Annotated in this window: 60 protein-coding genes and 1 tRNA gene (1 of these 61 running past the window's edge); 22 read left to right on the plus strand and 39 right to left on the minus strand. The window is 67.6% G+C overall.

All coding sequences use genetic code 11. The features are described from left to right. Window positions 1-123 precede the first annotated feature (123 nt). Window positions 124-804 (minus strand): phosphoribosylformylglycinamidine synthase subunit PurQ, encoded by a 681-nt coding sequence (gene purQ / locus ACIBCN_RS31460; protein ID WP_396995328.1) that lies wholly within the window; start codon window positions 802-804, stop codon window positions 124-126. Beyond that, window positions 801-1037 (minus strand): phosphoribosylformylglycinamidine synthase subunit PurS, encoded by a 237-nt coding sequence (purS, locus tag ACIBCN_RS31465; protein WP_150403849.1) that lies wholly within the window; start codon window positions 1035-1037, stop codon window positions 801-803. Before purS ends, purQ begins: the two co-directional genes overlap by 4 nt. Window positions 1038-1168: 131 nt before the next feature. Here purS and ACIBCN_RS31470 point away from each other — a divergent pair, with 131 nt between their 5' ends. Next, entirely contained in the window at window positions 1169-1813 is a 645-nt protein-coding gene (locus ACIBCN_RS31470; RefSeq protein WP_396995329.1) for an MBL fold metallo-hydrolase, read from the plus strand. A gap of 21 nt (window positions 1814-1834) precedes the next feature. Here ACIBCN_RS31470 and ACIBCN_RS31475 read toward each other — a convergent pair whose 3' ends face one another. Then, a complete protein-coding gene (locus ACIBCN_RS31475; protein ID WP_396995330.1) occupies window positions 1835-3199 on the minus strand; it encodes a dipeptidase in 1365 nt (454 codons plus the stop codon). Window positions 3200-3450: 251 nt separating this feature from the next. Here ACIBCN_RS31475 and ACIBCN_RS31480 point away from each other — a divergent pair, with 251 nt between their 5' ends. Further along, window positions 3451-4848 carry a glutamate decarboxylase gene (locus tag ACIBCN_RS31480; protein ID WP_396995331.1) on the plus strand — a complete coding sequence of 466 codons (1398 nt, stop codon included), beginning with the start codon at window positions 3451-3453 and terminating at the stop codon, window positions 4846-4848. Between the two features lie 128 nt (window positions 4849-4976). Here ACIBCN_RS31480 and ACIBCN_RS31485 read toward each other — a convergent pair whose 3' ends face one another. Continuing rightward, window positions 4977-5678 carry a DUF2334 domain-containing protein gene (locus ACIBCN_RS31485; protein WP_396995332.1) on the minus strand — a complete coding sequence of 234 codons (702 nt, stop codon included), beginning with the start codon at window positions 5676-5678 and terminating at the stop codon, window positions 4977-4979. 194 nt (window positions 5679-5872) lie between these two features. Here ACIBCN_RS31485 and ACIBCN_RS31490 point away from each other — a divergent pair, with 194 nt between their 5' ends. Both ACIBCN_RS31490 and ACIBCN_RS31495 read left to right on the plus strand, forming a co-directional pair. Further along, on the plus strand, window positions 5873-6271 hold the full coding sequence (locus ACIBCN_RS31490) for a type II toxin-antitoxin system Phd/YefM family antitoxin (RefSeq protein WP_396995333.1): 399 nt from the start codon (window positions 5873-5875) through the stop codon (window positions 6269-6271). After that, on the plus strand, window positions 6268-6663 hold the full coding sequence (locus ACIBCN_RS31495) for a type II toxin-antitoxin system VapC family toxin (protein ID WP_396995334.1): 396 nt from the start codon (window positions 6268-6270) through the stop codon (window positions 6661-6663). The genes ACIBCN_RS31490 and ACIBCN_RS31495 overlap by 4 nt, the downstream gene beginning before the upstream one ends. An 88-nt stretch (window positions 6664-6751) precedes the next feature. Here ACIBCN_RS31495 and ACIBCN_RS31500 read toward each other — a convergent pair whose 3' ends face one another. Both ACIBCN_RS31500 and ACIBCN_RS31505 read right to left on the minus strand, forming a co-directional pair. Continuing rightward, a complete protein-coding gene (locus tag ACIBCN_RS31500) occupies window positions 6752-8926 on the minus strand; it encodes a S9 family peptidase (protein ID WP_396995335.1) in 2175 nt (724 codons plus the stop codon). Between the two features lie 89 nt (window positions 8927-9015). Next, window positions 9016-9399: a MerR family transcriptional regulator gene (locus tag ACIBCN_RS31505; protein WP_396995336.1), complete on the minus strand. Its 384-nt coding sequence runs from the start codon at window positions 9397-9399 to the stop codon at window positions 9016-9018. A gap of 46 nt (window positions 9400-9445) precedes the next feature. Between ACIBCN_RS31505 and ACIBCN_RS31510 the strand changes: the two genes are divergently transcribed. Continuing rightward, the gene (locus tag ACIBCN_RS31510) at window positions 9446-10534 is read left to right on the plus strand and encodes an alkene reductase (RefSeq protein ID WP_396995337.1); all 1089 of its coding nucleotides are present in this window, start codon (window positions 9446-9448) and stop codon (window positions 10532-10534) included. Between the two features lie 26 nt (window positions 10535-10560). Here the strand turns inward: ACIBCN_RS31510 and ACIBCN_RS31515 are convergent, their stop codons facing one another. Then, the gene (locus tag ACIBCN_RS31515) at window positions 10561-10794 is read right to left on the minus strand and encodes a hypothetical protein (protein WP_396995338.1); all 234 of its coding nucleotides are present in this window, start codon (window positions 10792-10794) and stop codon (window positions 10561-10563) included. 167 nt (window positions 10795-10961) lie between these two features. Here ACIBCN_RS31515 and ACIBCN_RS31520 point away from each other — a divergent pair, with 167 nt between their 5' ends. Then, on the plus strand, window positions 10962-12167 hold the full coding sequence (locus ACIBCN_RS31520; protein WP_396995339.1) for a sensor histidine kinase: 1206 nt from the start codon (window positions 10962-10964) through the stop codon (window positions 12165-12167). Next, entirely contained in the window at window positions 12164-12829 is a 666-nt protein-coding gene (locus ACIBCN_RS31525) for a response regulator (protein ID WP_396995340.1), read from the plus strand. The genes ACIBCN_RS31520 and ACIBCN_RS31525 overlap by 4 nt, the downstream gene beginning before the upstream one ends. Before the next feature lie 25 nt (window positions 12830-12854). Here ACIBCN_RS31525 and ACIBCN_RS31530 read toward each other — a convergent pair whose 3' ends face one another. From ACIBCN_RS31530 to ACIBCN_RS31550, 5 genes are all read right to left on the minus strand, one after another. Further along, window positions 12855-13814 (minus strand): alpha/beta hydrolase, encoded by a 960-nt coding sequence (locus ACIBCN_RS31530; protein ID WP_396995341.1) that lies wholly within the window; start codon window positions 13812-13814, stop codon window positions 12855-12857. Between the two features lie 148 nt (window positions 13815-13962). Beyond that, window positions 13963-14385 carry an HIT family protein gene (locus tag ACIBCN_RS31535; RefSeq protein ID WP_396995342.1) on the minus strand — a complete coding sequence of 141 codons (423 nt, stop codon included), beginning with the start codon at window positions 14383-14385 and terminating at the stop codon, window positions 13963-13965. Window positions 14386-14404: 19 nt separating this feature from the next. Then, window positions 14405-15826 (minus strand): adenylosuccinate lyase, encoded by a 1422-nt coding sequence (gene purB, locus ACIBCN_RS31540; RefSeq protein ID WP_396995343.1) that lies wholly within the window; start codon window positions 15824-15826, stop codon window positions 14405-14407. 6 nt (window positions 15827-15832) lie between these two features. After that, the gene (locus tag ACIBCN_RS31545; RefSeq protein WP_357379591.1) at window positions 15833-16477 is read right to left on the minus strand and encodes a TetR family transcriptional regulator; all 645 of its coding nucleotides are present in this window, start codon (window positions 16475-16477) and stop codon (window positions 15833-15835) included. Window positions 16478-16605: 128 nt separating this feature from the next. Further along, a complete protein-coding gene (locus tag ACIBCN_RS31550) occupies window positions 16606-17769 on the minus strand; it encodes a pyridoxal phosphate-dependent aminotransferase (RefSeq protein WP_396995344.1) in 1164 nt (387 codons plus the stop codon). Between the two features lie 135 nt (window positions 17770-17904). Here ACIBCN_RS31550 and ACIBCN_RS31555 point away from each other — a divergent pair, with 135 nt between their 5' ends. Further along, a complete protein-coding gene (locus ACIBCN_RS31555) occupies window positions 17905-18894 on the plus strand; it encodes a M23 family metallopeptidase (protein WP_396995345.1) in 990 nt (329 codons plus the stop codon). Here ACIBCN_RS31555 and purD read toward each other — a convergent pair. Beyond that, on the minus strand, window positions 18887-20164 hold the full coding sequence (gene purD, locus ACIBCN_RS31560; protein WP_396995346.1) for a phosphoribosylamine--glycine ligase: 1278 nt from the start codon (window positions 20162-20164) through the stop codon (window positions 18887-18889). The two genes, ACIBCN_RS31555 and purD, sit on opposite strands and share 8 nt — an antisense overlap. Before the next feature lie 161 nt (window positions 20165-20325). On the opposite strand from purD, the gene ACIBCN_RS31565 reads away from it, so the two are divergent. Both ACIBCN_RS31565 and ACIBCN_RS31570 read left to right on the plus strand, forming a co-directional pair. Then, window positions 20326-20703 carry a PH domain-containing protein gene (locus ACIBCN_RS31565; RefSeq protein WP_396995347.1) on the plus strand — a complete coding sequence of 126 codons (378 nt, stop codon included), beginning with the start codon at window positions 20326-20328 and terminating at the stop codon, window positions 20701-20703. A 10-nt stretch (window positions 20704-20713) separates the two neighbouring features. Beyond that, window positions 20714-21139 (plus strand): HIT family protein, encoded by a 426-nt coding sequence (locus tag ACIBCN_RS31570; RefSeq protein WP_396995348.1) that lies wholly within the window; start codon window positions 20714-20716, stop codon window positions 21137-21139. A gap of 52 nt (window positions 21140-21191) precedes the next feature. Here the strand turns inward: ACIBCN_RS31570 and ACIBCN_RS31575 are convergent, their stop codons facing one another. The 7 genes from ACIBCN_RS31575 to ACIBCN_RS31605 all read right to left on the minus strand — a co-directional run bounded on the left by ACIBCN_RS31575 (window position 21192) and on the right by ACIBCN_RS31605 (window position 25285). Continuing rightward, window positions 21192-22520: a DoxX family protein gene (locus tag ACIBCN_RS31575; protein ID WP_396995349.1), complete on the minus strand. Its 1329-nt coding sequence runs from the start codon at window positions 22518-22520 to the stop codon at window positions 21192-21194. A gap of 119 nt (window positions 22521-22639) precedes the next feature. Further along, window positions 22640-23041 (minus strand): retropepsin-like aspartic protease, encoded by a 402-nt coding sequence (locus ACIBCN_RS31580; RefSeq protein ID WP_396995350.1) that lies wholly within the window; start codon window positions 23039-23041, stop codon window positions 22640-22642. Beyond that, on the minus strand, window positions 23038-23274 hold the full coding sequence (locus tag ACIBCN_RS31585; RefSeq protein WP_396995351.1) for a hypothetical protein: 237 nt from the start codon (window positions 23272-23274) through the stop codon (window positions 23038-23040). The genes ACIBCN_RS31580 and ACIBCN_RS31585 overlap by 4 nt, the downstream gene beginning before the upstream one ends. 2 nt (window positions 23275-23276) lie before the next feature. Then, window positions 23277-23603, minus strand: coding sequence for a trypco2 family protein (locus tag ACIBCN_RS31590; protein ID WP_396995352.1), 327 nt, complete (start codon window positions 23601-23603; stop codon window positions 23277-23279). Between the two features lie 245 nt (window positions 23604-23848). Continuing rightward, a tRNA-Thr gene (locus ACIBCN_RS31595) sits at window positions 23849-23920 on the minus strand. 115 nt (window positions 23921-24035) lie between these two features. Next, window positions 24036-24278: an MbtH family protein gene (locus ACIBCN_RS31600; RefSeq protein ID WP_011207082.1), complete on the minus strand. Its 243-nt coding sequence runs from the start codon at window positions 24276-24278 to the stop codon at window positions 24036-24038. 173 nt (window positions 24279-24451) lie between these two features. Beyond that, window positions 24452-25285 carry an alpha/beta fold hydrolase gene (locus ACIBCN_RS31605; RefSeq protein ID WP_396995353.1) on the minus strand — a complete coding sequence of 278 codons (834 nt, stop codon included), beginning with the start codon at window positions 25283-25285 and terminating at the stop codon, window positions 24452-24454. Between the two features lie 144 nt (window positions 25286-25429). Between ACIBCN_RS31605 and ACIBCN_RS31610 the strand changes: the two genes are divergently transcribed. The 4 genes from ACIBCN_RS31610 (at window position 25430) to ACIBCN_RS31625 (ending at window position 29685) form a co-directional block, all read left to right on the plus strand. After that, the gene (locus tag ACIBCN_RS31610) at window positions 25430-25621 is read left to right on the plus strand and encodes a hypothetical protein (RefSeq protein WP_150403824.1); all 192 of its coding nucleotides are present in this window, start codon (window positions 25430-25432) and stop codon (window positions 25619-25621) included. A gap of 89 nt (window positions 25622-25710) precedes the next feature. Beyond that, complete coding sequence (locus tag ACIBCN_RS31615; protein WP_396995531.1) at window positions 25711-27264, plus strand: trehalose-6-phosphate synthase; 1554 nt, start codon at window positions 25711-25713, stop codon at window positions 27262-27264. A 229-nt stretch (window positions 27265-27493) separates the two neighbouring features. Continuing rightward, on the plus strand, window positions 27494-28231 hold the full coding sequence (locus ACIBCN_RS31620) for a response regulator transcription factor (RefSeq protein WP_150403823.1): 738 nt from the start codon (window positions 27494-27496) through the stop codon (window positions 28229-28231). Next, on the plus strand, window positions 28228-29685 hold the full coding sequence (locus ACIBCN_RS31625; RefSeq protein ID WP_396995354.1) for a sensor histidine kinase: 1458 nt from the start codon (window positions 28228-28230) through the stop codon (window positions 29683-29685). Before ACIBCN_RS31620 ends, ACIBCN_RS31625 begins: the two co-directional genes overlap by 4 nt. A 12-nt stretch (window positions 29686-29697) precedes the next feature. On the opposite strand, the gene ACIBCN_RS31630 is transcribed toward ACIBCN_RS31625, so the two are convergent. From ACIBCN_RS31630 to ACIBCN_RS31685, 12 genes are all read right to left on the minus strand, one after another. Next, the gene (locus tag ACIBCN_RS31630) at window positions 29698-30213 is read right to left on the minus strand and encodes a h domain protein (RefSeq protein WP_396995355.1); all 516 of its coding nucleotides are present in this window, start codon (window positions 30211-30213) and stop codon (window positions 29698-29700) included. Continuing rightward, the gene (locus ACIBCN_RS31635; protein WP_396995356.1) at window positions 30210-31031 is read right to left on the minus strand and encodes a hypothetical protein; all 822 of its coding nucleotides are present in this window, start codon (window positions 31029-31031) and stop codon (window positions 30210-30212) included. The genes ACIBCN_RS31630 and ACIBCN_RS31635 overlap by 4 nt, the downstream gene beginning before the upstream one ends. Further along, window positions 31028-32455 carry an MCE family protein gene (locus ACIBCN_RS31640; RefSeq protein WP_396995357.1) on the minus strand — a complete coding sequence of 476 codons (1428 nt, stop codon included), beginning with the start codon at window positions 32453-32455 and terminating at the stop codon, window positions 31028-31030. The genes ACIBCN_RS31635 and ACIBCN_RS31640 overlap by 4 nt, the downstream gene beginning before the upstream one ends. After that, window positions 32452-33696, minus strand: a complete 1245-nt coding sequence (locus tag ACIBCN_RS31645; RefSeq protein ID WP_396995358.1) for an MCE family protein — start codon at window positions 33694-33696, stop codon at window positions 32452-32454. The genes ACIBCN_RS31640 and ACIBCN_RS31645 overlap by 4 nt, the downstream gene beginning before the upstream one ends. Next, window positions 33693-34961, minus strand: a complete 1269-nt coding sequence (locus tag ACIBCN_RS31650) for an MCE family protein (RefSeq protein ID WP_396995359.1) — start codon at window positions 34959-34961, stop codon at window positions 33693-33695. Before ACIBCN_RS31650 ends, ACIBCN_RS31645 begins: the two co-directional genes overlap by 4 nt. After that, entirely contained in the window at window positions 34958-36022 is a 1065-nt protein-coding gene (locus ACIBCN_RS31655; protein ID WP_396995360.1) for an MCE family protein, read from the minus strand. The genes ACIBCN_RS31650 and ACIBCN_RS31655 overlap by 4 nt, the downstream gene beginning before the upstream one ends. Continuing rightward, window positions 36022-37044 (minus strand): MCE family protein, encoded by a 1023-nt coding sequence (locus ACIBCN_RS31660; RefSeq protein WP_396995361.1) that lies wholly within the window; start codon window positions 37042-37044, stop codon window positions 36022-36024. Before ACIBCN_RS31660 ends, ACIBCN_RS31655 begins: the two co-directional genes overlap by 1 nt. Continuing rightward, a complete protein-coding gene (locus ACIBCN_RS31665) occupies window positions 37041-38237 on the minus strand; it encodes an MCE family protein (protein WP_396995362.1) in 1197 nt (398 codons plus the stop codon). Before ACIBCN_RS31665 ends, ACIBCN_RS31660 begins: the two co-directional genes overlap by 4 nt. A gap of 6 nt (window positions 38238-38243) precedes the next feature. Beyond that, window positions 38244-39095 (minus strand): MlaE family ABC transporter permease, encoded by an 852-nt coding sequence (locus tag ACIBCN_RS31670; protein ID WP_396995363.1) that lies wholly within the window; start codon window positions 39093-39095, stop codon window positions 38244-38246. A gap of 4 nt (window positions 39096-39099) precedes the next feature. Continuing rightward, window positions 39100-39864, minus strand: coding sequence for an ABC transporter permease (locus ACIBCN_RS31675; protein WP_150403813.1), 765 nt, complete (start codon window positions 39862-39864; stop codon window positions 39100-39102). 342 nt (window positions 39865-40206) lie between these two features. Next, the gene (locus ACIBCN_RS31680; RefSeq protein ID WP_396995364.1) at window positions 40207-41109 is read right to left on the minus strand and encodes a 3-oxoacyl-ACP reductase; all 903 of its coding nucleotides are present in this window, start codon (window positions 41107-41109) and stop codon (window positions 40207-40209) included. A 45-nt stretch (window positions 41110-41154) separates the two neighbouring features. Beyond that, window positions 41155-41343, minus strand: a complete 189-nt coding sequence (locus ACIBCN_RS31685; RefSeq protein WP_378742615.1) for a ferredoxin — start codon at window positions 41341-41343, stop codon at window positions 41155-41157. 156 nt (window positions 41344-41499) lie between these two features. Here ACIBCN_RS31685 and ACIBCN_RS31690 point away from each other — a divergent pair, with 156 nt between their 5' ends. Continuing rightward, window positions 41500-42693, plus strand: a complete 1194-nt coding sequence (locus tag ACIBCN_RS31690; RefSeq protein WP_396995365.1) for an acyl-CoA dehydrogenase family protein — start codon at window positions 41500-41502, stop codon at window positions 42691-42693. A 98-nt stretch (window positions 42694-42791) separates the two neighbouring features. Beyond that, window positions 42792-43895 carry an acyl-CoA dehydrogenase family protein gene (locus ACIBCN_RS31695; RefSeq protein ID WP_396995366.1) on the plus strand — a complete coding sequence of 368 codons (1104 nt, stop codon included), beginning with the start codon at window positions 42792-42794 and terminating at the stop codon, window positions 43893-43895. 538 nt (window positions 43896-44433) lie between these two features. Here the strand turns inward: ACIBCN_RS31695 and ACIBCN_RS31700 are convergent. From ACIBCN_RS31700 to ACIBCN_RS31720, 5 genes are all read right to left on the minus strand, one after another. After that, window positions 44434-45024, minus strand: coding sequence for a TetR family transcriptional regulator (locus ACIBCN_RS31700; protein ID WP_396995367.1), 591 nt, complete (start codon window positions 45022-45024; stop codon window positions 44434-44436). 252 nt (window positions 45025-45276) lie between these two features. Beyond that, complete coding sequence (locus ACIBCN_RS31705) at window positions 45277-46347, minus strand: RNA polymerase sigma-70 factor (protein WP_396995368.1); 1071 nt, start codon at window positions 46345-46347, stop codon at window positions 45277-45279. 62 nt (window positions 46348-46409) lie between these two features. Continuing rightward, window positions 46410-47309 (minus strand): CDP-alcohol phosphatidyltransferase family protein, encoded by a 900-nt coding sequence (locus ACIBCN_RS31710; RefSeq protein ID WP_396995532.1) that lies wholly within the window; start codon window positions 47307-47309, stop codon window positions 46410-46412. Further along, window positions 47309-48043 carry a phosphatidylserine decarboxylase gene (locus tag ACIBCN_RS31715; RefSeq protein WP_396995369.1) on the minus strand — a complete coding sequence of 245 codons (735 nt, stop codon included), beginning with the start codon at window positions 48041-48043 and terminating at the stop codon, window positions 47309-47311. Before ACIBCN_RS31715 ends, ACIBCN_RS31710 begins: the two co-directional genes overlap by 1 nt. Before the next feature lie 102 nt (window positions 48044-48145). Next, window positions 48146-48418 carry a GlsB/YeaQ/YmgE family stress response membrane protein gene (locus ACIBCN_RS31720; protein ID WP_396995370.1) on the minus strand — a complete coding sequence of 91 codons (273 nt, stop codon included), beginning with the start codon at window positions 48416-48418 and terminating at the stop codon, window positions 48146-48148. A 261-nt stretch (window positions 48419-48679) separates the two neighbouring features. Here ACIBCN_RS31720 and ACIBCN_RS31725 point away from each other — a divergent pair, with 261 nt between their 5' ends. Beyond that, window positions 48680-49717 carry a beta-ketoacyl-ACP synthase III gene (locus ACIBCN_RS31725; protein ID WP_396995371.1) on the plus strand — a complete coding sequence of 346 codons (1038 nt, stop codon included), beginning with the start codon at window positions 48680-48682 and terminating at the stop codon, window positions 49715-49717. Window positions 49718-49763: 46 nt separating this feature from the next. Here the strand turns inward: ACIBCN_RS31725 and ACIBCN_RS31730 are convergent, their stop codons facing one another. Together ACIBCN_RS31730 and ACIBCN_RS31735 are read right to left on the minus strand one after the other, a co-directional pair. Beyond that, entirely contained in the window at window positions 49764-50492 is a 729-nt protein-coding gene (locus ACIBCN_RS31730; protein ID WP_396995372.1) for an SIMPL domain-containing protein, read from the minus strand. Between the two features lie 78 nt (window positions 50493-50570). After that, window positions 50571-51026, minus strand: coding sequence for an SRPBCC family protein (locus tag ACIBCN_RS31735; RefSeq protein ID WP_396995373.1), 456 nt, complete (start codon window positions 51024-51026; stop codon window positions 50571-50573). 207 nt (window positions 51027-51233) lie between these two features. Here ACIBCN_RS31735 and ACIBCN_RS31740 point away from each other — a divergent pair, with 207 nt between their 5' ends. From ACIBCN_RS31740 to ACIBCN_RS31760, 5 genes are all read left to right on the plus strand, one after another. Next, window positions 51234-51398, plus strand: a complete 165-nt coding sequence (locus ACIBCN_RS31740) for a hypothetical protein (protein ID WP_396995374.1) — start codon at window positions 51234-51236, stop codon at window positions 51396-51398. Between the two features lie 67 nt (window positions 51399-51465). Next, entirely contained in the window at window positions 51466-53133 is a 1668-nt protein-coding gene (locus tag ACIBCN_RS31745; RefSeq protein WP_396995375.1) for an FAD-dependent oxidoreductase, read from the plus strand. A gap of 15 nt (window positions 53134-53148) precedes the next feature. Further along, window positions 53149-54660 carry an ATP-binding protein gene (locus ACIBCN_RS31750; protein ID WP_396995376.1) on the plus strand — a complete coding sequence of 504 codons (1512 nt, stop codon included), beginning with the start codon at window positions 53149-53151 and terminating at the stop codon, window positions 54658-54660. Beyond that, window positions 54657-55010, plus strand: a complete 354-nt coding sequence (locus ACIBCN_RS31755; protein ID WP_396995377.1) for a UBP-type zinc finger domain-containing protein — start codon at window positions 54657-54659, stop codon at window positions 55008-55010. Before ACIBCN_RS31750 ends, ACIBCN_RS31755 begins: the two co-directional genes overlap by 4 nt. A gap of 86 nt (window positions 55011-55096) precedes the next feature. After that, window positions 55097-55330, plus strand: the 5' portion of a protein-coding gene (locus tag ACIBCN_RS31760) for a hypothetical protein (protein ID WP_396995378.1). 207 nt of this gene lie beyond the right edge of the window; the window shows 234 of its 441 coding nt (coding positions 1-234); it begins with the start codon at window positions 55097-55099; the stop codon falls past the right edge of the window.

Genomic DNA, 55330 nt, shown 5'->3' on the forward strand with positions numbered 1-55330 from the left:
GGGCGGGCGGGCCCCGCGCCGCGGGGGGCGCCGCGCGCCCCCCCCCCCCCCCCCCCCCCCCGGGGCCGCCCACGGCGCTCGCAAAACTCGCGCGTGGTGGTTACGCGCCGCCTGATCGATCGATCAGGCGGCGGAGACCAGGGTGTCCAGTACCGAGAGGAACAGTCCGAGGCCGTCGTCGCTCGGGCCGGTCAGTGCCTCGGTGGCGTGTTCGGGGTGCGGCATCAGGCCGACGATGCGACCGTCGGCGGATGCGATGCCCGCGATGCCGCGCTGCGAACCGTTCGGGTTATCGCCCGCGTAGCGGAACACCACGCGGCCCTCGCCCTCCAGCTCGTCGAGCACGGCAGTGGAGGCCTGGAAGCGGCCCTCGCCGGACTTCAACGGGATCAGGAGCTGGGCACCGGCCTCGTAGCGCGAGGTCCACAGGGTCGACGCCGATTCCACCCGCAGCCACTCGTCGCGGCAGATGAAGTGCAGCCCCTCGTTGCGGGTCAGCGCGCCGGGCAGCAGCCCGGCCTCGCACAGCACCTGGAAGCCGTTGCAGATGCCGAGCACCGGCAGGCCGGTCTTCGCGGCCCGCACGACCTCGCCCATCACCGGCGCGAACCGGGCGATGGCGCCGGCGCGCAGGTAGTCGCCGTAGGAGAAGCCGCCCGGCACGATCACCGCGTCGACGTTCTTCAGATCGGCGTCCGCGTGCCACAGGCTGACCGCCTCGGCACCGGCCAGGCGCACCGCCCGGGCCGCGTCGACATCGTCGAGCGTGCCCGGAAACGTGATGACCCCGATGCGTGCGGTCATGACAGCCGGGTGACTTTCCACTCTTCGATCACGGTGTTGCACAGCAGTGCTTCCGCGATCTGCTCCAGCTCGGCGTCACCGACACTGTCGTCGACATCGAGTTCGAATCGCTTGCCCTGCCGTACATCCGAGATGCCCTCGAATCCCAGGCGCGGGAGCGCACCGACGATGGCCTGTCCCTGGGGGTCCAGGATCTCGGCCTTCGGCATCACCTCGACCACGACTCGTGCCACGCGTTGCTCCTCAGTGTGGTGGTGGGGGGTTACCTGAGCAGCGTAGTTGTGCTGGTCGCCCGCGCCGTCCTCGGGGTCGGCCAAAATTCGCCCCGCGTGCCCGAATTCCGGCCGCGCAATAGCATGGCGGGATGCGCATAGCTCACTTCGGCCACTCCTGCCTCCTCGTCGAGCTACACGGCAAGAAGGTGCTGTTCGATCCTGGCACCTTCGCGCACGGCTTCGAGGGGCTCACCGATCTGGACGCCATCGCGATCACCCATCAGCATCCCGATCACATCGACCCGAACCGGATCGAGGCACTCGTCGACGCCAATCCCGGCGCCCGGCTGCTGTCCGATCCGCAGACCGCGCGGCAGCGCGGCGAAAAGTGGGAGGCGGTGCACGCGGGCAACGTGCTGACGCTCGGCGAGCTGCAGATCACCGGAGGCGGCGGCAGGCACGCGGTGATCCACCCGGAGATTCCGGTGGTCGACAACACCGTGTTCCAGCTCGGCACCCCGGACGATCCGGCACAGCTCGTGCACCCCGGCGACTCGCTGTGGGTGCCGCCGGTCCAGGTCGGCGTGCTCGCGATCCCGGCGGCCGCGCCGTGGATGAAGCTCAGCGAGGCGGTGGACTACCTGCGTGCGGTCGCGCCGCGCACCGCGCTGCCCATCCACTACGGCATCATCGAGCAGGCGGCACAGGGCATCTACTTCGGCAGGTTGTCCGAAATGGGGCCTGCTGATACGGAATTCACCGTGCTGGAGCCGGAAGACCAGCGCGAGTTCTAGCGCTTCCGGCTCCGCACCCGGCTACCCGGACTGGTCGGCGTAGTTCAGCAGGAACAGCGCCTCGGCCAGCGCCAGGTGCTCGATTTCGGACGGATCCACGCTCTCGTTGGGGGCGTGGATGAGGCAGGTCGGCTCCTCGACGCCGAGCAGCATGATCTCGGCGTCGGGGTAGGTGTCGGCGAAGACGTTGCACAGCGGAATCGATCCGCCCTGCCCCTGGGTGGTGGCGGCGCGGCCGTACGCGGCGGCCAGCGCGGTCTCCATCGCCTCGCGAGCCGGACCGCCGTTGCCGGACCGGAACGGCGCGCCGATGCCCTCCAGTTCGATGGTGAGCTCGGCATTCCACGGGGTGTTCGCCTCGAGGTGCGCGACGAGCGCCTTGTGCGCCTGCTCCGGATCGGTGCCCGGCGGGATGCGCAGGTTGAGCCTGGCGCGCGCCGACGGCTGGATGGCGCCGGTCGAGCCGATCACCGGCGGAGCATCGATGCCGAGCACCGTCAAAGCCGGTCGCGCCCAGAGCATGTCGGCGATGGTGCCGTCACCGACCAGTTCGACGCCGCGCAATACGCCTGCGTCCGTACGGTATTGGTCCTCCGGGTACTGCACGCCGGACCAGCGCTGGTCGTTCGGCAGTCCGGCCACCGTGGTGTTGCCGTGCTCGTCGCGCAGCGTGGCGAGCAGGTGGATCAGCGCGGCGAGCGCGTCCGGGGACGGGCCGCCGAACATGCCGGAATGCAAAGGACCGGTGAGGGTTTGGATGGTGACGACGACATTCACGCTGCCGCGCAACGTTTCCGTCAGCGTCGGCACGCCCGCGGCGAAGTTTCCGCAGTCGCCGATCAGGATCGCGTCGGCGCGCAACAGGTCTGGGTTGGCCTCGACGAAACGCTCCAGCCCGCCGGTGCCCTGCTCCTCGGATCCCTCGGCGACCACCATGACACCGAGCGGCAGGTCCGGCCCCAGCGCGCGCAGCGCGGTCAGGTGCATGACGATGTTGCCCTTGCAGTCGGCGGCGCCGCGGCCGTACCAGCGGCCGTTCTTCTCGGTCAGCTCCCAGACCGGCGTGCGCCAGGCCGCGCTGTCCAGCGGCGGCTGCACGTCGTAGTGGCAGTACAGCAGCACCGTCGGCGCACCGGGCGGCGCGGGACGGGCCGCGATCACGGCCTTGCTGCCGTCCGGCGTCTCGTGCAGTCCGGCCCTGGTCAGCCCCGCCGCGACGAACGCGTCCGCGACCCACTGCGCGGCCCGTTCGCATTCCGCCGGCGGGAACTGCCGAGGGTCGGCCACCGACTTGAACGAAACAAGCTGTGTCAGATCAGTTTTCGCCTGCGGCATGAGCGCGGCCACCTTCGCGCGCAGCTCGGCGGTGCGGGAATCCTCGGTCATCGGCCAGCGCCTCACTTCTTCGTGTCGTCGCGCTCCATGTCGCGCACCCGGATGCCGGGACGGTCCGGGCGGCAGCGGCCGACAGCGCCGCTGTTCCGCTCTGGCACGCACCGACCAGTTCAAAGATTGAAATCTAGTCGACCGAGCAGTCGGTGTCGCCCGACTTCCGGCGGTGGCGTCGACTCCGTGTGATTGGGTTGGGTAACCGCAGTTCGGTACCACTACGCGAGCGATACTCCGGAGGCCATCCGATGTCCCACAGCGCAGACTCCGACGACCTGTACGCCCTGCCCGGCATGAGCCGGGTCGCGCCCAAGGCCGGTTTCCCGCAGCACGAACTGTTCGCCGAGGTCGCCTACGAAATCGTGCACGACGAGCTGATGCTCGACGGCGTCTCCCGGATGAATCTGGCCACCTTCTGCACCACCTGGGTGGACGACCAGGCTCGCCGGGTGATGGTCGAGTCGCTGGACAAGAACATCGTCGACAAGGACGAATACCCGCAGACCGCCGAGCTCGAGCGACGCTGCGTCCGGATGATCGCCGACCTGTGGCACTCCCCCGATCCGGCCGGCACGCACGGCACCTCGACCACCGGGTCCAGCGAAGCCGCGATGCTCGGCGGGCTGGCCGCCAAGTTCCGCTGGCGGCAACGCGGCGGCACCGGCACACCCAACTTCGTGTGCGGACCGGTTCAGGTTTGCTGGGAGAAATTCGCTAGATACTTCGACGTCGAGATCCGTCAGATTCCGCTACGCGGGGAACGCCTGACCATGCACCCGGACGATGTGGCCGCCTACTGCGACGAGCGAACCATCATGGTGGTGCCGACCTTCGGACAGACCTTCACCGGACTGTTCGAGGACGTCGCCGGGATCAGCAACGCCCTCGACCGGTTGCAGGAGGCGAGCCGCCTGGATATTCCGATCCACGTCGACGCGGCCAGCGGCGGCTTCCTCGCCCCGTTCACCGCGCCCGACCTGACGTGGGATTTCCGGCTGCCGCGGGTGAGGTCGATCAACGCCTCCGGCCACAAGACCGGACTCGCGCCGCTCGGCGTCGGCTGGGCGATCTGGCGCGAGGCGGCCGACCTGCCGCCCGAGCTGATCTTCGACGTGGACTACCTCGGCGGGAGCATCGGCACCTTCAATCTCAATTTCTCGCGGCCCGGCGGGCAGGCGATCACGCAGTACTACGAGTTCATCCGGCTCGGCCGCACCGGATACACCCGGGTGCAGTCCGCGATCTACCGCGCGGCAAAGCATCTGGCGGCGGGCCTGCGCGAGCTCGGGGTTTTCGAGATGATCCACGACGGCGATCCGCACCGCGGCATAACTGCGGTGGCGTGGCGGTTGACCGGTGATCCCGGGTTCAACCTCTACGACCTGTCGGACCGGCTGCGCAGCAGGGGCTGGCTGATCGCCGCGTACCCGTTACCCGCGGACCGAGGGGACGAGACGATCATGCGCGCGGTGATCCGGCACGGCTTCACCGTCGACATGGCCGATCTGCTGCTCGCCGACTTCGGCCGCTGCATGAAACAGCTGGTGCGGCATCCGTTTTCGGCCTCGCTCACCCGGCAGGAAGCGGGCGGCTTCACGCACAGCGCGCGAGCCGCGGTGCCCGACAAGAAGATCGACACCGCTTGACCGTGCCGACGCTACAGCGCCGCCGCTCGATGTACGCCATTTCACGAGCGGCGGCGCCGATCGGCCACGCTCGGCGTGCCGATAACCACGGAGCCGCGGTGCCCGACCACACCGCGCCGCGGCGTCTTTCAGGCCGCGCGCGCGATGGCCGGCGGCTCCCAGCGGTAGACGGTGCCGGTCGCGCCGTGGAACAGGGCCAGGTCGACGGCGTCGAGCATGGCCTGGCGCGGGCCGGAACGTGCCAGTTGTGCGGCCGACACCGCGAGGCGCAGCATGCCGCCGCGGCGCGCGGTCCGCGCGGCCCCCATCACCAAGGCCCGACACCACCACGGTTCCGCCCGGAAGCCCTCGCCGATGCCGAACACCCGAACCTTCTGCGCCACATTGTGTTCCAGGTCCAAGATGGAGGTGAGGCCGAGCGCGACCCGGAAGCCGGCCTCGGGCAGCGCCTCGATGGCGCCCGCTGAGGCGTCCCAGCGAGGCGCGGCGAACAGCCTGGTGCGCAACTCCACCCGCTCCATCACCCGGTCCGCCGCGGTGAGCCGCAGCCGCGCCTCATGCCTTGGCAGCCTGGCGAATTCGGCCCGGCGGCGCTTGGTCGCGGCCTGGTCGTAGCCGTGCAGCACGATCGCGTCGCCGCGGGCCCTGCGCCCGCGCAGCCAGGCCTGTGTCGCGGGATCATCGACCAGCTTGTACTTGCCCTTCAACCGGGGCGCCACGAGCAGCGACAGTGGCACACCGCGCTGGTCCATCTCGGCGGCGAACTCGATCGCCGCATCCCGAGTGGTGTCCCTGATCCCGGAAACGGATACGACCAGCTCAGCGTTCATGAATTTACGGTGCCAGGGGCAGATGTACTGAGCGTGCTGGCGGGATGACCGGGCGACGAACACCGTGACACACGTTCTCGCCGAAATCTCCTTCCCCGATGTGCCTACATGTTGTACCCTCAGGTAAGCACGTTCTCGGGCGCGGCGCTCGCCGACTCAGCCCGTGGGACCCTCGATCGAGGGGAATTAATCGGATGCGGTCAGTTTCTGTCAGGGAATTCTCTTACAACCCAAGCGCGATACTCGCGGAAGTAGAGCAGGGGGAAACAATCCAAGTGACCAAACGCGGAAGGACCATTGCTGTTCTCTCGCCACCATTCGACGAGATGAGCACCTACGACCGGCTGGTGGCGGAAGGCGTGATCATCCCGCCGCCGGGCGGGGCAAAAACGGCAGGCGAGGTGTTCGAGCATTTCGCAAACCTGTACAAGGACGTGGTCGTCGACTACGCGGCAGGCGACGCCGCGATGGAACGGATAGACAGGGAGGAAGAACAACGAGAGGAGCTGCTGCGGCGACTCGGCCGTGGCGAGGACCCGTGGGCAGCGAATACAGCGGTCTACGGCAGCGAGCCGAACGAGGCCGAGCGATGATCCTCTACCTCGATGCGTCGGCGATCATCACCAAGGTGACCGAGCGGAAGTACGTGCGTTCGCTGAACGAGTACATACAGCGGCATTCATCGGCGGAACTGGCAACCAATTCGATCGGATTTGTCGAGACGATACGCAAGAGCGATGAGTACGGCGACTTCCCGAACCTGATGCGAGAGTTGTCCGAGCAGTACACAAAGATTCCGGTCACCGACCGGATCTGCGACTCCGCCGCGTATCTTCCACGGGGGCTGAAGTCCATGGACGCCATTCACGTTGCCAGTGCGATGTTGTTGCAACGCGAACTGCTCGCATTGGTCACCTACGACGAAAAGATGGCAAAAGTCGCCCATCAAATAGGCCTGCCCGTCGCCATGCCCGGCAGGAGATAGCACCGGCACCAATCGCCGGATCTGTTTGCCCGCAAGCAGATCCGGCGTGCGCGGGGGCCGATTCACGAAACCGGCCCCCGCCACCGGATTACGCGTCGGCCAGTCCGACCCGGTCCAGCACCCAGGCGTACTCGAAGGCAACTTCCTTCCACTTCTCATACCGGCCACTGACACCGCCGTGGCCCGCGCTCATCTCGGTCTTCAGCAGTAGCTGCGCGTCGCCGGTCTTGGTCGCGCGGAGTTTCGCGACCCACTTGGCGGGTTCGACGTAGAGCACGCGGGTGTCGTTGAGGCTGGTGATGGCCAGGATGGCCGGATAGTCCTTGGCCTCGACGTTCTCGTACGGGGCGTAGGACTTCATGTAGTCGTAGACGTCCTTGTCCGCCAACGGGTTACCCCACTCGTCCCATTCGATGACGGTCAACGGCAGCGACGGATCCAGGATCGAGGTGAGCGGATCGACGAACGGAACATTCGCCAGGATGCCGGCGAACAATTCGGGTGCCAGGTTCGCCACCGCGCCCATCAGCAGGCCACCCGCGCTGCCGCCGTCGGCGATCATCCGATCCGCCGCCGTCTTGCCCGTATCGATCAAATGCTGTGCGCACGAGACGAAATCGGTGAATGTGTTCTTCTTGGTGAGCGTCTTGCCGTTCTCGTACCAGAGCCGACCCATCTCGCCGCCGCCACGCACGTGCGCGACCGCGAACACCATGCCGCGATCCAGCAGCGACAGCCGCGAGACGGAGAAGGAGGGATCCATGCTCGCCTCATAGGAGCCGTATCCGTACAGCAGCACGGGCTTCGGCGAATCCAGCGCGAGACCCTTCTTCCACACCAGCGAGATCGGGATCCGGGTGCCGTCCTCGGCGATCGCCCAATCTCGGTGCTGCTCATAATCGTTGGCGTCGTACCCGCCGAGCACCGGCTGCTCCTTGCGCAGCAGCAGGTCGCCGGTCGCAGGCACGTAGTCGAACACCTGCACCGGCGTGATGAACGAGGTCAACCCGATGCGCAGGGTCGGCTGCGCCCACTCCGGGTTCGCGCCCGCGCCAACAGCGAAGAGCTCCAGGTCGAAGTCGAGCTCGCGCCGCTCGCCGTACCCGCTGTCGGTCAGCGGCCAGACCGCCACCCGGGTCAGCGCCTCGCGGCGGTAGCTCAGCACCAGGTGATCGGCGTAGGCATCGACGTCCTCGAGGCGTACATCGTCGCGGTGCTCGATCAGCAGCGTCAGGTCCGACGGATCGGCGACCGGGGCGTCGGCGAGCACGAAGTTCTCCGCCTTCACGCCGTCGACCACATCGTTGTGCAGGATCAGGAACCGGTCCTCGCCGCCGATCACCGCGTGCTCGGCGGAGTATTCGACGCCGTCGCGGCGCGGCAGGATGACCCGGAAGTCACCCTCGGGATCGTCGGATTCGAGCACCCAGCCCTCGGTGGTGATCTTGGACCCGACCCAGATCATCAGGTACTTCTCCGAGCGGGTCGAGGTGATGCTCACCCAATAGCGCTCGTCGGGCTCGTGGAACACCCGCACATCGGTGGCGGTCGGGCTGCCGAGCCGGTGCCGCCACACGGTGTCGGGCCGCCAGGACTCGTCGACCGTTTGGTAGAAGACGTGCGTGCCGTCCAGTGACCAGGTCGCGCCGGGCGCCGTCTCGGCGATCGCGTCGGACAGCATCTCGCCGGTGCGCAGGTCCTTGAAGCGCAGCACGTACCGCTCGTCACCGACGGTGTCCACGGAGTAGGCGAGCAGGTTGCCGTCATGACTCAGCGAGAAGGCGCCGAGCGCGAAGAAGTCGTGCCCCTCGGCGACCACGTTGCTGTCCAGCAGGATCTGTTCGCCGGGCACCTCGGTGCCCGCCTCCAGCTGCGGTGGGGTCCAGGCGTCGATGCCTTCGGCGCCGGCCGCGATCGGACACCGGCAGTGCACGCCGTACTGCTTGCCCTCGAAGCTGCGCGAGTAGTACCAGTACTCGCCCATCCTGGTCGGCACCGACAGGTCCGTCTCCTGGGTGCGGCCCTTGATCTCGTCGAAGATCGAGTCCCGTAGCTCGGCCAGGTGCGCGGTCTGCGCCTCGGTGTACGCGTTCTCCGCCTCGAGGTGCGAGATGACTTCGGGGTTCTCCTTGTCCCGCAGCCACTCGTACTCGTCGACGAACACGTCACCGTGATGTACGCGTTCGGTGGGCACCGTCTTGGCGATCGGTGCCGTCACCCCGTCGAGGTCTGAGATCGTTCCGGTACCGCTGTCGAGAGCCATGGGCTCCACCGTAGCGGCGCGGATCCCGGCCGTCCTGCCAGGACCCGGCAACTGCCCTGCTCGAGCTGTCGCGCAGCGGAATTGGTGCGCTATCCCGGCCCGTCGGCGGGCGGTTGGGCGCCGGAGGCGGCCTGGATGACCGAGTCCAGTACCTCGCGGGTGCGGTCCAGGTCACGGATGGCCTGTTCGATCCGCTCGCGTTCCCCGGAGAGCTTCTGCACCAGGAACGGAGTGGCCGCCGCGTTCGGGGTGCCGTCCACGTCGTGGATGCAGGGCAGCAGTTCGCCGACGGTGTCGCTGTGCAGGCCCGCGGCGAACATCTCCTGGATGCGCCGGACCCGGTCGACGGCCGCTGCCGGGTACTCGCGCTGGCCGCCGGAGGTCCGCTCCGACGCGAGCAGTCCCTTGGTTTCGTAATACCGCAGCGACCGGACGCTGACGCCGGTCCGCTCGGCCAGTTCACCGATGCGCACAATCGCTCCTTGACCTGACATTGATGTCAGGTTTTACGGTACAGGAATGCTGCTACTGACCGAATACCGCACTCCCGCACGCACCCTGCCCAATCGGGTCGTCATGTCACCGATGACGCGGCTGCGCTCGCTGCCGGACGGCTCGCCGACCAGCGACGTCGCCGACTACTACGCCCAGCGGGCGACGGCCGGGCTCATCGTGACCGAGGGCATCTGGCCGCATTCGACCGGACAGAGCGAGGCCTGGGTGCCCGGTCTGCAAACCGCACGACACGTCGAGGCGTGGCGGCGGGTCACCGAGGCCGTCCATGCCAACGGTGGACGCATCTTCGCGCAGTTGATGCATGGCGGACGCAAGGGGCACCCGCTCGCCCGGATCGACGGCTCCTGGCCCGCGGGCCCGTCCGCGGTACTGGACGAGGATCGCGTGCACCTGATCGACGGCGGCAAGGGCGAGCCGATCACCCCGGCGGCACTCGACCGCGCCGAGATCGAACGAGCCGTCGAGCAGCACGCCGCCGCGGCTCGCAACGCCATCGCCGCCGACTTCGACGGTGTGGAAATCCACGGCGCCAACAGCTATTTCGTGCATCAGTTCTTGGCGGACAACACCAACCTGCGCACCGACGAATTCGGTGGGTCGATCGAGAATCGGATGCGCCTGCCGCTGGCCGTCGTCGATGCCGTGACCGCCGAGATCGGCGCGCACCGCACCGGAATCCGCCTCTCCCCCGGCAATCCGCAGTTCAACATGTTCGAAGCCGACCCGGCCCCGCTCTACCGGGCGCTGGTCACCGAACTCGACCACCGCGGCCTGGCTTACCTGCACCTGACCGACAACGACAGCTACCGGGCGCTGGCCGATCTGCGGCCACGCTGGCGCGGCACCCTCATCGCCAATATCGGCGAAAACCGCGCGCCGACAACGGCCGAGGGCGCCGAGGACGTGCTGCGCGCGGGCCTGGCCGACCTGGTGTCGTTCGGCCGTCCCTTCATCGCGAATCCCGATCTCGTCCGTCGCCTCACCCATGGCCTGCCCCTCGCCTCCATCCGCGAGCACCTGCTCTACGGCCGCACCGCCGAGGGCTACAGCGACTACCCGCACTGGCAGCCCGCTGAAGTACCTGCTCGCTGATTCCGGCATCGGGGTTTTCCCGGAGATCAGGCTTCGAGCAGTTTCACCTTGTTGTTCGAGCGGTCGGCGAGGATCGCGCCTGCCGCGGCGAGCACCACGAGCACCACGATCTGACCGCCCCAGCCGCCCGGCGCCCAGTCGAGCAGGCCCCACACCTGAGATTTGCTGTGGTCGATGAGCAGGCGGATAACGGCCTGGGCCGACGCGACCACCAAGACCATGCCGACGATCTGCAACCCGACCCATACGTTCTTGGCCATCACACTCTCCGTTTCCAAGATTGGCTGGTAGCGACCTTTCTCATGGTTGCCCTGAGGCAGGTCATCGCACATCGGCCATCGGTCTGCGGGCGGTTCATCCTTTGGTCGATCCGAATTCGCCCTGCAGGCCGATGCGCCGGCGAACGCGCGCCACCTACAGTCGCGTCATGTCCACCGCACCCCTGTCGTCGGCGCCACCGCTTCGGCCGTGGTCGCACGCCTGGCGGATGGCGGCGGTGCTCATGATCGGCCTGTGGGCGTGGTCCACCACGAACAGCGAAATGGCGCCGATCGACGGCGCGCTGCTGACCTGGTTCCAGGTGGGTGACCCGCTGCTCGGCCTGGCCTGCATGCTGCTCACCCTGCTGCGGCGCCGGTATCCGGTGGCGACCGCGGCGATCGTGACGGTGGCGTCCACCGCGTCGGTCACCGCCAACGGCGCGGCGGCGCTCGTGCTGTGTTCGCTGGCCACCCGGCGGCGCTACCCGGAGACGATCGCGCTGTCCATCGTCAGCATCGGGACCGGCTTACTTACCGAAAGCGTGATCTACCCGAAAAATACCGACCTGCAACCCTATTGGGTCGGGCCGTCGGTGCTCACGGCCGCCGTCGCCGTTGTCGTCGCGGTCGGCTTCGCGGTCGGCGCGCGACGAGACCTGGTGTGGTCGTTACGTTCTCGCGCGGAGACCGCCGAACGGGAACAGCACGCGCGGGCCGCCGAGGCGCGCCTGCTCGAACGCAATCGCATCGCGCGGGAGATGCACGATGTACTGGCGCACCGGATTTCGGTGGTGGCCATGCACGCGGGCGCGCTCGGTTTCCGCACCGACCTGACCAGGGAGCAGACCGCGACGACGGCGAAAACCATCGCCGAGAACGCCCACCTCGCACTGCAGGAGTTGCGTGAGGTGCTCGGCGTGCTGCGTACCAGCGACAACTCGCTGACCGACACCCCGGAGCCGCCGCAGCCGACGCTGGCCGATCTCGCGCGCCTGGTCGAGGAGGCACGCTCGACGGGCATGGACGTGTCGATCACCGACACCACCACCGACGACCTCCCGGCGACCAGCGCGCGCACGGCGTATCGCATCGCCCAGGAGGGACTGACCAACGCACGCAAGCACTCACCCGGCGCCGCGGTCCGGGTGCGCATCGACGGCGGGCCGGGCCAGGACCTGATCGTCGACGTCGGCAACTCCGCGCCGCACCATCCTGGCCTCGCGCTGCCGTCCTCCGGCTACGGCTTGCTCGGTCTCACCGAACGAGCCCAACTGGTCGGCGGCACATTGGCTTACGGCCCCGACCCGGCCGGCGGTTTTCGACTGCGTGCCGTGTTGCCGTGGCCCGCCGTAACCGTCAAGAGCGACAGATGAATACCCGTATCCGTGTGGTCGTCGTCGACGACGAGCCGTTGGCACGCTCGGCGCTGACGCTGATCCTCGGCGGCGACCCGGAGCTGGAACTGGTCGGCGAGGCCGCCGACGGCGAGCAGGCGCTAGCCGTGGTCCGCGAACAGTCGCCCGACGTCGTGCTGATGGACATCCGGATGCCGATCCGGGACGGGCTCGATGCCACCCGCGAACTGCTGAGCCGGGCCGACCCGCCCCGGGTGCTCGTGCTGACCACGTTCGACGCCGACGACATGGTGTTGCAGGCGTTGCGGATCGGCGCACACGGGTTCCTACTCAAGGACACACCGCCCGCTGACATCGTCGCCGCGGTCAAACAGGTGGCGGCGGGTCGGCCGATGCTCTCGCCGAGCGTTACCGCGCAACTGATCTCGGTCGTCACCGCCGGGTCGAGTGACGACGCGGCGGCGCGCGAGCGGGCCCGCACCGCCCTCACCTCGCTGACCGAACGCGAACGTGACGTCGCCGAGGCGATCGGGCGTGGTCTGTCCAACTCCGATATCGCCAAGGAAATGCACCTGAGTATCGCGACCGTGAAGTCGTACACCAGCAGGCTGCTCACCAAGCTCGACGCCGAAAACCGGGTGCAGATCGCGATTGTCGTGCTCAATGCCGGGCGCAACTAGGAAATCGGCTGCGCCCTTACGGAATTCAGGCTCCGATGGCCGGGGCGATGGTCGACCATGACGCGTGCAGCGTGTCCTGCCAATAGGACCAGGAGTGAGTTCCGGTGGCGCTGTAGTCGACTCGGGCGGGGATGCCGAGGCCGCGCAGGCGCTGCTCGAACGAGACGACGCACGCGTTGACGCCGACCTCCACTGGGCCGCCGAGGAAAATGTTCTCGGCCAGTTGAGGTTTGATCTCCGTCTCGTGCGGGCCGGGGATGCCGGTGCCGCTGGACAGATAGATTGTCTTGCCGCGCAAGCGTTCTGCCAGCAGCGCCGGGTCGTGTTCGGTCCAGGCCTGGCTGCCGGGCGGTCCCCACATATTGAATGGGTTGCCGCCGCGGTTGGCGATGGAGAACATCACCGCGCCCATCGCCAGGCCGGTGTCTGGGCAGGCGCTGTAGCCCGCGACGGCGCGGTACAGCCACGGGTTGCGGGCGGCCAGGATGAAGGCCGCGTTGCCGCCCATCGACAGTCCGCCGATCGCGTTGACGCCGTTGCCGTTGAATCGGGCGTTGATCAGCGGTGGCAGTTCCTCTGTCAGGAACGTCTCCCACCGGTAGTGGCCGAGTTGCGGATCGTCCTGTTGCCAGTCGGTGTAGTAGCTGGCCTCGCCGCCGACCGGGAGCACCACGTTGACGTTCGCGCCGGCGAAGAATTGTTCCGCGTCGGTGGCGTTGGTCCAGGTGCTCTGACTGGTGCCGGGGTCGAGGCCGTCCAGCAGGTAATACGCGGGTCGCGGACCGCCGCCCACCGGATGCAGCACCTGAACCTGAACGGTCCGTCCCATCGCGGGTGAATTGATGAACACCGCGGTACGCGTCGGGCTCAGGGTGTCGACCCGCTCGAGCTGCGCGGCCGAGGCGGTCGCAGGTCCGACGACCGCGGGCCCGAACAAGCCGAGCGCCACGGTCAGCACTACTACAGCAACTGGTGTTCGACGCACGGTCACACCTCCATCACCGCATCACAACGGCTTTTAAAGGTAGCTCACCACCGAGCGTTGCGGAAGTGACGAAGCTCTCTGGCGTTCTCCCAGCAAATAGGCTGCTCCCGGAACATCCTTCGCTGAAACCGCCTGGCGAACGAACCGTTCAGCGGCTCAGCGCCCCCCGAATCGACCCGGCCAGATAATCCAGATCGGCCCGCCGCGGACTCGTCGGTCGCCCCCGCAACCCGAACCCATCCCCTGCGGTCCGCGGAATCACATGCAAATGCACATGGAACACCTCCTGCCCCGCCGTCACCCCATCGGCAAGAAAGAAGTTCACCCCATCGCACCCCACCTCACTCACCCGCAACGCCGCAGCCACCCGCTGCCCCACCTGAAACAATTTCCCCCCGACCACCGGATCCAACTCCGCAAGACTCCGCGCCACCACCTTGGGCACCACCAACACATGCCCCGGCGTCATCGGCCGAATATCCATGAACGCCAACACATCATCGTCCTCGAACACCCGACTGGCCGCAGCCCGCCCAGCAATGATCTCCCCAAAAATCGTGTACGGATTCACGCCGAAACAACCGCTCCCGCTACAGGATTGGGGAGGGGGTGTAGTTGGCGGCGGTCGGGTTCTGGTCGACGAGTTTTTGGACGGCGGCGATGACGTCGGCCACTTGGGCTTCGGCGGCGCCGATGAAAGCGGACTTGTCGGCGAGAGCGGTGTCGAGGGCGGCGCGGTCGAGGGGGAGGCGGGGGTCGGCGGCGAGACGGTCGAGGAGGTCGGGTTCGCGGCCTTGTTCGCGCATCGCGAGGGCTACGGCTACCGCGTGTTCCTTGATGACCTCGTGCGCGGTTTCGCGGCCGACGCCGGCGCGGACGGCGGCCATCAGGATCCGGGTGGTGGCGAGGAAGGGGAGGTAGCGGTCGAGTTCGCGGGCGATGACGGCGGGGTAGGCGCCGAATTCGGCGAGCACGGTGAGGAAGGTTTCCATCATGCCGTCGATGGCGAAGAAGGCGTCCGGCAGCGCGACGCGGCGGACCACGGAGCAGAAGACGTCGCCCTCGTTCCATTGCGCACCGGCCAGTTCGGCGGCCATCGAGGCGTAACCGCGCAGCACCACCTGCAGGCCGTTGACGCGCTCGCACGAGCGGGTGTTCATCTTGTGCGGCATCGCCGAGCTGCCCACCTGGCCGGGCTGGAAGCCCTCGGTGACCAGCTCGTTTCCGGCCATCAGCCGGATGGTGTGCGCGAACGAGGACGGGCCTGCCCCCACCTGGACCAGCGCGGAGAGCACGTCGTGGTCGAGCGAGCGCGGGTACACCTGGCCGACGCTGGTGAGCACGGTCGCGAAGCCGAGATGCCTGGCCACCTGCTGCTCGAGCGCCGAAAGCTTGGCCGGATCGCCGCCGAGCAGATCGAGCATGTCCTGGGCGGTGCCCATCGGGCCCTTGATGCCGCGCAGCGGGTACCGGTCGATCAGTTCCCGCACCCGGGTCAGCGCGATCAGCAGCTCGTCGGCGGCCGAGGCGAACCGCTTGCCGAGGGTGGTGGCCTGCGCGGCGACATTGTGCGAGCGCCCCGCCATCACCAGCGTCTGGTATTCGGCGGCACGCTCGGTGAGCCGGGCCGCGATCGCGATGCCGTGCGCGTGCACGTGCTCGAGCGAGAGCCGGATCTGCAGCTGCTCCACGTTTTCGGTGAGGTCGCGGCTGGTCATGCCCTTGTGCACGTGCTCGTGCCCGGCCAGCGCGTTGAATTCCTCGATGCGCGCCTTCACGTCGTGCCGGGTGACCCGCTCGCGCTCGGCGATGGAGGCGAGATCGACCTGGTCGATCACCCGCTCGTAGTCGGCGAGTACGCCTGCGGGCAGCTCGATTCCGAGATCCGACTGGGCCCGCAGCACCTCCAGCCACAGTCGCCGCTCGAGCACGATTTTGTGCTCGGGCGACCACAGCCGCACCAGTTCGGGACTGGCGTATCGGGTGGCAAGGACGTTCGGAACAAGGGTCACGTCTGGTCAGTCTAGTGCGCGGAACCGGTCCACTTGCTGGGGCGTCGCCGGTGCGACGATGTCGATCACCTCGAGCAGCGCACCACGGGCCATTCGGCGCGGTTCCGGCTCCATTTCGGTCAGTGCCGCGACCACCGCGCCGTCCACCACCGCGACCAGCCTGCGCAGTTGCTCGGGGCGCACCAGTCGATCGGAGCGGCGCAGCACATCCGCGAGCAGCTCGTCGAGCTGAGCCCTGAGGCGTAACTGCACTTCGCGCAGCTCGGGGTGCCGCGCGGAGGCCACCGACCGCTCGTAGCGAGCGATCAACTGCCCGCGCGCGCCCTCGTCGTGCCAGTGCCCGTCGACGCCGACCAGCAGATCGAGCACCAGATCGACGGTCGCCTCGGCGCCGCGGCGGCGATGGCTCACCTCGCCGACCCGGCGGCGCATCGCGTCGAGCTCCACGTTGCCGCTGAATTCGACCGCGCGCGCGATCAGATCTTCCAGCGATTCGAAGTAGTAGGTGGTCGACGCCAGCGGCAGATCGGCACGGGTCGCGACCGACCGATGCCGCACCGCCTCGAACCCGCCTTCGAGCAACAACTCGGCGGCGGCAGCTACCAAAGCCTGGCGACGCCGTTCGCCTTTCGGGGTCGTCGCGGTGATCACCGTGCCATCGTGCCAGTCGTCATCAGTTCTTCCAGGGGAAATCAGCGAGGAAAAGCAACCATCGATGTTCTACCGTATCCGCGCGGCCATGGTGCCGAACTGCGGAAAGTTGTTGCCGGACACGACGATCAAACACCCAGATAGTGCCCTAGACGAACCAGCGCCTGCTCGATGTCCGCGGTGGCGCCCGCGAACGAGAAGCGAACTGTCCGATTTCCGTGCACGGTGTCGAAGTCGATGCCCGGCGCGAGCGCGACACCGGTGTTGTCTAGCACGTCGGTGCACCACGCGCGCGCGTCATCGGTGAGATGGCCGATATCCGCGTAGGCGTAGAAGGCACCGTCGGCCGGAGCCAGGTCGGTGATGCCGATCTTCGGCAGGCCGTCCAGCAGCAATTGCCGGTTGATCGCGTAGCGGCGCACATGCCCGTCGAGTTCGGCCTTGGCCTCGGCACCGAACGCGTGCAGGGCCGCGTATTGCGAGATCGCGGGCGGGCACACGGTGAGGTTGGAGGCGAGTCGCTGCAGCGCGGGACGTAAACCGCTGGGCGCCAACATCCAGCCGAGCCGCCAGCCGGTCATCGAGAAGTATTTCGACACCGAGCCGATGACCACCGATTCGCGGGAGGTCTCCCAGGACGAGGAGGTTCCGGTGTCCGAGCTGTCGTAGGTGATGCCGTGGTAGATCTCGTCGGAGATGAGCAGGGTGCCGTGCGCGTCGCACCAGCGGGCCAGCGCGGCCAGTTCGGTGGGGGCGATCATGGTGCCGGTCGGGTTGGCCGGGCTCGCGACCACCAGCCCGGCCGGTGGTTCGGGCAGCGCGTCCAGCATGGCGACGGTCGGCTGGAACCTGGTTTCCGCGCCGCAGTCCAGTTCCACCACGCGGCAGCCGAGCGCGGTGAGCGTGTTGCGGTAGGCGGGATAGCCGGGCCGGGCCACCACCACGGTGTCGCCGGGGTCGAAGGCGGCCAGGAAGATCAGCGAGAACGCCCCCGACGATCCGGTCGTGACCACCACGTCATCCGGGTCTACGGCGTAGCCGTAGGTCTCGGTGTGATGCTGGGCGATCGCCGCACGCAACGGCAGGATGCCGAAAGTCTCGGTGTAGCCGAGCAATTCGGACTCGATCGCGGTCGTGGTCGCGCGCAGCACCGGCGCGGGCGCCGGCGTCGACGGCTGTCCGGCGGCGAGCACGAGCACATCCCCATGGGTCCTGGCCCGTTGCGCCGCAGCTTTCCAGACATCCATCACGTAGAAAGGTGGAATGGTCGACCGGCGAGATTCTCTGGACACCCGTGAGACGGTAGACGGTGTCGCACGACGACACGTCGCTGACGCTCGTCTTTCGTCTCGCCCCGCAGACTCCGTGGCGGCGCCGGCCCGGCGCCGGTCGTGCGCTCCCCTCCCACCAGGGTTATGGTCGGCTTGATGCTCGAGAATGCTCGACGAGCTGGGCTCGACCGGGTGCGCGGCGTAGGCGGCATCGGGGTCATTCCGCCGAACTGGCGCGCCCGGCTCCGGGAACGACCGGCACGCGGCCTGCGGGCCCTGCTCGATCGGCGCAACGTCCAGGAGATCCTGCGACGGCGGCCCGATCCGCGGGAACTGTGGCGGCGGCGCTCCGAGCTGCGCGACAAGTGGGATAAACGACCCGACCGTGACCGGCTCCTCGCACTGCTGCGCAAGCATCGCGTGCTGCTGGCCGGGCTCGCGGTGACCGCCGTCTTCGCCGCGGGCGACGCGTCCTTCGCGGGTGCGATCAGCGACCGCGTCCCGGACCAGGATCACGCCCAACGCGTCGCGGTCGCCTATCCCCTGCAGGTGCAATCCACCCCGCCCTCGGTGCGCCGGTACCTGAACGCCATCGACAACGGTGAACGCCTGCGCGAACAGGCCGTGGTCGCGGCGGCCGCGCGCGCCACCCTGGAACGCGCCAAGGCCGAGGCCGCCGCCGCGGCGGCGGGCGAATGGCAACCGTGGATGGGTGGCGGCGGTGCGACGACGCTGCCCGGCGTGACGCTGCCCGGAATCGGCGGCTTCTTCCTGCCCGCCCACGGCACCTTCACCTCCGGATTCGGTTCCCGCTGGGGCACTTTCCACGCGGGCATCGACATCGCGGCCCCGATCGGCACCCCGATCTACGCGGTCGCCAACGGCACCGTCATCGACGCGGGCCCGGCCGAGGGCTTCGGACTCTGGGTGCGCATCCGGCACGACGACGGCACCATCACCGTGTACGGCCACATGTACGACTTCTTCGTCTCCCGCGGCGAACGGGTCCCGGCCGGGATGCAGATCGCCCGCGTCGGCAACCGTGGCGACTCCACCGGCCCGCACCTGCACTTCGAGGTCATCATCGGCGGCCAGCACGTCGACCCACAGCCGTGGCTGGCCCTACACGGACTTACCGTCAACTAGAGATAGCGATGCGGTCCTCGACGGCGGCGAGGCCGATGTCGGTGCGGTAGTGGCTGCCCGGCAGCTTGATCGAGGCGATGCGCTCGTAGGCGTGCGTGCGCGCCTCGGCGAGATCGGCGCCGACACCGACCACGTTGAGCACGCGGCCGCCGGAGGAGACCAGGGCACCGTCCTCGCGCAGCGCGGTTCCGGCGTGCAGCACCGCGGCGGAGTCGTCCATCGCGCCGTCGCCGGCGCCGGTGATCACGTCGCCGACGCGCGGGCGGCTCGGGTAGTTCTCGGCGGCGACCACCACGGTGATCGCCGAGCCCGCACGCCAGCGCGGCGGGTCGACCTGGTCGAGAGTGCCGGTGGCGGTGGCGTTGAGCAGCTCGCCCAGCGGGCTCGCCAGCAGGGCCAGCACGGCTTGAGTCTCGGGATCACCGAAGCGGCAATTGAATTCGACGACCGCGGGCCCTGCGACACCCATCGCGAGGCCCGCGTAGAGCAGCCCGGAGAACGCGCTGCCTCGGCGAACCAATTCGGCCGCAACGGGTTTCACCACGTCGTCGACGATCGCGGTCGCGGCCTCGGCGGACAGCCACGGCAGCGGCGTGTACGCGCCCATGCCGCCGGTGTTCGGGCCGGTGTCGCCGTCACCGACCCGCTTGTGATCCTGCGCGGGCAGCAGCGGCACCACCGTCTCCCCGTCGACCAGGCAGAACAGCGACACCTCCGGCCCGTCCAGGAACGACTCCAGCAGCACCGGGTGCCCCTGCTCCAGCAGCTCGGCGCCGTGGTCGCGGGCCGCGGACCGGTCGGCGGTGACCACCACGCCCTTGCCCGCGGCGAGACCGTCGTCCTTCACCACCCAGGTCGGCCCGAACCGGCTCAGCGCGGCGTCGAGGTCGGCCGGGGTGTCCACGATCTCGCTGTGCGCGGTGCGCACCCCCGCCGCCGCCATCACGTCCTTGGCGAAGGCCTTGGAGCCCTCGATCCGCGCGGCCGCGGCGGACGGTCCGAAACAGGCGAACCCGGCGGCCCGCACCGCGTCGGCGACGCCGAGCACCAGCGGCACCTCGGGTCCGATCACCACCAGATCGGCGGCCGACTCGGTGGCCAGCGCGACCACCGCCTCCGCCGAGCACGGATCGACCGGCCTGGTCGTCGCGTGCTGCGCGATACCCGCGTTGCCCGGCGCGGCGACGATCGCGCTGACCGCCGGGTCACGGCGCAACGCGAGGACAAGGGCATGTTCACGGGCTCCGGAACCGATGACGAGTACGCGCACGGCAGACAGCTTAGGTGAAGCCGCAGGAAGCGCTGCGCTCACTCATGAACAGCAGTCGACCATCGAATATCGGTCTCGCGACATGGATGATGGAAAGGGATGGTTCCGGCATACCTCAGCCAGGGCCACACCACCCACACCGCGCGAAGGATGTGCACACGATGGGTCTGATCGACGGACTGATGGGCAATGCCGGGCGGATCGATCCCGGCCGGGCACAACAGGAATACGCGAAACTGATGGGCGAGGGCGAACAGATCTACGCCGCGTATCTTTTGGTACGCGACGCGATCCTGTTCACCAACCGACGCCTGATCCTGGTCGACAAACAGGGCATGACCGGCCGCAAGGTCAGCTATCACAGCATCCTCTACCGCGCGATCACGCACTTCTCGGTGGAGACCGCGGGCACCTTCGACCTGGACGCCGAGCTCTGCATCTGGATCTCCGGCAACCACGAGCCGTTCCAGAAACGGTTCAACCGCCAGGTAGACATCTACGAGGTGCAGGGCATCCTGTCGCATTTCACCTCGGCGTAGCCTGCGGGGCATGGCTTCTGTCTTCAGCGCGATCATCGCCGGTCAGCTACCAGGTCGATTCGTCTGGGAGGACGACGAATTCGTCGGTTTCCTCACCATCGCACCGGTCACCCCCGGGCACACCCTGGTGGTGCCCCGCAAGGAAATCGATCAGTGGCAGGACATCGACGCGGACACCTTCGCCCGCCTGAACGTCGTCGCCCAGAAGATCGGCCAGGCCGTGCGTGCCGCCTGGGACGCACCGCGCGCCGGGCTGCTGATCGCCGGGCTCGAGGTGCCGCACCTGCACGTGCACGTCTTCCCGGCGTTCACCATGGGCGACTTCGACATCTCCGGCGCGGATACCGATCCGAGCCCCGAGTCCATGGACGAGGCGCAGACCAAGATCAAGCAGGCGCTGCGTGACCTCGGCTACGGAGCCAACGTCCCCGACTGAGTCCAGCGCGGGTGGTCGAGCGCCGGAGAGGCGTTCGACCACTCTTTTCCGTTCACCGGTTGTACGGCTGTTCCTGGACCCAGCTGAAGCCGCGTTCGAGCAGCGGGAACGACTTCGGGTCGAGTTCGGTGAACGAGGTATGGATGCGGTGACCGGCGTAGTCGTCCGCGTCGATGACCATGCGGCCGGGCGCGGGCCACCAGTAGGTGAGACGCACCCGAACCGGCGTTTCCTCGTAAGTGCCAAGGGCGATGCGGTGGTGCAGGTCGATGATGTGGCGTTTCGGGTCGATGGTGCCGCCGTACACCTCGAAGGAGTCGTCCATGTGCTGGATGGTGAGCACCATGGGATCGGAGACGTGGAACGGGCGATCGATAACGACTCGGCGCCAACGTAATTCGTCAGTGAGCAAGGGGTCGCGGGGATAGCCCTCGGAGGAGAAGCCGTCCACCCGGTAGATGCCGTACAGGTTGGGGGTGTCCTTCGACCATTGCCGCCAGTTCTGCGCGCCGAACACGCCGAGCAGCAGCAGGCCGACCACCAGCTGCGCCACCAGCGCGATCCGGTTGGCCCGCGCGGAACCGAACAGCGGCACCGGCCCGGTCGCGGGCCCGGGGTGGCCGGCGAACAGCGCCGCGAGCAACCGGCGCGCGTAGGGCGCGAGCAGGAACAGGCTCAGCAGCAGGAACTGGGACGAGACCGTTTTCAAGCGGATGTCGTAGGTCATGTTCAGCAGAAACACCTGCGTCATATCCACCGCGCACAGCAGCGCCCCGGCCGCCGTCGCCCGCGGCACCAGCAACAGCAGGCCCGCCAGCAATTCCGCTGCGCCGAGCGCGATTTCGTACGGCTGCGACACACTGACCTGCGACCACAGCACACCTTCCGGGCTGAAGTTGCCGTAGGGCTCCACCAGCCGGTTCAACACGAACGGCATCTGCGTCGGAATCGCCTTGGCCATCCCGAAATAGAACATCGCCAGCGCGAGCACGAACCGCAGATACAGCTGGGTCCAGGCGAACAGCCGGGTGTACCGCACCCGGCGGCGATCCAGCACCGACCACCCCGCCGTGGCCACCGCGGCAATCACCACGAGCAGAAACAGCGCCGTCCACTGGAACGCACTGTCGCTGCCCACCTGCGTGCTGCTTACGTGCAGGCCGAGCACATGGGTCGCGGTCCACTCGATCGGCGGGCGCGCGAGGGTCAGCACGTGCAGCACCGAGCCCGCCTCGAATCCCAGGCCCGCCAACATAATCGGCATCAGCCCCAGCACACCCGCCAGGCCGAACGAACCGAAATAGCACACGCCGAAACGAAACCCGATCAGCGCCGGCGGATGCCAGCGTCCTTCGATCGCTCCCCCGTCCTTCTGCAGCACCGGACCCTCCCCGCGTCGTGAACACTAAGGCGGGACAGTAGGGGCGAATCCTTAACGAGGACCGGTCAGTTCGCTTAACAACCGCATCGTCGTCGAGCCGAGGACTCGGTAGCTGTTGATCAAAACTTTCGCAGCCATTGGGCGGGCTCGAATCCAGTGGTCGGGGAGGCCGCGTAGAGGGTGCTGCGCCCGACGAGATCGACTGCGCCCTGGCTGAAATACACGGGTACGGACGACACGAAAATGCCCTCGAAGGCCAAGTCCACCCGGAGCAGCCAGCGCTGAGACGGCCCGGCGGCCGTGGATATCACGACCTGGATGCCGTCGGCGCTGGGGTTGAGCCCGAGCTGCATGGCGACTTCCTCGGGGAGCTGGCTGTGCACCGCGCCCGTGTCCACGAGGGCCTGGCTGAAAGTAGCGGCGAGCTGTCCGGGGGTAGCGGGCCCGAAGAGCACGAGTTCGGCTCGGGGGACGCCTGAGCTGGCGGGCGCGAAGTCATCGAAGTCCACCCGGATGGTCATCCTGAATACCCCTGTTCGCGTTCCTGTCCGTCGACGAACGCGATGCTGATGGCCGGGTCGGGCAAGGCGTAACCGGCGGGATTCACCCGGAACAGGGCTTCCGCGAGGCTCGGGGAGGCCGCTGTCAGCCCTTCGCCATCCGATATGACCCAGTGAAAGCGATGCGTTTCGGTGAGTGACGCCCAGTTCGCGCGGATCCAGCGACTGCCGGGCGACGGTGAATCGTAGGGCATTGTCAGGCTTTCTTGGGCGGCACCGGACCAACGGTGACCTTGGACGGCGACGCACCGCCGCCGGTCTCGAAGACAGCCGCCTCGGCGGGCTTGAACTTCGCGCTCACCTTGTGTGTCTGCTCCGAGGACAGCCCGCCGCCGATGGTGACGACATACGCCTTGATGCCCGCCTTGCCTTCACGTTTCACGGCGATGTTCAGCTCGATGGTGCATTCGTCGAGCGTCAGCTTGAATCCGTCACCCGAACCCGCTTGGGCCGCAGTCAACTCGGACTTGAGATAGCGGATCATGTCCGAAAGTTCGATCCCGCCATCAGCTGAATTGGTCATACCGCGCCGCCTCTCGCTCGACGGTTCCGCTCGAGCCGGCCCCAAGACCGAACCCAAGAATATTCCACCGCCGTTGGCGAGAGGGTGACTTTCGCAGGGCCTCTACAACGCGAACGAGCGCGCCGTCACCGACGCGCCCGAACCGGAGCCCCCTGTCAGGATTGAACCGACGACCTTTCGCTTACAAAACGAGCAGGGCCGCTACAACGCGAACGAGCGCGCCGTCACCGACGCGCCCGAACCGGAGCCCCCTGTCAGGATTGAACTGACGACCTTTCGCTTACAAGGCGAGTGCTCTACCACTGAGCTAAGGAGGCGGGTGCCTTCGGAAAGCGGTTGCCATCATAGCCGGGCACACCGACTGCGTGACACCGGGTTTACGGCATCACGCAGTCGGCGAGTGTCCCAGCGCAGTATTCGGCTACCGCGAGTTCAGGATTGGGCGCCCTGACGGGCCGCGTCGTCGGCGGCCATCGCGTCGCGCAGGCTCTTCGGACGCATGTCGGTCCAGTTCTTTTCGACGTACTCGACGCAGGCAGCGCGGCTGTCCTCGCCGAACACGACCCGCCATCCGGCCGGGACCTCGGCGAAGGCAGGCCACAGCGAATGCTGTTCTTCGTCGTTGACCAGGACGAAGAAGCGGCCGTCTTCGTCATCGAAGGGATTGGTGCTCAATTTCACCTCACTGGATACTGGCGCTATGTATGGGATCGCTCGTGGATCCTTCGGCGCCGGGTCCGACGAACCGGAGGGTTCAACGGACTTGCGCGCCGTTGGAGTCCCGAGCGTTGTTTCGACCCTAGCAAGGGAGACGTTACGCCTGGGCGGTTACCTCTGGCCGTGGAATCTCAGCTCGCGAAAAAGTCCAGCAGAATCTTGTTGACTGTTTCAGGGCGTTCCAGATAGCCGAAGTGACCCGCGTCCGGCACCTCTTGGTAGCGCGCACCGGGGATGACCTCGGCAACTTCCCTGGACAGGTAGGGCGGAATCATCCGATCGTCGGCGAAGCCGACGGCCAGGCACGGCACCGTGATCGCGCGGTAGGCCTGCACCCGGTCGAAATCGTGATCCATCCGACGCTGCGCGCGGATGCCGGGCGGCACCGGTCCACCGGTGAATTCGAACAGGTCGAGCCAGTCACGGGCCGAGTTCGGCTCGGCCAGCGTCGCGGGCGACAGGTTCATCACCGCGGTGATCGCGGCCTCGTATTTCTCCGGCAGTTTCACTCCGCTGGCGTCGAGTTGGTGCTCGCCGAGCGAGAGCGTCTTCTGGAATTGATCGAGCCGCCCGTGGCCTGCCATGAAGACGGCCTTGCGCACCAGTTCGGGGCGGGCCAGCGCCAGCTCCTGCGCGACCCGCGCGCCCATCGAGGTGCCGACCACCAGCGCGGGCCCCTCGTCGAGGAGCTCGATCAGTCCGGCGGTGTCGGCGACCAACTGGTCGATGGTCATGCCGGTCGCGGCCTCGAAGGAGGGTGCGATGCCGCGGTTGTCGAAGGTGCACACCCGGTACCCCGCGGCGACCAGCGCAGGCACCTGATGCAGTTCCCAGACCCGGCCGGGGCTGCCGGTGCCCATGATCATGACCACAAGCGGCCCCGAACCCTTGACATCGGTACCCCGCGCGCGGTCACCTTTGACCTGGTAGTTGAGGGAAATTCCGTTCACCGTGGCCAGCGGCATATCGACCCTTTCGTGGAGTTGATGCTCCGTCCCACGGTATAGGGAGGGATGGAGTCGGCACACCGGCCGGGGGCTGGTCTGACGCGGGTGCCACCCGCGTCTGCCGAGGACAGATACCATTGACTATTCGCACGTACGAGCGTAGTGAACCGGGAGGACTTGAAGATGGCCGCGAAGGGCAGCGCGAACGACATCGCGGACGACGATCTGGAACCACTGGCCGACGAAACCGCACGTCAGGCCCAGCGCGTTGTCGCGGCCTACGCCGAGGACGCCGACGAGTGCCGGATGCTGTTGTCGATGCTCGGCATCGCACCGAGCGCCCGGGCAGAATAGAGCCCAGCCTTTCGACGCCAACGGCGACGTCGACGCACCGGATTCTCCGGGGGACCCAGCGACGCGCAAAGGATGCGTGAGTGGACCAGATGACTTCGTCCGACGACTCCGACCCCGCCCTAGACACCGCACCCGAGGACACCAGCACCACGACCGGCCCGGCCGAATCCGGTTCCGGTTTCGTTGTCGTGGCCAACCGGCTGCCGGTCGACCTGGAACGGTTGCCCGACGGGACGACCCGATGGAAACGCAGTCCGGGCGGTCTGGTCACGGCGTTGGAACCGGTGCTGCGCAACAACAAAGGCGCCTGGGTCGGCTGGGCGGGGGTGCCCGACGCGGACGTCGATCCGATCATCGAGGACGGGCTCGAGCTGCATCCGGTGCCGCTGACGGCACAGGAGGTCGCCGACTACTACGAGGGCTTCTCCAACGGCACGCTGTGGCCGCTGTATCACGACGTGATCGTGCGTCCGGTCTACGACCGTAAGTGGTGGGCCGCCTACGTGACGGTGAACCGGCGTTTCGCCGAGGCGACCGCGAAAGTGGCCGCCGAGGGCGCCACCGTGTGGGTGCAGGACTATCAGCTGCAGCTGGTGCCGAAGATGCTCCGGATGCTGCGCCCCGACCTGACCATCGGCTTCTTCCTGCACATCCCGTTTCCGCCGGTCGAGCTGTTCATGCAGATGCCGTGGCGCACCGAGATCGTCGAGGGCCTGCTCGGCGCCGACCTGATCGGTTTTCACCTGCCCGGCGGCGCGCAGAACTTCCTCTACCTGGCCCGCAGGCTGGCCGGGCAGCCGACCTCGCGCGGCACCGTCGGTGTCCGTTCCAAACTCGGCGTCGTGCAGGTCGGCTTCCGCACGGTCCGGGTCGGCGCGTTCCCGATCTCGATCTCCTCGGCGGAGCTCGACGAGCACTCCCGGCGCCGCTCCATTCGCGAGCGGGCCGCGAAAATCCGTGCGGAACTGGGCAATCCGAAGAACATCCTGCTCGGCGTCGACCGCCTCGACTACACCAAGGGCATCGACATCCGGCTGAACGCGCTCGAAGAGCTGCTGCTGGAAGAGCGGATCGATCCGTCCGAGACCGTGATGGTCCAGCTGGCCACGCCGAGCCGTGAGCGGGTGGAGAGCTACATCCAGATGCGCGGCGACATCGAGCGCCAGGTCGGCCGGATCAACGGCGAGTTCGCCCAGGTCGGCTACCCGGTGGTGCACTATCTGCACCGCCCCATCCCGCGCGATGAGCTGATCGCCTTCTTCGTGGCCGCCGACGTGATGCTGGTGACGCCGCTGCGCGACGGCATGAACCTGGTCGCCAAGGAGTACGTCGCCTGCCACAGCGGCCTAAACGGCGCCTTGGTGCTCAGCGAATTCACCGGCGCGGCAGCCGAATTGCGCCAGTCCTACCTGTGCAACCCGCACGACCTGGACAGCGTCAAGGACGCCATCGTCTCCGCCATCGAGGACGACCGCGACACCAGACGCCGCCGGATGCGCTCGCTGCGCCGCCAGGTCCTCGCGCACGACGTGGACCGCTGGGCCCGCGCCTTCCTGGAGGCACTGGCACAGGGCCAGGTCGCCGGCAGCGCACTACTGACCGACGACGACACCTACCCGGAGGAGCGCCAACCATCCCGCTGACCCGCGACACTCCGCGCCAAAACAACCAAAACAGCGCGAGTTTTGCGAGCGCCGTTCGCGGCCCGTCTCGCGTGCGGGCCGCAAACGACCCTCGCAACATGCCAACCCAACCCGACCACCACAGCGCGAGTTTTGCAAGCGCCGTTCGCGGCGCCCGCGCGGCCGACAACACAGCGTTCTCCCAGGTTTGGTCCAGCAAGTTCGCAGCCGGATACCGGACTATGAATCCATGAGTGGTGCGCCTGCGGAGCAGGCACCCGAGGCGCGGGTGCTGGTGGTCGACGATGAGCCGATGATCGTGGAGCTGCTCGCGGTGAGCCTGCGCTACCAGGGCTTCGCGGTGGACACGGCCGTCGACGGGGCGCAGGCGCTGGACAAGGCGCGCAGCTTCCGGCCGCAGGCTCTGATCGTCGACGTGATGATGCCGGGCATGGACGGCTTCGGCCTGCTGCGCCGGCTACGCGCGGACGGCATCGACTCCCCCGTGCTGTTCCTGACCGCGCGCGACGAGGTGCAGGACAAGATCACCGGGCTCACCCTCGGCGCCGACGACTACGTCACCAAGCCGTTCAGCCTGGAGGAAGTGGTGGCCAGGCTGCGGGTGATCCTGCGCCGCGCCGGGCACGCCGCACCGCAGCGGGAGAGTTCCCGGCTTCGGTTCGAGGACATCGAACTCGACGACGACACCCACGAGGTGTGGAAGGCAGGCGAGCCGGTCGCGCTGTCCCCCACCGAGTTCACCCTGCTGCGGTACTTCATGGTCAACGCGGGCACGGTACTGAGCAAGCCGCGGATCCTGGATCACGTGTGGCGCTACGACTTCGGCGGCGAGGTCGGCGTGGTCGAGACCTATGTGTCGTATCTGCGCAAGAAGGTCGACACCGGCGACGAGCGACTCATCCACACCCTGCGCGGGGTCGGCTATGTGATGCGCGCACCGAGTCGCAGCCGGTCGGCTGGAAAATGACGGCGGGCCGGATCGCGGCGCTGCGCGCCAAGACCTCCGGTGTACTGTCGGCGATCCCCCTGCGGGTGACGCTGATGCTGATTCTGGTCGCCACCGCGGGACTCGGGCTGCTGATCTCCGGCATGGTGGTCACCTCCGGCCTGGAACGCTCGCTGACCGACCGCACCGATCAGCAGCTACGCAACGGCGCGATCGAATGGTCGCGCCGCCGGGTGCCCCCGCCGCCGAGCTTGCCGGGCGATCCACGGCACACCAGCCAGTTCTACGTCCGGTCGGTGCAGGACGACGGACGCATCTATGTGATCAAGGCGTTCGGCCTCGATGTCGAACCCGCCCTGCCGGATTCGCCGCAGATCGGCCCGATGACCGTGCGTTCGGTCGGCGGCGGACCGACCGAATGGCGGACCCTGACCGTACGCGTTCCGGATGGCACCACCACGGTGGCGCTGCCGCTCAACCAGAACTTCGAGATCGTGCAACGTCTTGTGATGCTGGAACTGGTCGTCGGGCTGATCGTGCTGACAGCGCTGGCCGTCGCCGCGTACTTCGTGATCCGGCGCAGCCTGCGCCCGCTGCTGCGGGTGGAGAACACCGCCGCCGCCATCGCCCGCGGTGACCTGTATCGCCGAGTTCCGGTGCGCGGCAGCAACACCGAGGTCGATCGGCTGTCCCGATCGCTCAACGGCATGCTCACCCAGATCCAGCAGGCGTTCGCCAAGACCGAGGCGTCGGAGGCCGCGGCCAAGCGGTCGGAGGCGAAGATGCGCCAGTTCGTCGCCGACGCCAGCCACGAGCTGCGCACCCCGCTCACCACCATCCGCGGCTTCGCCGAGCTCTATCGGCAGGGCGCGACCACCGACCCCGACCTGTTCATGGACCGCATCGAACGCGAATCCCAGCGGATGGGCATCCTCGTCGAGGACCTGCTGATGCTGGCCAGGCTGGACGCACAGCGTCCGTTGGAGCGGGGCCAGGTCGATCTGCTCGCTGTGGCCAGCGACGCCGTGCACAGCGCGCGGGCGATGGCGGCGGCCGCCGACCCGGACGGCTCGACCCGCCGCATCGAACTCGAAATCGAAACCGGCGAGGGCACTTTGGAGGTCACCGGCGACGAGGCACGGCTACGCCAGGTGCTGGCGAACCTGCTCAACAACGCGCTCACGCACACCCCGCCGGACGCCTCGGTCGCGGTCCGCCTCACCCCCACCGCCGGCGAGGTGCTGCTCGAGGTGGCCGACACCGGCCCCGGCCTGCCCGCCGACGAGGCCGACCGCATCTTCGAACGCTTCTACCGCACCGACAACTCGCGCGCCCGCAGCAGCGGCGGCACCGGCCTCGGTTTGTCGATCGTGCAGGCGCTGGTCACCGCGCACGGCGGCGCGGTCGATGTGCGCAGCACCGAGGGTGCCGGTACCACCTTCACCGTCCGGTTGCCGCGCGAAACGACTGCGTGACAGTCGTTTCGGCTAAATCGGCGTGACCTGATCGACCAGCCAGCGGTCGCCGTCCTTCTCCACCGTGGCCCGGACCCGGCTGCCCGTGGTCGTGCCCTCCGGCGAATCCTTGCTAGTGGTCACCTGGTTCAGGAACAGCAGCACGACCACCTTCGATTTGTCGCCGGAAACGACACCGCCCGCCTGCGTGGTCGCCTTGACGTTGAGCTGTTTTTCCTTGGCGCCCGGCGCGATCGCCTGCTCGATGAGCTTCAGGTAGTCGTCCTTGAACTTCGGCGAGAGGTTGTCGGCCGCCTTCGGCAGTTCCTTGTCCACCGTCTGGAAGTCATAGGTGAACATGGCCGAGACGGTCCGGCTCGCGGCCGTCACCGCGTCCTTACGCGCCTGCTCGGCCTGGTTGTCGTTCCAGATCCGGAAGCCGCTCACGCCGAGCACCACCACCGCCGCCAGGGCAAGCACGCTCAGGGTGGCCAGGAAGATCTTGCCGCGCTTGGTCATTCCACGCTGGGTCATTCCAAGACGTGTCATCCGACGAACTCCACCTTCGAAACCGTCATGCCGGAGTCGCCGCGACTCACGGTGACCCGGAAGCGGTAGAACCGGGTCTGCTCGCCCTGCTGGCCCGCGTTGGTGAGCGACTGCTTGGCGGCGACCAGCACCGTCGCGGAGTCGTCACTGTCGTTCTCCAGCGCCGCGTCGATGATCTCGCCGTTGGAGACCACCTTGGCCTGCTGCACGATATTCATGAACGGGTCGACCCGGCCGTCGAATTCGGTCTTGAACTGGCCGGAGGCCACCGAGAGGATCCGGTCGATGTCGGCCTTGGCCGAATCGGCGCGGATGGTGGTGAGGTTCAGGATGGCCTGCCGTGCGGTCTGTTCGTACGCACCGCGGCGGTCGTCACGGGCGTCGATCGAACGCACCTTCATTCCGGCGAAGCCCGCACCGACCAGCAGCGCGAGCACCAGGACCGCGGCCGCCGCGACGCCGACGACGCGCCAGGCACCGCGCTTTGTCCGCTCGGGTGCGGCGTCCTGCGCGTCGGCGGCGGGTGCGCCCTTGGTCAGGTCGACGACATTGCTGTCCGACGCGTCGGCGACAACGGCGTCGACAGGTGCCGCGTCCGACGCGGAATCTGTGACTCCGGACGTTGTTTCAGCGTCGGCGGGCGTCTGACTGTCAGCCTGGTCTCCGAGCGCCGCCGCATGAGCTGTGAACGCGGCGGTGTCGGCCTTCTCGACCGGAATCGACGTCACAGCGGGGCTCGCCGTCTCGTCCACCGGCGGACCCACCGAGCGCACCGCGCGTCGCCGCGTACGGTGCTGATCTGCGTTGTCATCTTTCATCGTTGCTGCTCCTCGAGCATCGCCTGCCAGCTCGACGGTACCGTGCCCGAACCGCCCGGTCCGATATCGCCCTGTCGGTAGGTGCGGCCGTCCGGGCCGATGTACTGGCCGGTGGACGGATCATAGGATCTCGCGGCAGCGGGCGTGCCGGTGCCGTACGCGGCGGGTGCCACCTGTGTCGAACCCGGTGTGACCGGCGCGGACGCGGGCGCTACCGGGCGCGGCGGACCGAACGGGGGGTTGTCCCCTTCCGGGACGTAACCGGTCCGGCAGAGCTCGGGTGTCGGCGCTCGCACGCCGGGGAATTCGGCGCACGGCGTGTTGCGGATGCCGCGCACGTCGACCGGCGAGTTCTGCGGCACTTTGCAGTACAGGCCGGGCGGGGACGGGATCGAATCCAGCTCGCTGGGCGAGCGCCGTTCGTTGGGCGGCAGGAATCCGGTCGTGCAGGCGGGCGGGTCGTTGACCACCACCATGAAGTCGACCATGGCGCCGTACTCCACCGGCCCGCGGATGATCGTCCGCAGCGCCGCGATCAGCGGCGGGAAGACCACCAGGAGTTGTTCCAGCCCAGCGTGATACGTGACGCCGACCTGCCCGGTGCTGACCAGGTTGGTCAGCAGCAGCGGCAGGGTCGGGCGCAGCGATTCGAATTGCGCGCTGACCCGCCGCATCGCGGACGGACCGTCGCGCAGCACGTTGCGCAGCGACGGATCGTGCGCGCGCAGCTGGTCGGTGACGGTGGCCAGGTCGCTGGTCCAGGACCGGATGGCCGCGTCGGACTCGAGCTGGGTATCCAGCAGCGGTCCGATCTGGTCGAGGAGCTTCTTCGTCGGTTCCGCGCTGTTCTGCGCCTCCTGCACCAGCAGCGACGCGGAGTCGATGAACCGTTGCAGGTCCGGGCCCGCGCCGTTGAACGCCTTGAACGCTTCGTCGATCACCTGCCGTAGCCGGGTGTCGGCGACGCTGGACAGCAGCCGGTCGGACTGGTCGAGCAGCGAGCCGACGTCCTGCGGAAGTTTGGTGCGGCCCACCGGAATCACCGCGCCGTCGGCCAGGTTTGCGCCGGCCGGGTGGTCGGGCGGGATCAGGTCGACGTACTGCTCGCCGATCGCGGAGACGCTGCGCACCCAGGCGTTGACATCCGACGGGACCTTGTAGTCGCTGTCGATGGACAGCTTCGCCTCGACCCCGCCGGGGGTGAGCCGAACATCCCGCACCACACCGACATTGGTGCCGCGGTAGGCGACGTTGGCGGTCGGGTAGAGACCACCCGTCGCCTCCAGCTGCACCGTGACGTCGTAGCGGCCGATGCCGAACATCGCGGGCACCTTCACATACACCCCGCCCATGATCACCAGGCCGATCACCGTGAGCACGGCGAAGATCGCCAGCTGGATGCGGACGAATCGGGTGAGCGTCATCGGCCCGGACCCCCTTGTGGCGCAGTGGCTCCCGGCATCGGCACGGTCAGCCCCGGGATGGCGGGCAGACCCGGAATCGGCGGCAGGCCGGGAATGGTCGGCGTCGGCTGGGCACCAGGGGCCTGCCCCGTTTGCAGCGGTCCGGTCGCCGGATTGCCGCTCTGTGTCGCGGTGTCCGGCGCGAAACTGCCGACCACGCCCTCGACGCCGCCGAATCGACCGCCGAGCGGCGTGCCGGTCAACCAGTTGCTGTCCAACCGCTTTCCGGTGAGGTCGACGGTGATGAACAGGTTCAGGTAGTCGCCCATGATCGCTTTGTCGAGGTTCTTCATCGGGAACGGGAAGGTCGGGATGATCTTCAGCGACTCGACGAGGTTGTTCCCCGTGTCGGCCAGCGTCTGCAGCACCGGGGCGAGGCTGCGCAGGTTGGCCTTCAGGTTGTCGCCGCTGCTGGCGATGAGCCGGTCGGTGACGTCGCTGAGGTCGCCGAGCGCGTTGATCGTCGCGGTGATGTTCTTGGTGCGGTCGGCGAGCACGGTGAGCGCGGGGTGGATCCGCTCGATGGCGGCGGCGACCACGTCGCGCTGCTGAGCCAGTTGACCACCAAGGCGATCGAGTCCGCTCATCGCCGCGATGATGTCGGTGCGCTGCTTGTCCAGGTTGGTGGTCAGCTCGTTGAGTTGCGGTAGCAGATCGCGGATGTCGTTGGCCCGGCCGCTGAGCGCGGAATTCAGTTCGCGGGTAATCGTTTCCAGCTGCGAGATGCCGCCGCCGTTGAGCACCACCGACAGCGACGAGAGCACCTGCTCCGTCGTCGGATAGGCGCCGGCCCGCTCCAGCGGAATCAGGTCACCGCCCTGCAACTGCCCTTGCGGCGCAACGTCACTCGGCGGGGCCAGCTCGATGTGGTTGCTGCCGAGCAGGCTGGTCTGGCCGATCTTGGCGATGGCATTGGCGGGCAGCCGCACGCTCGGATTCAGGGTGACGGTGACCAGCGCGTGCCAGCCCTCCACCTCGATGTTCGACACGGTGCCGACGGTCACGTCGTCGACCCGGACCGGTGAATTCCTGGTCAGCGTGGTCACATTCGGCATTTGGATGCGCACTTTGTACGCGCCGTCCATGGTGCCCTCGGTGCCCGGCATCGGCAGCGAGTTCAACCCGTCCCACTCGCAGCCCGAGATGCCGAGCGCCACCGCGAGACCCACCACCAGCATGGCCATCCGGCGAGGCTTCTTCATCGCCCTCCTCCTGGAATAGCAAGTCCGGTAAGGCCGTTCGGCACGGTCACCGGCGCAGGTCCCGGCGCGGGGACGGGCGGGGCCGTCTGCCCGGCCAGGCTCGGCGGGCTGTAGGTCAGCTGGTTCGGGAACGCGTGCACGCCGGTAGCCGGGTTCAGCATGATCGGCGCGTAATTCATCGCGAGCGAACTGATTACCGGCGCGAGGTACTGCGCGCACAGATCGGCGGAGCGATCCGAGTCATTGGTTTCCAGCGCCCGCACCGAACCGCAGAGGAAGCCGAGCGGATCGGCCGTGTTGTTGAGCGAGACCGCGCCCGCGAGGGTGCCCTGGGCCGGCTTGTAGATCTGATAGAAGTTCACCAGCGCCGTCGGTCCCGAGTGCAGCACCCGCTCCAGTTCGGGGCGCTTGTCCACCAGCTGCTGGGTGACGTCGGCCAGCCGCTGCACACCCTCGGTGAGCTCGGCGCCGCTGCCGTCCAGGAACCGCTTCACGTCGCCGAGCGCGGTATCCAGATTGTCCAGTCCCGCACCGAGTTCCTGCGACGTACCGGCCAGCACCGAGGACACCGACGCGAGCCTGCCGCCGAACTGCACGATCTGCTCGTTGCTCGCCGACAGCACGTCGACGAACTTCTGCAGATTGCGAATGGTACCGAACAGATCGGTTCGCCCGTCCGACAACGTGTTCAGGGTCGCGGACAGTTCGCGCAACGTGTCGCGCAGCTTTTGCCCGTTGCCGTCCATGTTGTCGGCGGCAGTGTTGACGAAGCGCCCGAACGACCCCTGCGGGTCGTCACCGACCGGGCCGAGAGTCGTCGACAGCTTGGACAGTTCGGCCTTGATGTCGTCCCATTCCACCGGTACGGCCGTGTGCTCGAGCGGAATCTCCGCGCCGTCGCGCATTTTCGGGCCGCTGACGTAGGCGGGCGCCACCTGGATGAACCGCGCCGAGACCAGCGAGGGCGAAATGATCACCGCGCGTGCGTCGGCGGGCAGGTCGATGCCGCGGTCGATGGTCATCTTGACCTTCACCCGGTCCTTGCCCGGCTCGATCGAGTCGATCCGGCCGACGCTCACGCCGAGCACCCGGACCTCATCGCCCTGATACAACCCGGAGGTCGACGGGAAATACGCGGTGATCTCGGTCTTCCCGATCCGGGTCACGCCGCCGTAGACCGCGGCCAGCACCAGCACGGCGACCAGCCCACCTGCGACCAGTAGCGCCCAGCGCGGCAGCTTGCGAGCTCTGTCCAGCATGTTCATCGCGGTGGCTCCTGAAGGGCGGGACCGATCGACGGCGGTGCCGGGTTGGTGAAGATATTGCGCAGGTCCTCGGGCAGATGCTCGGGCCACACCAGCGCGTCCACCAGCGGCTGCAACTCGGTACTTGTCGCGTTGACGACGTAGGCGTTGAACCACGGCCCGTTGCCGACCTGCTCACCGAGCGCCGCGGCGTACGGGCCGAGGCTGTCGAGCGCGTCGGAGATGTTCTGCTTGTTGCGCTGCAACAGGCCGAGCACCGAATTCAGTTTGTCCAGTGCGGGTTTCAGGATCGGCTCGTTGTCCGAGACCAGGCCGGACAGCTGCTTGGCCACCTCGTTGACGTAGACGATCAGCTGCCCGATCGCGGCGCGGCGCCGGTCCAGCTCGCCGAGCAGGTTGTTGCCGTCCAGCAGCAGCGCGTTGATCTGGTTGCTCCGGTCGGCCAGGATCTTGGTGACGTTCTGCGCCCGGGTCAGCAGCTCGGACAGCGCCTGATCGCGGGCGTTGATGCTGCGCGACAACGCGGTAACGCCGTCCAGCGCCGCGCGCAACGGCGCCGGGGTGTCGGCGAAGGTGGCCGAGAGCGTGTCCAGGGTCTTGTCCACCTGGTCCATGTCCAGCCCGTGCACCGTGCGGCCGAGGTCGCCGAGCGCGTCGTTGAGCGAGTACGGAGAAGTGGTGCGGTCCAACGGAATCGTGTCGCTGCGCCGCAGCGCGCCCGATCCGGTCGGGGTCAGCTCGAGCGACTTGCGGCCGAGCACGGTGTTGGTCTTGATCGCGGCGGAGGTCTTCTGGCCGAGCACGATCGACTCGTCCAGGGTGAACCGGACCAGCACCTTGGCGCCATCCAGTTGGACATCGTCCACCTGGCCGGTCCGCACGCCGGCCACCTGGACCGCGTCGCCGGGCAGCAGTCCGCCCGCGTCGGCGAAGTAGGCGGTGTAGGTCGCGCCGCCGCGGATGAACGGCAGTCGGCCGAACTGCAAGGCGGACAGGGCGACACACGCCGCGACGACTATCCCGACGATGCCGATGGTGACGGCGCGTGATCGCTCGTTCATCAGGGCGTGCACCTTCCGGTCGTCTGCTTACCCGGCAGGTTCACCTGCATCGGCTGCCCGTTCGGGCCGTCCACCACCAGGTTGGTCCCGCAGACGTAGAGCTGCAGGAACGAGCCGTAGGCGCCGATGCGGATCAGCTTCTTGTAGGTGTCGGGCAACTTGTCGAGCACCCACTGGATGGTGTCCGAGCCGTTGTCCAGATTGGTGGACAGCCGGCCGGTCTGCTCGATGGTGGAGCGCAGGTCCGGCCGCGCCTGCTGGAGCAGTCCGGTCAGGTCGCGGGTCGCGCCCGCGATACGGGGCAGCGCGTCGCCGATCGGATCGCGGTCGGCGGCCAAACCGCTGACCAGCCGCTGCAATTCGTCGAGCGTGGTGGCGAACTGGTCGCCGCGCTGATCGATGGTCTGCAGCACCGTGTTCAGGTTGCTGATCACGTTGCCGATCAGTTCGTCGCGGTCCGCGAGGGTCTTCGCGAACGAGCCGCCGCTGTTCAGCAGTGAAACCAGGGTGCCGCCCTGGCCCTGAAAGATCTGCAGCAGTGCGCCGGTCAGGTCGTTCACCTGGGCCGGATCCAGGCCGCGCAGCAGCGGGCGGAACCCGCCGAGCAGCATGTCCAAGTCCAGCGCAGGTGCGGTCTTGTCCTTGTCGATGGTGTCGCCGTCGCGCAGCGCCTCGGTGTTGCCCGGCCCCTCCAGCAACTCTAGATACCGGTCACCGACCAGGTTTTCGTAGCGGATGGTGGCGCGGGTGCTGGTGAGCAGCCGGTACTTGCGGTCGACGTCGAAATCGACGTGCGCGAGATGGTCCTTGCCCACCTTCACCGAGGAGACCGAGCCGACCGGAACACCGGCGATGCGCACCTTCGAGCCGGGCACCATTCCCGACGAGCTGGTGAACACGGCGTGGTAGCCGTACTCCCTGGCGAAGCGCATCTGGCTGAACACGATCACCAGACCCGCGAACACCAGCGCCATCACCACCGTGAAGATGAGCAGCTTGACCGTCGTGGCGGTGTTCTTCACAGCGAGCCCACCCCCGGCAGTCCGGCGAACAACAGCTGGAACACCTTCGGTGCCTCGTTGGGCTTGATGAAACCCGTGCTCGGCACGTACGGAGCTCCCTCGTTCGTGTCGGTGACGACGTAACCCGCATGGCTGTCCGGCACCCGATCCACCACGCCCTCGCAGTGCGGGCCGCCGGTCGCGTTCACCTTCGGCAGGTCGTCCGGATACTTGTAGGGCTGCGCGCCGAACATGAAGTTGGTGTTCATCCCGATGCCGGGCAGCTTGCCGCCGAACACCTCCTCGGCCAGCGGCATCATCGGGCCGAGGCCGTTGATGATGCAGCTGAGCGCGGGGGCGTACTCGAACAGCAGGCTCGTGGTCGGGCGCAGCAGGTCGAGCGCGGTGCTGAAATTGGCCTCGTTCTCCCGCAGCACCGAGCCCGTGGTGTCGGCCAGCCCGGTCAGGTTGGCCAGCACGTCGTCGAGACTCTGCTGCTCGTCGACCAGCGTCTGGCTGGTGACGGTCGCGTTGTCCACGGTGCGCAACAGGTCCGGAACGGTGTCCGCGTACAGGTCGGTGACCTGGCCGGTGCGCACCAGATCATGTTGCAGCGTGGGCAGATACGGGTTGATGTCGCGCAGGTAGGCGTCGCTGCGGGCGAGCAGGTCGCCCAGCTTCTCGCCGCGGCCCTGCAGCGCCGTGCCGAGCGCGGACAGCGTCGCGTTCAGTTTCTCCGGCTGCACCTTGGCAAGCACGTCGGACAGGTGCTGGAACAACGTGTTGAACTCGACGGTCACGTGCTGCGCCGTCACCCGCGCGCCCGGCTGCAGCGAGGCCGACGAAGGTTGTTGTGGCACGGTGAAGTTCACGTACTTGGCGCCGAAGACGGTGGTGGAGCGGATATCAACGCCCGCGTTGGCCGGAACAAGCTTCAGCTGTTCGGGATTGAGCGCCAGCTTCAGGCTGGCGCCGTCGGCGGTCTGGTCGATCGAGACCACCCGTCCGATCTCCACGCCGCGCACCTTCACCTTGGCGTCGGGATCGAGCACCAGCCCGGCGCGTGGCGCGTCGATCGTCACGGTGGCCGTCGAGGTGAAACCGCCGACGAACATCACCATCGCGATGGCGATGATCGCGACCAGCACGAGCACCATCGCGGCACCGGCCAACTTGTATCCCACTGCAGCGCGCACTGTGTTCGAATCCGCCATCTCGCTCTACCCGGACAGGTGAAAGTTGCCGGAGGTGCCGTAGATGGCCAGGGAGATCAGCAGGGTCACCGTGACCACCGCGACCAGTGAGGCCCGCACCGCATTGCCGACCGCGACGCCGACCCCGACCGGGCCGCCCGCGGCATGGAAGCCGTAATAGGTGTGGATCAGCATGACCGCCAGCGCCATGAAGATCGCCTGGGCGAACGACCAGAGGATGTCGCTCGGGATCAGGAAGGTGGAGAAGTAGTGGTCGTACACGCCCGCCGACTGCCCGTAGATCACCACCGTGGCGAACCGGCTGGCCAGGAACGACGCGATCACCGCGAGCGCGTACAGCGGCACGATCGCGATCATCCCGGCGAGCACCCTGGTGCTGACCAGATATGGCACCGGCCGGATCGCCATGGATTCCAGCGCGTCGATCTCCTCGGCCACCCGCATGGCACCGAGCTGCGCGGTCGAGCCCGCCCCGATGGTGGCGGCCAGGCCGATGCCGGAAATCACCGGCGCCGCGATGCGGACATTGATGAATGCCGCGAAAAAGCCGGTGAGCGCCTCGACGCCGATATTGCCGAGCGAGCTGTATCCCTGCACGGCGATGGTGCCGCCCGCGAACAGCGTCAGGAAGCCGACGATCACCACGGTGCCGCCGATCACCGCCAAAGCGCCGCTGCCCATGCTGATTTCGGCGATCAGCCGAATGGTTTCGGTGCGATAGTGCGTCAAGGCACGCGGAATGGCCCCCAGGGCCTGCGCATAGAACACAGCATGTTTACCTACAGAATCGAGCGAGTCCGACATCCGACGCACTCGTCGCACGGTACGCGGGAAGCGGGATTCGATCACGAAGGCCATGCGGTCACCGCGCCGTGAACTTGATACCAACGGCGGTGACCACGACGTTCACCACGAACAAAGCCATAAAGGCGAAGACAACGGTCTGATTCACCGCATCACCGACACTCTTGGGACCACCCTTGACATTCAGACCCAGATAACAGGCCACCAGCCCGGCGATCAGCCCGAACAATCCGGCCTTCACCTCCGAGATGACCAATTCGGGCAAATGGGTCAGCAGCGTGATGCCGTTGACGAACGCGCCGGGGTTCACGTCCTGGAGAAAGACCGAGAACAGAAATCCGCCGACGATACCGATGGTGCACACCAGGCTGTTGAGCATGAGCGCGACGAACATCGACGCGAGCACGCGCGGCACCACCAGCCGCTGCACCGGATTGATGCCGAGCACCCGCATCGCGTCGATTTCCTCGCGAATCGTGCGGGCGCCCAGGTCAGCGCAGATGGCGGTGGCGCCGGCCCCCGCGACGATCAGCACGGTGACGATCGGGCCGACCTGGGTGACCGCGCCGAATGCCGCGCCCGCCCCACTGAGGTCGGCCGCGCCGATCTCGCGCAACAAGATGTTCAGCGTGAAGCTCACCAGAACGGTGAATGGAATCGCGACCAACAGTGTCGGCACGATCGAAACGCGTGCGATGAACCAGGACTGGTCGATGAACTCGCGCCCTTGAAATGGTCTGCGCACACTGGAACGCGCGACTTCGGCGGTCAGTTCGAAGAACCCGCCGACCGCCCGCAATGGCACAGCAAGGACCTCGTTCATCTTTGAACCTCCTTGCTGAAATCTGCGCGTACTACTCACGGCACGATTCTTCACCGAGGCCGCACCGCCTCAACGATTAGAACACGTTCACTGCGTCGCCGGAAGATGTTTGCCACTTTTGAACTGCACTTCTTCTTTGTATCGGCGTATGAATTTGGAACGAGTGTCAGGAGATAGATCCCACCTTTGTGAGGCGGCACACATCTCACCCACCAATGTCTACCAAGTGCCCGACCCTTGATCAACAGTTGGACGGCCGATCAGCAGTTCATTGTCAGCGGGTCTTGCAAAAGTCGGTCCTCGCTGCGCATGTTTCGCGCAGCGCGACCGCGTCGAACGAACTCAGCCTAGATCTATCAGGGTCGAGGCCGAGAAGGTCTGCCCGGCAGGGCGTTCGGCAAAATAGCCGCCGAGTGCCGCGGCGAGATCATCGGCGGACCATTGACCGCCGGTGGCATCGAATCGCTGCTCGACGACGGGCGCCGCCATGAGCGCGACCATCCCGCCGTAGACCACGAACAGTTGGCCGTTCACCGTGTCGGCGGCGGGCGAAGCGAGGTAGGCGACGAGCCTGGCCACATGATCGGGCGAGAGCGGGTCCACCTCCCCCTCGGGCGCGGCGCTGAACACGGCTTCGGTCATCGCGGTGCGCGCGCGGGGCGCGATCGCGTTGGCGCGCACGCCATAGCGGGACAGCGCCCGCGACGCCGACAGGGTCAGCGCGGTGATGCCCGCCTTGGCGGCGCCATAGTTGGCCTGGCCTTCCGGCCCGAGCAGACCCGCCTCCGAGGAGGTGTTGATCAGCCTGCCGTATACCGGCGCGCCCGCCGCTTTGGACTTGCCGCGCCAGTACGTTGCGGCGTTGCGGGACAACAGGAAATGACCGCGCAGGTGGACCGCGACAACGGCGTCGAAGTCCTCGTCGGACATGTTGAACAGCATCCGGTCCCTGGTGATGCCCGCGTTGTTCACCACGATGTCGACGCTGCCGAAGGCCTCGTCGGCGGTGCGGATCAACGCGTCCGCGGTCGCCCGTTCGGCGATGCTGCCCGCGACGAATTCGGCCTTGGCGCCGAGCGCGCGGATCTCGGACAGCGTGTCGGTCACCGCGTCGGACTCGGACAGGTCGTTGACCACCACCGAAGCACCGGCCCCGGCCAGCGCGAGCGCCTCCGCCCGCCCCAGCCCCGCTCCTGCTCCAGTAACGATCGCCACCTGCCCAGCAAGACTCACATCATCAGCCACGAGCCCGACCCTAGAACGTGTTCCATTCTATGGCAAGGGTCGGGCTCATTGCAGCCGCAGCGCCGCTTTCGGGCATTGCGCCACCGCGTCCTCGACGTCGGCCAGCCGGTCCGCGGGCACGTCCGCCTCGAGGATGTGCAGCTGGTCCTCATCATCGAGTTCGAACACGTCGGGGGCGATTCCGACACAGATTCCGTTCGCTTCACACTGATCCAGATCGACGCTTACCTTCATGAGAACTCCTTTACCGCGATCCTTGCCGAAGCCTAACAAGTCGATGCCGCCGGACGTGGCGCCATCGACCCGATTCAGCCTCAATACTGGAACATGTTTCAGTCGATATGCAATGATCGGGTGAACCCACATCGACGAAGGCCTGAGGTATTTGCCATGCGCATTGCGTACACGCCGCAGCAGGAGGAGCTACGCGCGGAGCTGCGCGACTACTTCGCGCGACTCATCACTCCCGAGCGTAGGGCCGCGCTCAGCGCGCAGACCGGCGAGTACGGCCAGGGCAACGTCTATCGCGAGGTCGTGCAGGAGATGGGCCGCGACGGCTGGCTCACGCTGGCCTGGCCGAAGGAGTTCGGCGGCCAGGACCGGCCGACGATGGATCAGCTGATCTTCACCGACGAGGCGGCCATCGCGGGCGCGCCGGTGCCGTTCCTGACCATCAACTCGGTCGCGCCGACGATCATGCACTACGGCAGCGAGGAGCAGAAGCGCTTCTTCCTGCCCAAGATCGCGGCCGGCGAACTGCACTTCGCCATCGGCTACTCCGAGCCGGGCGCGGGCACCGACCTGGCCAGCCTGCGCACCAACGCGGTGCGCGACGGCGACGACTACGTGATCAACGGCCAGAAGATGTGGACCAGCCTGATCGCGTACGCCGACTACATCTGGCTCGCGGTGCGCACCGATCCAACGGCGAAGAAGCACAAGGGCATCAGCATGCTCATCGTGCCGACCACCGCCGAGGGCTTCTCCTGGACACCCGTGCACACCATGGCGGGGCCGGACACCAGCGCGACCTACTACCAGGACGTCCGGGTGCCGACGAGTTCACTGGTCGGCCAGGAGAACGGCGGCTGGTCGCTGATCACCAACCAGCTCAACCACGAGCGCGTCGCGCTGACCTCGGCGGGCCCGCTGGGTCTGGCTGTGCATCAGACGGTCGAATGGGCTCGCAACACCACGGCGGGCAACGGTTCCCGCGTCATCGACCAGGAATGGGTGCAGCTCAATCTGGCCCGCGTGTACGCCAAGGTCGAGTACCTGAAATTGCTCAACTGGGAGATCGCCAGCCGAGCCGACGCCGGCGGCGACGCCGCGCCACGGCCGTGGGACGCCTCCACCTGCAAGGTGTACGGCACCGAACTGGCCACCGAGGGTTACCGGCTGCTCATGGAAGTCCTTGGCCCGCAGGCGTATCTGCGCCAGGACTCGTACGGCGAGGCCTTGCGCGGACGGCTGGAGCGGATGCACCGCGCCGCGCTGATCCTCACCTTCGGCGGCGGCACCAACGAGGTGCAGCGCGACATCATCGCCATGACGGCGCTCAAGCAGCCCGCGTCGGCGCGCTGAGCTGTGTTCGATGGGTGGCACTCCCCGGGCCCTGCGTGGTTACGCAGGCTACCTCCTCCGGGCCGGTCGCTCGCACCACCAGAAAGCAGGTAGCAGAAATGGATTTCACTCCCACCGAAGCCCAGCTCGACCTGGGCAGGCTGACCGGCGAGGTGTGCGGCAAGCTCGTCACCGCCGACCGGCTGCGCGAACTCGACACCGCGGCCGAACGATTCGATGAGGCGCTGTGGAGTTCGCTGGCCGAGACCGGAGTGCTCGCGGCGGCGCTGCCGGAGGCCGTCGGCGGCAACGACTTCGGCGCGCTCGAGCAGACCGCCGTCCTGCGTGAGCTCGGCAAGTACGTCGCCGCGGTGCCGTACCTGTCGTCGATCGTGGTCGGCGCGGGCGCGCTGGCGAAATTCGGCGATGCGGCGCAACAGGATCGGGCGACGCGGGCGGGCGCAGGTCAGGTGATCCTGACCGCCGCACTCACCGAAGAACACAACTGGGAGCCCGCCCGGCCCACCACTACCGCCGTCGAGGTGGACGGCGGCTGGCGGCTCACCGGCGCCAAAACCACGGTGCCCTTCGCCGACCGCGCCGACCGAATCCTGGTCCCGGCCACGGTCTCCGGGGTCGCCGCGGTCTTCCTGGTCGATCCGTCGGCAGCGACGGTGACCGCGCAACAGGTGGTCGACCGCACCCCCGAATACGCCGTCGAGCTCACCGACACCCCCGCTGAACTGATCGGCACCGTCGAGAACGGGGCCGAGATCCTCGACTGGCTGCTCACCCGCGCCTGGCTCGGACTCAGCGCACTGCAGCTCGGCACCCTCGAACGCGCACTCGAGCTCGTCGCCGAATATGCCCGCGAGCGCGAACAATTCGGCAAGGCGGTCGGCAGTTTCCAAGCCGTTGCCCAGCGCCTGGCGGACGCCTACATCGATGTCCAGGGCCTGCGCCTGGCGGTCACCCAGGCCGCATGGCAGATCTCCGAAGACCTCCCCAGCGCCGAAGCCGTGCACACCGCCAAGTTCTGGGCCGCCGACGCCGGCCACCGGGTGGCGCACACCGTCGTCCATATCCACGGCGGTGTAGGCATCGACCGAGACCACATCGTGCACAACTACTTCACCGCCGCCAAGCACAACGAGTTCGCGCTCGGCGGCGGCACCGACCACCTTCGTGCCCTTGGTGCGCTGTTGGCCGCTACGCCGTCCTGATCCGTCGCATCGCAGAACGCCCCGCCGCAACCGGCGGGGCGTTCTTCGTGTGTGGGGCTCATTCGCGCCGCGCACTTCGTCAGTTGCGTTGCAGGCGAACCTGTTTGTGGGCAGACCGCACCTATCCGGATGCGCACCCGTACCGAATATCGAGGGGTTCCACACGACATAAGACTGCGCGCACCGCGCACCTCGACATTCCGGAGGACGATATTCCCACCGTACGGTCCACCCTCGCCCGCATCTCGGTCGCGATCCTCGGCGCTCTCGCCGAAACAGGCGCCGCGCCGACCGCGACCGCGTCGAGACCAACGAGTGGGGTATCGACCCAGCGGCCCCGGTGTCCCCGACCACCGCTCTGATCACACGCGCGCACACCGCCATCGCCGAGGCGCGCAGCACCTCCGCTCGGCGCGCCCGCGCCGCCCTCAGCACCCTCGAGAAGCCCGCATAGCCATGGCGCCGGCCTGAATCCGAACCGGCACAATCGAATCGGCTCGACTCATCGCCGGCGGGCCGATCCGACTGCCCATCGGTTTTACGCGGCCATCGGCTTCGACGTGAGGTAGCGCTGGAGGGTCGGCGCGATATCCGAGATGAGCTCGTCGCGGGTGAACGCGACAACCGGGGGAATGCGCAGGATGTAGCGGCAAAGGGCGATGCCTAGGAGCTGGGTGACGACCAGTGCGCTGCGGCGGGGGGCGTCGGCGGGGTCGCCGAAGCGGAGGACGGCGGGCAGCACCTGCTGGGCGAAGACGTTGCGGAAGCGTTCGGTGACGGCCTCGTCGGTGATCGATGAGCGCAGCAGGGTCAGCAGCACCTCGTTGCCGGGGGGCTCCTCCCAGAGGGCGAGGAAGCGCCGGATCAGTAGTTCGCCGACCTCGTTCTCGTCGGCGGCCGCCAGGTCGGGCAGGACGAGATCGATATCGACGGCGGCCGCGAACAAGCCGTCTTTGCTGCCGAAATAGCGCATGACCATGGACGGGTCGATCGCGGCGTCGGCGGCGATGGCGCGGATGGTCGCCTTGCCGTAGCCCTCGGCGGCGAACCGGGCGCGAGCGGCGTCAAGGATGGTCGCGCGGGTCGCATCGGAGCGGCGCGCAGGCTGCTGATCAGGCTCGATCGTCATGCCAACGAATGTAGGCCAACAACTGTTGACTTTGCAATACGGCCCGCACTACCGTTATGCCAACAGGCGTTGGCCTACCCCGCGCGCCTTGCCGGCGAGGCGGCCCGCTGCCGCCAGACCCGCGTATCCGGCGCCGAGTACAACGATCCGATGCTGTCCGGTCATGATGTAGCTCCTTTTTCGATTCGGCCGACACCCTTCAGACCGAATAGCGCCACCGTCCATGACAACTACGCGCCGTGAAGCACGTCACTATCCCGCCGACCTGGCGAAAAAGGCCAGCTTCTCCGGGCTGACAACCAGCCGCAGCGTGGCGATCGCGCCATCGACCAACTCCACCGCGACGACGGCGACGGGCACATCGTTCGACCGGGCCACCGCGGCGGGCGCGCCGTTGACCTCCTCGATGAGGATCTCCATGCCGGGGACCTCCCACCGGAACAGGCCGGACAGGTACCGCGCGACCTTCTTCGCACCGACCACCGGGCGCCGGGCCGCGTTGACCTGACCGCCGCCGTCCGCGATGGAGACGACATCGGCGGTCAGCATCTGCTCCAGCGACTCGATGTCCCCGGTGCGCGCCGCCTTCAGGAACCGCTTGATGAGCTCGCCCGCGTACTCGTTCGGAATGTCGAAGCGCGCCCGCCCCTCTCGCACCCGCACCCCGGCCCGCCGATAGACCTGCTGCGAATTTGCCTCGCTGATGGTGAGCATGTCGGCGATCTCACGGTGGGCGTAACCGAACGCCTCGCGCAGCACGAACACCGCCCGCTCGACCGGCGACAACCGTTCCAGCGTGGACAGCAGCGCGAACGACACCAGTTCGCGCTCTTCCACGGTCTCCAGCGGGCCGAGCTCACCGCGTTCGGTGGACACCGGCTCGGGCAGCCACGGCCCGACGTAGGTCTCCCGGCGCGCCCGCGCCGACACCAGCCAGGTGCGGCACAGATTCACCAGCACGGTGGTCAACCAGGCCTCGGCGGACCGAATCCTGCTGCGGTCGGCGGCATCCCAGCGCAGATAGGTCTCCTGCACGGCGTCCTCGGCCTCACCGGCCGAGCCCAGCATCCGGTAGGCGAGCGCGAACAACCGGGGACGATGCGTCACGAATACGCCCAAACCGTCCGGCTCCACCGCTACCTTCTTCCGATCCCGCCCGCCGGATATGACCGTACCGCTCGCCCGCGCGGGCAACCGCAGATGTTCGGCCTTCACCGAATCCGCGATTCCGAGCAACCGCTTCAGGCCGAATCTCGCGGCACCGAAACCGCCGATACCCCACCCGCTGAAGCCGAAGCCACCCACTGCCGCCAGAGTGCCCATGCTCCAAGAGCATTCTCGCCCTGGCTTTTCAAGACCTTAAGAAATCCCAGTAGGAAACAGCTTCAGCGGGACAGGTCGTTGGTACCCCGCTGCTTGCCGCCTGGCCTGCGCAACCGCAGCCGGGCGGTGGAGCCGCGGATGGCGGGGCGCCGGATCACCGGGCGGCGCTGCGCACGCCGCTGGGCGCGACGCTCGGCGGGCTTGTGCGTCCAGGTTTCCGGGCGGGCGGCGACCCAGCGCTGCGAGTGCCAGGCGAACGGGATGTGCACCAGGTACAGCGCGACCAGGATCAGCAGCAGCACGGTCGGATAGGTGACCAGCAGCGCCGCGGCCAGCGCGACGAGCACGAGCAACCCGGCGGCCGCCTGCGGCGCCACCGACACCGACTTCATGGCCAGCGTCGGAACCGTGCTGACGGCCAATGCCGCCGCGAGCACGGTCCACGCGGCCACCGCGTAGAAGCCGACCCACCAGCCGTCACCGAACAGCACCGACAGCGCGACGGGCACCATCGCGATGAGCGCAGCGGCCGGAGCGGGCACCCCGACGAAGTACTCGCGCGACCATTCCGGCCGGGTGTCGTCGTCGAGCAGGGTGTTGAACCTGGCCAACCGCAGCACGATGCTCACCGCGAACAGCAGGGCGATGATCCAGCCCGCGGTCTCGGTGTGCAGCAACGTCACGTAGAGCACGAGCGCGGGCGCGACGCCGAAGGAGATGGCGTCGGAGAGCGAGTCCAGCTCCGCACCGATCTTGGAGGTGGCGTCCAGCATTCGGGCCAGCCGGCCGTCGAGGGTGTCGAGCACGGCCGCGGCGCCGACCATCGCGAGCGCGAGGTCGAGGCGATTGTCCAGGCCGAACTTCACCGCGGACAGTCCGGAGCACAGCGCCAGGATGGTCACCACGCTCGGCAGCAGCCGGATCGGGCGGCGCCGTTGCTTGGCCGGAGCAGCCGCCTCCATCATGAAGCGGTGGATGAGGCGGACCCGAGCACCGCCAGGACGGTTTCGCCGCCGATGGTGCGCTGCCCCGGCTCGACGAGCAGCTCGGTGCCCGCCGGGAAGTAGGTGTCCACCCGGGAGCCGAAGCGGATCAGCCCGTAGGTATCACCGATCGTCAGCACGTCGCCGACCTTGGCGTCGCAGACGATGCGGCGGGCGAGCAGGCCCGCGATCTGCACCACGATCACCTGCTGCCCGGCAGGGGTGTCCAGCACCATGGTGTTGCGCTCGTTCACCGAGCTGGCCTCGGGCAGATCCGCCGAACGGAACTGACCGGGCTGATGCAGCACCGTGCGCACGACGCCGGACACCGGCGTGCGCTGTACGTGCACGTCGAGCACGGAAAGGAAGATGCTCACCCGGGGCACCGGCTGATCGCCGAGACCCAATTCCGCGGGCGGTGCGGCGGTGTCGACAAGGGCGATCTCACCATCGGCAGGCGCGACAACGGCACCGGGCCGGTTCGGCGCCACCCGGTTCGGGTGCCGGAAGAATGTCGCGCACGCGGCGGCGGCCAGCAGGCCTGTCCGGCGCACCCACTTGCGCTTGCCGCCGAGGACAGCGACCGCGAGCGGGGCGGCGACGAACGGAAGCCCGGCGGGATGCAGCGGGGGAATCGCGTTGCGAACCAGATCGGCGACGTGGCCGACTCCGGTGCGGTCAGGCGTGCCGGGCGGCGTGGGACGGCGGGCCACAGGCTCCTCTTTCGTGCTAGATGCAGTCGGATCGCGCCGTCAACCATAGGACCGGCGCAAGCGTTCACACCTTACGGGAAAGGAGCCTGTGGCACGGTGTCGTCAGCTTCGGACTCGACGTCCCGTCACCAGACCGACCAGGAACAGCAAGATCACCGCACCGGCGATGCAGGTGAAGAAGCTGAACCACAGGCCGCCGCCCTCGACGTCGACGCCGAGCAGCTTCAGCAGGAAACCGCCGAGCAGGCCGCCGACGATGCCGACGACGATGTTCAGCAGAATGCCCTGCTGGGCGTCCGTCTTCATGATCTTGCTGGCAATCCACCCGGCAAGACCGCCGATGATGATCCACCCGATAATCCCGAGACCGAGCATGGTGTCCTCGCAATCCGCGCCTACCGTCCGTCAAGCGGAAAGACGGCAGACACATAGTTGGGCACGCTGGACTGAGCTTTCAGCATGCTAACCGGCGTATACCCGGCGTTTGTGAGAATACGCACGGCGAAACGCCGATCCTCGGGCTAATATGAGGGGGCCTCATGTCTACGGCTCCGTAGGTGGCGGCCGATGAGGGATCCATTTTCGAGGCTTCGGGGACAACCCGGCGGCGGTGCCGCAGGTACATAGGAGACGCACATGGTTGCTCGAATCGCCCAGACCACCGGGGCAGAGCACACGGCGATCCTCGGGCTCGGCGTATACCGCCCGGTTCGAGTCGTCACCAACGACGAGGTGGCGGGTCCGATCAACTCGAGCGACGAGTGGATCCAGACCAGGTCCGGCATCAAGACCCGGCGCTTCGCCGGTGAGTCGGAGACCGTCCAGAGCATGAGCGTCGCCGCCGCGCAGGGCGCGCTGGAATCATCGGGCATCGCGGTCGACCAGGTCGATTGCGTGATCGTCGCGACATCGACCCACCTGCTGCTCACCCCCGCCGCCGCACCGCGGATCGCGACCGAACTCGGCATGAACGGCTCGGCGGCCTTCGACGTCTCCGCAGGCTGCGCGGGCTTCTGCCACGCGCTCGCGCTGGCGTCGGACCTGGTTCGCGGTGGTACCGCCGGGCACGTGCTGGTGATCGGCGTGGAGAAGCTCACCGACACCGTCAATCCGAAGGACCGTTCGACCGCCTTCCTGTTCGCCGACGGCGCGGGCGCGGTGATCGTCGGCCCGGCCGCCGAGCCGGGCATCGGGCCGACGGTGTGGGGTTCGGACGGCACCCAGCATCACGCGATCCGGCAGGACAAGGACTGGGTCGAGTTCTTCCGCGAGATCGAGGAGAAGGGCACCGACGCGGTGCGCCCCTACCTGGCGATGGAGGGCACGGCGGTATTCCGTTGGGCCGCGCACTCGCTGGAGAAGGTATGCCGCGACGCCGTCGACCGAGCCGGCCTGTCCACCGACGACCTGAACGCGATGATTCCGCACCAGGCCAACGGCCGGATCATCGAGATCATGGCGCGGGTGCTGAAGCTGCCGGAAAACTGCGCGCTGGCCAACGACATCGAGGAGGCCGGCAATACGTCGGCCGCGTCGATCCCGCTGGCCATGGAGGCGATGCTGCGTAAGGGCCAGTCCAAGCCGGGTGACACCGCGCTGCTCATCGCGTTCGGCGCGGGGCTGTCCTATGCGGCGCAGGTGGTTACGCTGCCCAAGTTCGCGATCACGGCGTAATCAGTCTTCGCGTCCGCGCGAGATCAGCGACCGCGTCCGCGCGAGATCAGCCAAGCCCCCAGGTGACCTTCACGGTGAAGGTCACCGTTTGGGTGCCCGGTTCCAGCGGCACCGACTGCGGTGCCGCGTCCCGGGCGGACATCTTGGCGCTGTTGTCGTCGCGGCTGTTCGCCTCGGAGATGGTGATGACCTTCGTCAGCTTCACGCCCGCGAGCACCGCGTACTGCTCCGCCCTGGCCTTGGCGTCGGCGAATGCGCGTGCCCGAGCGTCGGCGAGCAGCTGCGAATTGTCGTCGATCGCGAAAGACACCGAGCGCAACCGGGTTTCGTTGCCGCCCGCCTTGATCGCGCTGTCCAGCACGCCGGACGCCTTGCTCAGATCGCGCACGACGACGCGGACCGAGTTGCTCGCGCGGTAACCGACGACGGTGTTGGCGCCGTCGGTGCCGCCCGCGTATTGCGGCTGGATGGAGACGTCGGTGGTGCGCACGTCTTCCTTGGTCGCACCCGCGGTGACGATCGCGTCGGTCATCGCCCTGGCCCGGTCGTTGGCGCGGGCGATCGCGGCCGAGACATTGTCGGCGGTCACCTCGACACCGATATCGGCATTCAGGATGTCCGGAGCGCCGCGCACCTGACCGCTGCCGACCACGGTGACTTCGCGCTCAGGTCCCGAATCGGCGGAGCCACAGCCCGCCACCAGAGCGGTGGTCGCCGCGAGTGCGGCAATTGCCGCGGACCAGCGCGTCATTCGCATACTCGGCAACTTACGCACCCAACCCCGGCCCGCCGAACGTGAACACGCCGAATCGCTGCGGTCGACACCCGCCCCTACCGGTCACGCGAAGTCGAACTAGTTGTGCGTCTCGACCACGGCCTTGATCTTGTCGAGCGTTTCGTGCATACCGCGAATCAGCGCCTCCTCGAATGGCACCTCACCACCGAGCGCGGCGTCGATCGACTTGCGGGAAAACCAGGTGGTGCCGTTGGGCACGTCGCGGCGCTCGATCAGCCGGGTGCCGGTCTCGGTCGGCTCCAAGGTGTAACTCCAGATCGACCGGTTCTCGTTGATCTTGAAGGCGAATACCTGGTTCGGCTCGTAGCGCACGATGCGCGCGGTGGTCGGCCAGTATTTCTTGCCGTCAGTGTTCAGGTTGAGCACCCAGGTGCCTGCCTTGGGTGTGCCGAGCGGCAGCATCCGTACGCACTGCGGGCTGAACTCGGGCATCCGTTTGACATTCGCGACCACCGCCCACACTCGCTCCGGCGGCGCGGCGATATCAATGGTGGCTTCGAGATTCTTCGGCAACGCTGCCTCCGGGATTCATGCGAACGAACCGACAGGTGCCCGGCCGAGCGCGTGTGATGAGTTATGCGCATTTTAATCGGGAAGACAGTTGGGTCACATCCCGCATGTTGTCCGGCGATCTTCGTAATAGCCAGCGCACAATGCCGGATAGAAGAAGCAAAGACACTGCCTCCAGAAATCTTTCCGTCAAACGTGAGGTGACCGGCCGTGAACCTGCGCTCCCTCTTACACCGTCGGCACGCCGACCATGTGCCGCTACTGCCCGCCGACGAGTCCGATAGCGGCCCGCCCGCGCGCGGCCCGTCCCCCGAGAAGCTCGAGCGGCTGCTCACCCCCAACGAGCTCGACCTGATCCGGCACCACATGCTGTGACGCGGTCCTGTCCGCCACGAGTGAAACACCGACGACACGGTTTGCACCGACGATTCATACTCGTGAGGTGACTTCACCCGCTGCCACGAAACCGGCCATCCTGAGCGTCGACGACGATCCCGGGGTTTCCCGAGCCGTCGTGCGCGACCTGCGGCGCCGCTACGGCGCCGAATACCGGATTCTGCGCGCGGAATCGGGCGCCCAGGCACTCGACGCGCTGCGTGAGATGAAATTGCGCGGCCAGCCGGTCGCCGTCTTGATCGCCGATTACCGGATGCCGGGCATGGACGGCATCGAATTCCTCGAGCAGGCGATGGACCTGCACCCGTTCGCCCGCCGCGTGCTGCTGACCGCCTACGCCGACACCAGCGCCGCGATCAACGCGATCAACGTGGTTGACCTGGACCACTACCTGCTCAAGCCGTGGGACCCGCCGGAGGAAAAGCTGTACCCGGTGCTGGACGGCCTGCTCGACGCCTGGCGCAGCAGCGAGCACCGGCCGGTCACCGAGACCAAGGTGGTCGGCAACCGCTGGTCACCGCGCTCCTCGGAGGTGCGCGAGTTCCTGGCCCGCAACCAACTGCCCTACCGCTGGTACCTGGCCGACGAGCCGGAGGGCGCGCGGCTGCTGGAGGCCGCGGGCGCCGATCCCGAGCGCTGCCCGGTGGTGATCACCGCGGCGGGCGACACCCTGGTGCAGCCGTCGGACAACGAGCTCGCCCAGAACGTCGGGCTCACCGTCAACGCGACGGGCGACTTCTACGACCTGATCGTGGTCGGCGGTGGACCGGCGGGCCTCGGCGCGGCGGTGTACGGCGCCTCCGAGGGCCTGCGCACGGTGCTGGTCGAGCGCACCGCGACCGGCGGTCAGGCCGGGCAGAGCTCGCGTATCGAGAACTACCTCGGCTTCCCGGACGGGGTGTCCGGCGGCCAGTTGGCCGACCGGGCGCGACGACAGGCCGCGAAGTTCGGCGCCGAGGTGATCACCACCCGGGAGGTGACCGCGCTGGAGGTGAACGGTTCCGCGCGCACGGTGCGCTTCGCCGACGGCGGCAAGCTTTGCGCGCACACGGTGATCATCGCGACCGGCGTCGACTATCGCAGGCACCCCGCCCGCGGCGTCGACGACTTCACCGGGCGCGGTGTGTATTACGGCTCGGCGATGACGGAAGCCTCCGAATGCGCCGACCGCGACGTCTACATCGTCGGCGGCGCGAATTCCGCGGGCCAGGCGGCGGTGTTCTTGTCGCGCAACGCGAAGACGGTGCATCTGGTGGTGCGGTCCGGCTCGCTGGACAACTCGATGTCGCACTACCTGGTCCAGCAGATCGCGCAGCTGCCGAATATCAAGGTGCACACCAATACCGAGGTGATCGCCGCCGACGGCGACGAGCACCTGCAGCAGATCGTGTTGCGCGACAACGAGTCCGGCACCGAGGAAAAGGCAGAGGCCGAGCGTCTGTTCCTGTTCATCGGCGCCGCACCGCAAACCGACTGGCTCGACGGCATGGTCAAGCGCGATGAGGCCGGTTATGTGCTGGCCGGACCGGATCTGATGGTCGACGGCGCACGCCCGGCGGGCTGGGAATTGCCAAGGCCGCCTCATCATTTGGAAACAAACGTGCCCGGCGTTTTCGTGGCGGGCGACGTGCACGCCGATTCGGCCAAGCGCGTCGCGTCGGCGGTCGGCGAGGGCGCGATGGCGGTCATGCTCGTACACCGGTACCTAGCCTAACCAGGAGGCTGGCAAATGAATTCAACGGAAAACGCGGACCGCAGCAGCCGAATGGTCTGTGACCCAGCGGAATTGCGTACCCTGTTCCTGTTCGAGAAGCTCAACGACGAACAGCTGGACTGGCTGTGCCGGGACGGGCGGATCGAGACCATCGAGCCGGGGCTGGTCTTCCGCGAGGGCGAGCCTGCCACCTGCTTCTACGTGCTGATGGAGGGCGAGGTCGTTTTGACCAAGCTGTCCGGCGGCACCGAGATCGAGCTGGTCCGCACCCAGCACCACGGCGCCTACTCCGGCGCCTGGATGGCCTACATCGGTGACAAGGTCGACCAGACCTACAACGGCTCCCTGAAGGTGACCGTGCCGTCGCGGTTCTTCGTGCTCGACGCCGCGATCTTCGCCCAGATGGTGCAGGAATGGTTCCCGATGGCGGTGCACCTGCTGGAGGGGGTGTTCTTCGGCAACCGCAACGCCAACGCGCGGGTCGGCCAGCGCGAGCGGCTGCTCGCCCTCGGCTCCCTCTCGGCGGGCCTTACCCATGAGCTGAACAACCCCGCGGCCGCCGCGGTGCGAGCCACCTCCGGCCTGCGCGAACGGGTCGCGGGCATGCGGCACAAGCTGGCGATGATGGCGGACGGCAAGTTCGACACCGCCTCCCTCGGCGCGCTGGTGCGTCTGCAGGAGGAGGCCGCCGCGCAGGTGGCGAAGGCACCGGAGCTGACGCCGATGGAGGCCGCCGATCGCGAGGACGTGCTCGGCGACTGGCTCGAGGAACACGGCATGATCGACGGCTGGAGCCTCGCGCCGAACTTCGTGCAGGCCGGCTTCGACGTCGACTGGCTGGAACGGGTGTCCGCCACCCTCGAAGGCTGCACGGATCAGGTGTTCGAGGGTGCGATCCGCTGGTTGAACTACACCATCGAGACCGAGCTGATGATGAACGAGATCGCCGATTCGACCACCCGTATCTCGTCGCTTGTCAATGCGGCCAAACAGTATTCGCAGATGGACCGGGCACCGTTCCAGGTGGTCGACATCCACGACCTGCTGGACAGCACGCTGGTGATGCTCAGCCGCAAGATCGGCGACGGGGTCGAGGTGGTCAAGGAGTACGACCGCTCGCTACCCCAGGTGCCTTGCTACGCAGCGGAATTGAACCAGGTGTGGACCAACCTGATCGACAACGCGGTCTACGCGATGGGCGGCCATGGCACGCTGTCCGTCCGCACCAGGCACGAAAACGACTGCGCCGTCATCGAAATCGGCGACACCGGGCCCGGCATTCCGGAGGACGTGCGCAGCCGCATCTTCGAGCCCTTCTTCACCACCAAGCCGATGGGCGAGGGCACCGGACTCGGCCTGGACATCTCGTTCCGCATCGTGGTGAACAAGCACGACGGCGACATCCAGGTCGACTCCGAGCCGGGCAACACCCGATTCACCGTGTGGCTGCCGCTGAATCGCGTCCCGGACGACCCGGCGGAGCAGAATCAGCCCGAACCCGAAACCACTTCAGGAGGTCAACGATGACGCAGGAGCTCGAGGGTATCGATACCGCGGTGCCGCCAAGCGGTGCGGGCTGTGTGGAATGCGATGCCGCCCAGGGCTGGTGGGTGCATCTTCGCCGCTGCGCGCAGTGCGGCCACATCGGCTGTTGCGATACCTCGCCCGCCCAGCACGCCACCCTGCACGCGAAGGACACCGGCCACCCGTTCATTCAGAGCTTCGAGCCGGGCGAGGATTGGTTCTACAACTTCGCGACCGAGGAAATGTACGGCGACGGACCGGAACTCGCGCCGCCGACCAGCCACCCGGCCGACCAGGGCGCCCCCGGCCCGCGCAACAGGGTGCCCGCGGACTGGCAGGCACACATCCACTGAAACCCCGCGCACCCGGTACGCTGCACCCGATGTGCCGGGTGCGCCGGCTCTGCAACCAGACACAGATCCACCGGGGAAAGCACGGTATGAAGCGAACTTCCGCCATCGTCCTGGTCACCGGGACGGTGGCTTTGCTGCTGGCAGGCTGCGGCCAGTCCTCGAACGATTCCGCCGACGCGAACGGACTGCGCAAGGGCGGCTCGACCACGAGCGCCATCGCGCCGGCCGCGAAGCCGTCGACCCCGGCCGCGGCGTCGAGCCCCGGCACACCGGCCCCGCCGACCGCCGAGCAGCCGGGGACTCCAGCGTCCACCGATCCG

Source organism: Nocardia sp. NPDC051052 (assembly GCF_044456045.1).
Lineage (GTDB): Bacteria > Actinomycetota > Actinomycetes > Mycobacteriales > Mycobacteriaceae > Nocardia.

Excerpts from the sequence above, each read along its gene's own strand:
- purQ (WP_396995328.1), bottom strand. The coding sequence starts at position 804 with ATGACCGCACGCATCGGGGTCATCACGTTTCCGGGCACGCTCGACGAT.
- ACIBCN_RS31470 (WP_396995329.1), top strand. The coding sequence starts at position 1,169 with ATGCGCATAGCTCACTTCGGCCACTCCTGCCTCCTCGTCGAGCTACAC.
- ACIBCN_RS31475 (WP_396995330.1), bottom strand. The coding sequence starts at position 3,199 with ATGACCGAGGATTCCCGCACCGCCGAGCTGCGCGCGAAGGTGGCCGCG.
- ACIBCN_RS31480 (WP_396995331.1), top strand. The coding sequence starts at position 3,451 with ATGTCCCACAGCGCAGACTCCGACGACCTGTACGCCCTGCCCGGCATG.
- ACIBCN_RS31485 (WP_396995332.1), bottom strand. The coding sequence starts at position 5,678 with ATGAACGCTGAGCTGGTCGTATCCGTTTCCGGGATCAGGGACACCACT.
- ACIBCN_RS31490 (WP_396995333.1), top strand. The coding sequence starts at position 5,873 with ATGCGGTCAGTTTCTGTCAGGGAATTCTCTTACAACCCAAGCGCGATA.
- ACIBCN_RS31495 (WP_396995334.1), top strand. The coding sequence starts at position 6,268 with ATGATCCTCTACCTCGATGCGTCGGCGATCATCACCAAGGTGACCGAG.
- ACIBCN_RS31500 (WP_396995335.1), bottom strand. The coding sequence starts at position 8,926 with ATGGCTCTCGACAGCGGTACCGGAACGATCTCAGACCTCGACGGGGTG.
- ACIBCN_RS31510 (WP_396995337.1), top strand. The coding sequence starts at position 9,446 with ATGCTGCTACTGACCGAATACCGCACTCCCGCACGCACCCTGCCCAAT.
- ACIBCN_RS31515 (WP_396995338.1), bottom strand. The coding sequence starts at position 10,794 with ATGGCCAAGAACGTATGGGTCGGGTTGCAGATCGTCGGCATGGTCTTG.
- ACIBCN_RS31520 (WP_396995339.1), top strand. The coding sequence starts at position 10,962 with ATGTCCACCGCACCCCTGTCGTCGGCGCCACCGCTTCGGCCGTGGTCG.
- ACIBCN_RS31525 (WP_396995340.1), top strand. The coding sequence starts at position 12,164 with ATGAATACCCGTATCCGTGTGGTCGTCGTCGACGACGAGCCGTTGGCA.
- ACIBCN_RS31555 (WP_396995345.1), top strand. The coding sequence starts at position 17,905 with ATGCTCGAGAATGCTCGACGAGCTGGGCTCGACCGGGTGCGCGGCGTA.
- ACIBCN_RS31565 (WP_396995347.1), top strand. The coding sequence starts at position 20,326 with ATGGGTCTGATCGACGGACTGATGGGCAATGCCGGGCGGATCGATCCC.
- ACIBCN_RS31570 (WP_396995348.1), top strand. The coding sequence starts at position 20,714 with ATGGCTTCTGTCTTCAGCGCGATCATCGCCGGTCAGCTACCAGGTCGA.
- ACIBCN_RS31580 (WP_396995350.1), bottom strand. The coding sequence starts at position 23,041 with ATGACCATCCGGGTGGACTTCGATGACTTCGCGCCCGCCAGCTCAGGC.
- ACIBCN_RS31585 (WP_396995351.1), bottom strand. The coding sequence starts at position 23,274 with ATGCCCTACGATTCACCGTCGCCCGGCAGTCGCTGGATCCGCGCGAAC.
- ACIBCN_RS31590 (WP_396995352.1), bottom strand. The coding sequence starts at position 23,603 with ATGACCAATTCAGCTGATGGCGGGATCGAACTTTCGGACATGATCCGC.
- ACIBCN_RS31605 (WP_396995353.1), bottom strand. The coding sequence starts at position 25,285 with ATGCCGCTGGCCACGGTGAACGGAATTTCCCTCAACTACCAGGTCAAA.
- ACIBCN_RS31615 (WP_396995531.1), top strand. The coding sequence starts at position 25,711 with ATGACTTCGTCCGACGACTCCGACCCCGCCCTAGACACCGCACCCGAG.
- ACIBCN_RS31620 (WP_150403823.1), top strand. The coding sequence starts at position 27,494 with ATGAGTGGTGCGCCTGCGGAGCAGGCACCCGAGGCGCGGGTGCTGGTG.
- ACIBCN_RS31625 (WP_396995354.1), top strand. The coding sequence starts at position 28,228 with ATGACGGCGGGCCGGATCGCGGCGCTGCGCGCCAAGACCTCCGGTGTA.
- ACIBCN_RS31630 (WP_396995355.1), bottom strand. The coding sequence starts at position 30,213 with ATGACACGTCTTGGAATGACCCAGCGTGGAATGACCAAGCGCGGCAAG.
- ACIBCN_RS31635 (WP_396995356.1), bottom strand. The coding sequence starts at position 31,031 with ATGAAAGATGACAACGCAGATCAGCACCGTACGCGGCGACGCGCGGTG.
- ACIBCN_RS31640 (WP_396995357.1), bottom strand. The coding sequence starts at position 32,455 with ATGACGCTCACCCGATTCGTCCGCATCCAGCTGGCGATCTTCGCCGTG.
- ACIBCN_RS31645 (WP_396995358.1), bottom strand. The coding sequence starts at position 33,696 with ATGAAGAAGCCTCGCCGGATGGCCATGCTGGTGGTGGGTCTCGCGGTG.
- ACIBCN_RS31650 (WP_396995359.1), bottom strand. The coding sequence starts at position 34,961 with ATGAACATGCTGGACAGAGCTCGCAAGCTGCCGCGCTGGGCGCTACTG.
- ACIBCN_RS31655 (WP_396995360.1), bottom strand. The coding sequence starts at position 36,022 with ATGAACGAGCGATCACGCGCCGTCACCATCGGCATCGTCGGGATAGTC.
- ACIBCN_RS31665 (WP_396995362.1), bottom strand. The coding sequence starts at position 38,237 with ATGGCGGATTCGAACACAGTGCGCGCTGCAGTGGGATACAAGTTGGCC.
- ACIBCN_RS31670 (WP_396995363.1), bottom strand. The coding sequence starts at position 39,095 with ATGGCCTTCGTGATCGAATCCCGCTTCCCGCGTACCGTGCGACGAGTG.
- ACIBCN_RS31675 (WP_150403813.1), bottom strand. The coding sequence starts at position 39,864 with ATGAACGAGGTCCTTGCTGTGCCATTGCGGGCGGTCGGCGGGTTCTTC.
- ACIBCN_RS31685 (WP_378742615.1), bottom strand. The coding sequence starts at position 41,343 with ATGAAGGTAAGCGTCGATCTGGATCAGTGTGAAGCGAACGGAATCTGT.
- ACIBCN_RS31690 (WP_396995365.1), top strand. The coding sequence starts at position 41,500 with ATGCGCATTGCGTACACGCCGCAGCAGGAGGAGCTACGCGCGGAGCTG.
- ACIBCN_RS31695 (WP_396995366.1), top strand. The coding sequence starts at position 42,792 with ATGGATTTCACTCCCACCGAAGCCCAGCTCGACCTGGGCAGGCTGACC.
- ACIBCN_RS31700 (WP_396995367.1), bottom strand. The coding sequence starts at position 45,024 with ATGACGATCGAGCCTGATCAGCAGCCTGCGCGCCGCTCCGATGCGACC.
- ACIBCN_RS31705 (WP_396995368.1), bottom strand. The coding sequence starts at position 46,347 with ATGGGCACTCTGGCGGCAGTGGGTGGCTTCGGCTTCAGCGGGTGGGGT.
- ACIBCN_RS31710 (WP_396995532.1), bottom strand. The coding sequence starts at position 47,309 with ATGGAGGCGGCTGCTCCGGCCAAGCAACGGCGCCGCCCGATCCGGCTG.
- ACIBCN_RS31720 (WP_396995370.1), bottom strand. The coding sequence starts at position 48,418 with ATGCTCGGTCTCGGGATTATCGGGTGGATCATCATCGGCGGTCTTGCC.
- ACIBCN_RS31725 (WP_396995371.1), top strand. The coding sequence starts at position 48,680 with ATGGTTGCTCGAATCGCCCAGACCACCGGGGCAGAGCACACGGCGATC.
- ACIBCN_RS31750 (WP_396995376.1), top strand. The coding sequence starts at position 53,149 with ATGAATTCAACGGAAAACGCGGACCGCAGCAGCCGAATGGTCTGTGAC.
- ACIBCN_RS31755 (WP_396995377.1), top strand. The coding sequence starts at position 54,657 with ATGACGCAGGAGCTCGAGGGTATCGATACCGCGGTGCCGCCAAGCGGT.